This window comes from Streptomyces sp. NPDC058632 (assembly GCF_042717095.1).
Lineage (GTDB): Bacteria > Actinomycetota > Actinomycetes > Streptomycetales > Streptomycetaceae > Streptomyces.
Genome location: NZ_JBHXQZ010000066.1, coordinates 486 through 46,011 on the forward strand (window position 1 = coordinate 486; position 45,526 = coordinate 46,011).

Sequence of the window (45,526 nt, forward strand, 5' to 3'; positions counted from 1 at the left end):
GGGAGGCGCCCGCGCGGGGGAGGCTCGGTGCGGAGGTGATGGAGCGGCTTCCACGGCGGCTTCAACGATCACGGCCGGGAACGTTCCCACAGCGCTCCGTCACGGGCAGCCGGACATTCCGCCCCGACCGACACGTCTCACGTGGCGGATAACACGCCGCAAACGGCATTACCGGGCCGTAAGCTCCCACCATGCAGGTGATCCAGTCGACCAAGCTCGCCAACGTCTGTTACGAGATCCGGGGCCCGGTGCTCGAGGAGGCGATGCGACTGGAGGCAGCAGGGCACCGCATCGTCAAGCTCAACACCGGCAACCCGGCGGCGTTCGGGTTCGAGTGCCCGCCCGAGATCCTGGAGGACATCCTCCGCAACGTGTCGTCGGCGCACGGCTACGGCGACGCGAAGGGGCTGCTGGCCGCGCGCCGGGCGGTCGTGATGCACAACCAGACCCTCGGCATAGAGACCGACGTCGAGCACGTCTTCATCGGCAACGGCGTCTCCGAGCTGATCGTGATGGCGATGCAGGCCCTGCTCGACGACGGGGACGAGGTGCTCGTCCCGTCGCCGGACTACCCGCTGTGGACGGCGGCCGTCTCACTGTCCGGCGGTACGGCGGTGCACTACCGGTGCGACGAGCAGTCCGACTGGATGCCGGACCTCGCCGACGTGGAGCGCAAGGTCACCGACCGCACCAAGGCGATCGTCATCATCAACCCGAACAACCCGACCGGCGCGGTCTACGACGAGGCGATGGTCAGGGGCCTGACCGACATCGCCCGCCGGCACAACCTGCTGGTCTGCTCGGACGAGATCTACGACAAGATCCTCTACGACGACGCCACGCACACCCCCACCGCCTCGATCGCCCCCGACCTGCTCACCCTCACCTTCAACGGCATGTCGAAGGCGTACCGGGTGGCCGGATACCGGGTCGGCTGGATGGCGATCTCCGGACCCCGCGCGCACGCCGACTCCTACATCGAGGGCCTGACGATCCTGGCGAACATGCGCCTGTGCGCGAACATGCCGGGCCAGCACGGCGTGGTCGCCGCCCTCAGCGGACGTCAGACCATCAACGACCTGGTGCTGCCGGGCGGCCGGCTGCGCGAGCAGCGGGACACGGCGTACGACCTGCTGACCCAGATCCCGGGCGTGACCTGCGTGAAGCCGAAGGGGGCGCTGTACCTCTTCCCGCGGCTCGACCCCACTGTCTTCAAGGTCAAGGACGACCGGCAGATGGTGCTCGACCTGCTGCGCAGCGAGAAGATCATGGTCGTGCACGGCACGGGCTTCAACTGGACGGAGCCCGACCACTTCCGGGTGGTGACCCTGCCGTCGGCCGACGACCTGCGGGACGCGGTGGGCCGGATCGCCCGCTTCCTGGACGGCTACTGCCAGGTCTGACTCTGCGTGCCCACTTCGTCCGGTTCTGTCAACTGCTCAACTTTAGACGAATTCTAAGCTAGGATGGCTTCCTGATAGCACTCAGGAGGCCATCCATGTATGAACCGATCCGCACCAAGTCGGTCCACCGCGCGATGGCCGACTCTCCTCACGACTTTCCCCGCCGCTCCCGCGAGGAAGAGCTGGACATCCAGCTCGCGGGCCATCTCGACGCACTGCTCACCGTCACCGACGAGCTGCGCGCCGTGGCACCCTCGGCCGATCTGGACACGGCGGCCGAGCGGCTCGCCGCGCAGGTGACCCGCCTGCGGGGAGGAAGCGAGCCGGCCCGAGCGTCGGCGACCACGAGCGGGAGCGCGCCCCGCGTCACCACCCTGCACCGACAGGCGCACGCCCTCGCGGGCCGCGCCCTGGTCGTCGCCGCCTCCCGCGCCGACACGGTGGCCGCCATCCTGGCCGCCGAGCGGATGGACGCGCACACCGCGGCCCTCGAACCGCGCGAACTCGCGTCCCACTGAGCCCCGCCCCGGGGCTCCCACCGACGGCCCCGGTCCGCGTGCACCCACAGCGACGCGCGGACCGGGTGCCACGCACCAGCCACCGCCGGGGTCACCGTCCGGACGGTGACCCCGGACAAGTCCAGCCGGCCGGAGAAGATCAAGGCGACCTCGCCCAGGGTCACCCTGGCCGAGGTCGCCCACTCGTACTCGAACGCGGGCACGGACGGCGCCAGGATCCGCACCCGCGCTGACGGGTCACCGGCCTGAGGACCACCTGCACCTGCGACAGCGCCGGCCGCTTCTCCCACGCCGAGGAGGAGAAGGGCACCACGCCGAACTCCTCCTGGCAGTACCGCTACGGCCAGGCAGGCAATCCCACCGGCCAGGACGTCGGACAGGGCTGCCCGCGCGCCACCCAAACGGTCGACTACGCCCAGCAGATCATGAGCGACCCCTTGGTTCTGCCGTCCCACGGAGGAGCTCTCGTGCGGTCATCCGCCGATCCGGCTGTCCTGGCCCACAAAGGACTCGATGGTGTTCCTCTCCGGCTGTTGGCCGGAATCGTCATCGTGGTCTTCGTGGTCTTCGTGGTCTTCGGAGTCGCGCAGGCCCGTAAGAGGAAGTAGAACCTGAATTGTCGGCGGTGGGCGGCCCTTGTCCAGGGCGCCGCCCACTGCCGGTGGTCCGTGCGGGCGGTGTGTGGAAGCGGACAAGGCTCTGCCGAAGCCGGCCGTGGCGCGCTGCGGAGTCACTGGCCGTCGTGGTGCCCGGTGGAGGCGACCGGTGCGATCGCCCTCCGGCCCCGCACCTCGATTCGGTGCCCCTGTGTGTGCGGTTCGATCGCGGCGGCCGGCGGGATCCCGGTGCGGGCGTGCTTGCTCGATCAGGGCGAGGGACGCCTCCGGAGGCAGTGCGGCGGCCCTGAGCAGATCGCATGCCTTGCGATACCGCGTCACGAGGGCCGGATCGTCCATGGTGTCCCGCTGTACTGCGACTCCAGGTGGACCGGTGGAGAAGCATCGGGAAGGGTCATGGCCTTGGCCATGCCCATCATGAGCGGGTGCGGGCCGCAGTTCCGCGGAAGGATCCGGGAAACAACCCGGTGACGCCGTGCCGGCTCAGCGATGCGCTCCAGCTGTTCGGCGTTCCGCTCCGGCGGCAGGATCGGTCGGCGCAGCAGCGACAGGCCGAACACGGTCCGGCACATGAGGAGTTGGTCCGCGGCCTCGAGAAGGGAGCGGTGGCCGTGACGACGTGGAGGCTCCCGGGCACCTGGTCCGGAGTGGCCGGTTCCCGTTGCATACCGGTATCACGAGGACACTCTCCGTTCACCCGGGCCGCCCAGGAATGACGGATTCCGGAGGGACGCTCCGCGTGTGAGACGAATCGCAGGGATCATCCTCGCGGTGCTGCTGATCGGCGGCGTGGTGGCTGCCGTCGTCGCAGGCCGGGACAACGAGGAGACAGGCACGGCAACGAAGACCGTGCGCATGGTCATCGGGTCGGAGAAGGCCGAGTTCTTCGCAGATCCCGACGTGGTGAAGGCCCTGGACGCCAAGGGTTACACCGTCGAGGCCCAGACCTCCGGGTCCTGGGCCATGGAAGGGCTGGACCTCACGGGGTACGACCTCGCCTTCCCGTCCAGCCAGGCGCCGGCCGCCGAACTCGCCGCCAAGCACAAGGTCCAAGGCTCCCTTCCCCGCCCGTTCTACTCGCCCCTCGTCGTCGTGGCCCACAGCGGGGCCGCCGAGGTGCTCGCCCGGAACGGGCTGGCCACACTGGACGGGCGGAGCCGGGGGACCCTGAGGATGGACGCCTACCTGGAGGCCGCCGAGGACGACCGGACCTGGCAGGAGCTCGAGGGCGCGGGCGAGTACGGGGAGCTGACCGGCACCCTCTACATCTCCAGCACAGATCCGGAGACCTCCAACTCGGGCGCCCTCTACCTGGCCGCCGCCTCCTACGTGGCCAACGGCGGCAAGGTCGTCTCGAGCGACGCGGAGGTGGGGCGCGCGGCACCGCTGATGCGGAAGCTGGTCAGTGTCCAGGGCGCGCAACAGGCCAGCTCCGACGCTGTCTTCCGGGACTTCGTCAGCGGCGCGGGCAACCCGCTCGTCCTCATCTACGAGTCCCAGGTGGCCGCCCTCCTCGGTGAGCAGCAGAACCCCGACGACCTGGTCGTCCTGTACCCGGACACCACGGTCAACAGCGACCACACCGTCGTCCCGCTCACCGACGACGGCAAGGGCCTGGCCGAACTCCTGGGCACCGAACCGGCTTTGCGCAAGCTGGCGGTCCGGCACGGTTTCCGGCCGCAGGGCGACCTCGCCGAGTTCGAGCAGGCCACCTCGCGGCGCACCGCGTATCTCAAGCAGGAACTGACCGGCGTCCGTCAGGCCCCCGTGCCCACCTCCGCGGTGCTGCGCGAACTGGCGCGACGGGCGCGGGGATAAGGGGGAAGGATTCACGTGACGAACACCGGAGGGGACTTCGTCCTCACACCGCCCGAGGCCGTCGCCGCCGTGCCGCGGGAGAAGGCCGGCGGACTCGTCCCGGTCGAGGACGGTGTCCGCGAGGAGATGGCGGCCAGGGCCGCCGCGTACGTCGAGGGCCTGGCCGCCCTGGACGCCCGCTCGCCCGAGTTCGCCGGCAAGGTCGGCGAGATCACCGCGCTGGGCGCCGGTGAGATGCGCACCGCCACCGCGCAGTCCAACCGCATGCTGGAGCGCACCGTCCGCAGCCTGCCCGGCAAGGGCGGGGACGCCCAGTCCAAGGTGGCGGGCTCGCTCGTCGAACTGCGGCGTGTGGTCGAGGACCTGGACCCGCGGGACCTGCCGGCGGGCAAGGCACGCACGTTCCTCTCCCGGCTGCCCGGCGGCAACAAGCTGCGCGACCACGTCGCCAAGTACGCCTCCTCGCAGTCCACCCTGAACAGGATCGTGGGTTCGCTGCGCGGCGGGCAGGACGAACTGCGGCGTGACAACGCCTCGCTGCAGACCGAGCGGGTCCGCCTCTGGGAGAGCATGGGCAAGCTCCAGGAGCACGTCGTCCTGACCGAGGCCCTGGACGCGGCCGTCGAGCGGCACATCGCCCAGGCCGAGGCGGGCGATCCGGCGCAGGCCGACGCGCTGCGCGCCGACGTCCTCTTCCCGGTCCGGCAGAAGCAGCAGGACCTGCTGACCCAGCTCGCGGTCTGCGCGCAGGGCTACCTCGCCATGGACGTCGTACGCCGCAACAACGACGAGCTGATCAAGGGGGTGGACCGCGCGGCCACCACGACCGTGTCGGCACTGCGGATCTCCGTGATGCTGGCCTCGGCACTCGAGAACCAGAAGAAGGTCGTCGAGCAGGTCGACGCCCTGCGCGGGACCACCGAGGAACTGATCCGGTCCAACGCGGAGATGCTGGCGACGCAGAGCGGGGAGATCCAGCGCATCGCGGCCGACCCGGCGGTCGGCGTCGAGACGCTGCGGGCGGCCTTCCAGCAGATCTACCGCACCCTCGACGACATCGACACCTACAAGGTGCGGGCGACCGAGGTGATGGCGGCGACGGTGGAGAGCCTGACCTCCGAACTCCGGAGCGCGAGCACGTACCTGGAGCGCAGCCGGTCGCAGAACTCCCTGGAAGGCGGCATCGGATGAACCACCGGCCGGACGTGACGAGATGTTCGCCCGCCGTGCGGCGCCGCCGCCCGCCGGCCTCCCTGCTCGCCGCCGGGCTCGCGGCCCTCACCCTGCTGACCGCGTGCACGTCCTCCTCCGGCGACGAGGAGCAGGACGGCAACGAGCCCCGGCCCGGCACCCTGCGGGTCCTCGCCTCCAGCGAACTCAGCGATATGGAGCCGGTGTTCGAGCAGGTCGAGGAGGACACCGGGGTCACGCTGCGGCCCACCTACATGGGCACCCTCGACGCCGTGGACCTGCTGGCCGAGGGGAAGGCGGACGACCGGTACGACGCCGTGTGGCTGTCCTCCAACGACTATCTGCGGCTGAACCCGGCCGCGGAGAAGAGGGTCGTCTCGCAGACCCCGGTCATGTCCAGCCCGCTCGCCATCGGCGTCAAGAACCCCGTCGTCCGGGAGTTGGGATGGAAGCCCGCCGAGGTCACCTGGTCCGACATCGACGAGGCGGTCCGAGGCGGGAAGCTCACCTACGGGATGACCGACCCCAACCGCTCCAACTCGGGTTTCTCCACGCTGATATCGGTCGCCTCGGCACTCTCGGGAGCCCAGTCCGCGCTCACCGACGCGGATGTGGCGAAGGCACGCCCGAAGCTGAAGGAGTTCTTCAAGGGACAGAAGCTGACGTCGGGTTCGTCGGGCTGGCTGGCCGGCGCGTACGCCCGCCGCGGTGACGTCGACGCGCTCCTCAACTACGAGTCCGTCCTGCTGGGCCTCGACGACCTGACCGTGATCCGCCCGAAGGACGGCGTGGTCACCGCCGACTATCCGCTCTCCTCCCTGGCCGCCACGGACGCGGACACCCGCGACAACGTGCGCCGGGTGACCGAGTCGCTGCGCTCGAACGCCGTGCAGCGGCTGATCACCGACCGCACGCTGCGCCGCCCGGTGGTCCCCGGGGTGGAACCGGCGGCCGGCCTCGACGACGGCCGGCGGCGCGAACTGCCGTTCCCCGGCAGCCTCTCCGTCGCCGAGGGCCTGCTCGACTCGTACCAGAACGAACTGCGCCGCCCCTCGCGGACGGTGTACGTCCTCGACACCTCCGGCTCGATGGAGGGCGACCGCCTCGACCGGCTGAAGAAGGCCCTCACCGGCCTCACCGACGACTTCCGGGAGCGGGAGGAGGTCACGCTGATGCCGTTCGGCACGGACGTGAAGAGCGTGCGCACCCATGTCGTCAACCCCGACGACCCGGAGAAGGGCCTCGCCGCGATCCGCCGGGACACCGGGCGGCTGTCCGCCTCGGGCGACACCGCGATCTACTCGTCGCTGGAGCAGGCCTACGGCCGTCTCGGCGGCGGCGAGGACACGTTCACGTCCATCGTGCTGATGACGGACGGCGAGAACACCGCGGGTCCCGGTGCCGGGGCGTTCGAGGACTTCCACGCCGGGCTGCCGGACGGGCAGACCGACATCCCCGTCTTCCCCATCCTCTTCGGCGACTCCGACCGCGCGGAACTGGAGGACATCGCCGAACTGACCGGCGGCCGTCTCTTCGACGCCCGGAAGGGCTCGCTGGACGGCGCCTTCGAGGAGATCCGTGGCTACCAGTAGGGCGCTGGCGTACCTGGAGTCCCGCAAGAACCTCGCCGGCAGCGCGGGCGGGCTCGTCGGGCTGGTGCTGACGTTCACGGGCGTGGCCGGGGTGTACTGGCCGGTCGTGGTGGCCGGTCTGTACGGTGCGGGCGCGCTGATCGCCCCGCCGGAGCGGCCGGGTCCGCCGGACTTCCCGGACCCGTCCGCGCAGCTCGACGAGGTGCGGGCCGACTTCGAGCGGCTCGAGGCCTATCTCGCGGGCGTCGACCTGCCGGACGCGGCGGCCGGCCGGCTCGGCGAACTGACCGGGCTGCTGTCCGCGCTGCTCGACCCCGACTGGGCGCCCGAGATCCTCGCCCAGGACCCGGAGGCCGTCCACGCCCTGTCCCGGGCGGTACGGCAGGACATCCCGGAAGCCGTCGACACGTTCGTGCGGACGCGCTGGTGGGCGCGGTTCACGCCGGGCCAGGAGCCTCCGGAGCGGCACCTCGAACACCAGCTCGGCCTGCTGAGCACGGAGGCACTGCGGCTGGTCGAGAGCGTGGGCGAGGAGGAGCGGCAGCGGCAGCGGACGCTCTCGCAGTATCTGAAGGACCGGTCGAAGTAGCGGGGTCGGGCTCGCCGGGTGGTGGGTGGTGACATGGCGAAGGCCCGTCGCCGCCCGTTCCCGTCGGGGCGGACGGGTGGGTGACGACAGGCCCAGGGCCCCCCACGCCGTTGTGCGGGGCCTCGCCGGTCTGGGGTGCGGTCACCGCGGCCGGCCGTGACGAGGGTGCTGGTCAGGGCGCGATCGGTGCCGGCCGCGGCGTCTTGGGGGTCCTCCGCGGCGGGAGGACCGGCGGGCGGGATCAGCCCAGGCGCCGCACCAGGGCGTGGTACTGGTCCCACAGCTCCGTGGGGGTGTGGTCACCGAAGGTGTTGAGGTGCCCGGGAACCAGCGCGGCCTCCTCACGCCACACGTCCTTGTCGACGGTGAGCAGGAAGTCCAGGTCGGAGTCGGACAGTTCGAGACCGTTCGTGTCGAGGGCCTCCTTGGTCGGCAGAACGCCGATCGGGGTCTCGACGCCGTCCGCCGTGCCCGCCAGACGCTCCACGATCCACTTCAGGACGCGGCTGTTCTCGCCGAAGCCGGGCCACACGAACGTGCCCTCGTCGTTCTTGCGGAACCAGTTGACGTAGTAGATCTTCGGCAGCTTGGACTGGTCCTTGTCCTTCGCCACGTCGATCCAGTGGCCCATGTAGTCGCCCATGTTGTAGCCGCAGAACGGCAGCATGGCGAACGGGTCGCGGCGCAGCTCGCCGACCTTGCCCTCGGCGGCGGCGGTCTTCTCGGAGGCCACGTTGGCGCCGAGGAAGACGCCGTGGTTCCAGTCGAAGGACTCCGTCACCAGGGGGACGGCCGTGGCACGGCGCCCGCCGAAGAGGATCGCGGAGATCGGCACGCCCTTGGGGTCCTCCCACTCGGGCGCGATGATCGGGCACTGGGAGGCGGGCGTGGTGAACCGGGCGTTGGGGTGGGCGGCCGGGCTGTATCCATTTTCCCGGGCCGACTCGGGCGTCCAGTCGTTGCCCTTCCAGTCGGTCAGGTGGGCCGGTGTCTCCTCGGTCATGCCCTCCCACCACACGTCGCCGTCGTCGGTGAGGGCGACGTTGGTGAAGATCGAGTTGCCCCACAGGGTCTTCATCGCGTTGGCGTTGGTGTGCTCGCCGGTGCCGGGCGCGACGCCGAAGAAGCCGGCCTCGGGGTTGATCGCGTAGAGGCGGCCGTCCTCGCCGAACCGCATCCAGGCGATGTCGTCACCGATCGTCTCGACGGTCCAGCCGGAGACCGTGGGCTCCAGCATGGCGAGGTTGGTCTTGCCGCAGGCGCTCGGGAAGGCGGCGGCGACGTACCTGGACTCCCCCTGCGGCGGGGTGAGCTTGAGGATCAGCATGTGCTCGGCGAGCCAGCCCTCGTCGCGGGCCATGACGGAGGCGATGCGCAGGGCGTAGCACTTCTTGCCGAGCAGGGCGTTGCCGCCGTAGCCGGAGCCGTAGGACCAGATCTCGCGGTCCTCGGGGAAGTGCGAGATGTACTTGGTCCGGTTGCAGGGCCAGGGCACGTCCTTCTGGCCGGGCTCCAGGGGAGCGCCGACGGAGTGCACGGCCCTGACGAAGAAGCCGTCGTCGCCGAGCTCGTCCAGGACGCCCTGGCCCATGCGGGTCATGGTGCGCATGGAGACGGCGACGTACGCGGAGTCGGTGATCTCCACACCGATCGCGGACAGCGGCGAGCCGAGGGGGCCCATGCAGAAGGGCACGACGTACATCGTGCGGCCCTTCATGGAGCCGCGGAAGACGCCCTTCTCACCGGTGAAGATCTCCCGCATCTCGCCGGGGGCCTTCCAGTGGTTGGTGGGCCCGGCGTCCTCCTCCTTCTCGGAGCAGATGAAGGTGCGGTCCTCGACGCGGGCGACGTCGCTGGGGTCGGAGGCCGCGTAGTAGGAGTTGGGGCGCTTGACCGGGTCGAGTGCGCGGAACGTGCCCCTGTCGACCAGTTCCTCGCTCAGCCGCTGGTACTCGGCCTCGGAACCGTCGCACCAGACCACGTGGTCCGGCCGGGTCAGCTCGGCGATCTCGTTGACCCAGGAGATGAGTCCCTGGTGGGTGGTGGGGACGCTGGGAGCCGCGATGTCGCGCGCCACGATTGCTCCTAAGTGAGGGTTCTTGGTCTGGAGGGCCCCGTGGGGGCTGCGGCCCGGATGCTTCACGGTGGAATCTTGGGCGCTCATCCGGTGCCGACCGCACTCATTTGATCCTCCGATGCGAGTGCCCATCTGTCCAGGGGGTCTCACATGTGAGCAGAGTGACGATGGCCACGGTTTTCCGGGAGGGCCTACGCGCACGCTGGGTCTCTTTACGTGCACGTTGCGTTCACCGGGTCATCTTTTTACCGGAATGCGCCGCGGGGTGTACTGGCGAGTAGGCCGCATGAGATCATGGCCACTTCACGGCAGCCGATCCGCCGGACCGATTCGTAACTTACGGTTCCGTAGGTACGATTGCAGTCATGACAGCGTTCGTCCCCGACGCCTCGGACTCGCCCGACGCGCCCGCGGACCGGCCGGCCGAAGGCCGCGGACCGGTCCCGACCTCCCTCCCGCACCCGGTCAAGCCCAAGCTCCGAGGCTGGCTGCACCTGGGCATGTTCCCCGCCGCCCTGGTCGCCGGGCTGGCGCTCGTCGCCCTCGCCGACTCGACCCGGGCCCGCGTCGCCTGCGCGGTCTTCGCGCTGACGGCCTGCCTGCTGTTCGGCGTGAGCGCCCTGTACCACCGGGGCGACTGGAGCCCGCGCATGGACGGCGTGCTCCGCCGCCTCGACCACGCCAACATCTTTCTGATCATCGCCGGCACCTACACACCGCTCACCATGCTGCTCCTGCCGGAGGCGAAGGGGCGGTTGCTGCTGTGGGGCATCTGGGCGGCGGCCCTCGCCGGGATCGCCTTCCGGGTGTTCTGGGTGGGCGCCCCGCGCTGGCTCTACACCCCGTGCTACATCGCGATGGGCTGGGCCGCCGTCTTCTACCTCCCCGACTTCATGCGCAGCGGCGGCATCGCCGTCCTGGTCCTGGTGATCGTGGGCGGCGTGCTCTACAGCGCGGGCGGGGTGATCTACGGCCTCAAGAAGCCCAACCCGTCACCGCGCTGGTTCGGCTTCCACGAGGTCTTCCACTCCTTCACCCTGGCCGCCTTCATCGCCCACTACGTGGGCATCTCCCTGGTGGCCTACCAGCACTGACGAGCCGGGAGCGCCCGGGCTCCCCGGACGGGGGCGGCGGGGAAATCCCGGGGCCGCGGGCCGCGCACATGACATCCTGACCCGGTGAACGGTCCCGAGATCCATGTCGAGTTCGCCCCCGACCTGCTCGTCTTCGTCCCCCGGGCACGCACCGCCGGCGCCATGAAGGCTCCGGCCGACGGCGTCTCCACCCTCGGCCACGTCGTCGAGTCCCTCGGTGTCCCGCTGACGGAGGTCGGCGCGCTGCTCGTGGACGGCCGCGAGGTGCCCGTCTCCCACCTCCCCGCCGCGGGTGAGTCGGTCACCGTCCGCCCCGTCGCCCACCCCCAGCGCGTACCCGGCGCCCCGCTCCGCTTCCTCCTCGACGTCCACCTCGGCACACTGGCCCGCAGGCTGCGGCTGCTGGGCGTGGACACGGCGTACGAGTCGACGGACATCGGCGACCCGGCCCTGGCCGCCCGGTCCGCGGCCGAGAAGCGGGTGATGCTCAGCCGCGACCGCGGGCTGCTGCGCCGCCGGGAACTGTGGGCCGGCGCGTTCGTCTACAGCACCGGGCCCGACGAGCAGCTGCCGTACGTCCTGGACCGGTTCCGGCCCGAGCTGCGCCCCTGGACCCGCTGTACCGCCTGCAACGGACTGCTCCGCGCCGCCACCAAGGACGAGGTCGCCGACCAGCTGAAGAGCGGCACGCACCGCTCGTACGACGTGTTCGCCCAGTGCGGCGACTGCCACCGCGCCTACTGGCGGGGCGCGCACCACGACCAGCTGGAGGCGATCGTGGAACGCGCGCTGAGCCGGGTCGCCCAGGGGAACTGAGCGACCCGGCCGTTCGGCGTCGCGCCGTGCGGCCCGTGCTCAGCCGCGGCGCTTGACGTCGCCCTTGCCGCAGGCGACGCCGTCGCGGTTCCTGTCCAGCCGCAGCGGGTCGTCCCCGCCGTTGACCTCGAGCGTCCCGTACTCGTTCCGCTTCAGCCAGGCGCAGCGGGCGGCGGTCGTCGCCCCGGCCTCGGCCGGGAAGGCGGTCGGTACGCAGACGTCGGCCGAGCCGTAGTGCCGGTCGCAGCCGGAGACGGTCGGCGGGACCGGCTTCGAGGCGCGCTTCCTCCCCGGCCCGGTGGCCTTGCCCTCCGGGGCCCCGGCGAAGTCGTGCACATGGGCGCCGGCGTCCTCGGCGGTCAGCGCGGCCGGACCCCGCAGGTGCACCCACTCGGCGACCGAGGGCACGCCGTTCGCGTCCACCGCGAAGAGCATGTACCAGCCGGGTGGCGCCAGGTCGGGGTTGCTCGTCACGTTCAGGTCGACGGTGTTCTCGTCGTTTCCGTCGACGGACAGGGGCAGGTCCACGAACCGCTGGTTCGGGTCGGAGGAGTGGGTGACGGCCGCCGGACGGATCAGCTCGGCCTTGGCGACGGGCCGGTCGACGGTGATCCGCTGGGTGTCGCCGTAGGTCCACTCGCTGTCGATCAGCGAGGTGATCACCGGCCGCCCGCCCTTGAAGAGGTAGGGCGGGCTGTAGACCGACACGTCGTGGTTCCAGCTGCCGTTGCCCGGGTTGTCGCCGGTGGTCATGACCCGGCCGTCGGGCAGCAGGAACGCCGAGGAGTGGTAGCCGCGTGCCTCGGGGTCGACGGCCACCGGGTCGAAGGTCTCCGCCACCGGGTCGAAGAGCGACGTCTCGAAGACCGGGTCGGCCCGGTTGTGCAGTCCGCCGCCGGTCTCCAGCACCTTGCCGTCGGGCAGCAGGACCGCGGAGAGGTACATCTTGCCCTGGTCACCGGTCTGCGGCACCGGGCCGTCACCGTAGTCGACCGTGCCCTGCGGGATCGGCGGACCGGCGACGTAGGCGGGGTTCGCCTCCTTGAGGTCGATGACGTCGGTCAGCCGGTTCGCGTCCGGGTTGGAGTCGATGTTGCCGCCGCCCAGGGTGAGCACCCTCTGGTCCTGCGCCGGGGGCAGCAGCACACTCGCCGACTGGTCCCGTTCGTCCTTGTTCCGCAGGCCCGGGACCTCGGTGACCGTGTTGGCGTCGTAGTCGTAGATCGCCGAGCCGGTGCCCGGGATGTTGTTGCCGAAGACGTGGCTGCCCGAGTAGAACAGCCGCCCGTCCTGCATCAGGATCATCGACGGGTACAGGCCCCAGTACGACCAGGTCTGGTTGACCTGGTTCATCGGCAGCCACCGCTGCTCGGCGTCGGACCAGAGGTCGGCGGTGACCGAACCGGTGGAGTCCTCGCGCAGACCGCCGAAGCTGATCACGTCGCCGTTGCCGAGGACCGTCGCCGACGGGTACCAGTGGCCGTCGTTCATGTCGTTGGTCCTCGTGTAGGTCTCGGTCTCCGGGTCGAAGACGTACGAGTCCCTGTAGCCCTGGTAGCCGATCGTGCCGTCGGCGGCCGCGTAGCCCTTGTTGCCGCTCATCACCAGTACCCGGCCGTCCCGGAGCTGCACGTGTCCGGCACAGAACATGTCGTCCGGTGTGGGGATCACCTCGTACGTGCCGTCCTCGGGGTCGTAGACGGCGCTGGTGAAGGTGCCGGCCTCGAACAGCTCCTCGCTGTTGCCGGAGCCCGCGATCAGCAGCACCTTGCCGTTGTGCAGCACCACCGAGTGCATCGAGCGCACCGGGTTCCGCGTGGGCAGCACCTCCCACGAACCGTCGGCGCACTCGACGGCGGTGCCGGTGCAGCCCGGGTCCGGAACCGGCTCGGCGACCTGGTCCATCGTGTAGTCGTCGGTGGTGACCGCGCCGGTGCCGTAGACGGAGACGCCCCAGGAGATGCGGTCGGTGCCCGCCGGGACCTCCGGGGTGCGGACCGTCGCCTCCGTCCAGGTCGCGGGCTGCATGTCCAGCGTCTTCAGATCCGTCCAGTACTGCCAGCCGGCCGTCTCGTCGTGCCGGAACAGGGTGAGGGACGCGTCCGGGGTCGTCGACCTGTACCAGAGGCCCAGGTCGTACTGCCTGCCCGGCGTCACGACCGGCGCGCACTCGGCGGACTCGGTGATCAGCGCCTTGCGGTCGCCCTCGGCGCGGCGGGTCAGCTCGACCTTCATCGCCTTGTCGCCGGAGTGGGCGTCGGAGGTGGTGGTGAAGGAGAAGTCGTTGTCGCCCCAGCCGGACTTCTCCCAGCAGTGCGGCATGTCGTCCACGCCGGCGGTCTCGAACCCGGGGTTCGTGATCAGGCCGGCGGCGGAGGCGGGCTGCGGAGCGGTGAGGAGAAGACCGGTGGTGAGCGCGCCGACGGCCAGCAGGGCGGTACGGCGTCTGGATCGCGCAGGGGTTCTCGTACGGTGCGGGCTCCTGCTCCGCGTTCTCATGCGGTGCTCCTCGCGGTGCGGCCCTCTTCGGTGCGGCCCTCTTCCGGCCGGCGCCCTGCGGCGCCGGTCTCGGCTGTGCGGGTCTCGGCTGTGCGGGTCTCGGCTGTGCGGGTCTCGGCTGTGCGGGTCTTGCGGGGCAGGTACACCAGCGCCTCGGTGGCGGCGAAGCGCAGGACGAAGGTGGTGACGAGGGCCAGCGCGGTGGCCGGCAGTACGGCCATCCCGAACCGGCCGGCCAGCAGCGCGATCAGCGGCAGCCGCAGCAGCAGATCGGCGTTGGCGAGCAGCGCGAACCGCGCCGTGCGGTCGGTCCAGTGCCGGTGCCGCCGCCGCTCGCGGAACAGCAGGGTCTCGATCAGCAGGAAGTTCCAGGCGACGCCGAACTGGTTGGCGACGATCTCGGCCGGCAGGTAGTGCAGGCCCGCCCCGGTCAGCGCCCACAGTGCCAGCAGGTTGGGCACGAAGCCGGTCAGCCCGATCAGCCCGAAGGCGATCATGCGGGCCGGCGAGGACTCCATGCGCAGCCCGGCGAGGTGCCGCAGGAAGCGCAGCCCCTCCTTGGCGGTCGACTTGGACTCACCGGCGAACCGGTCCTGGAAGACGAACGGCACCTCGCCGACCGTGCGGGGGCGGTTGCGGACGGCCAGTTCGAGGAGGATCTTGTAGCCGAGGGGCTTGAGGACGTCGGCGGTGACGGCGCTGCGGCGGACGGCGAAGAAGCCGCTCATCGGGTCGCTGACGCCGTGCAGACGTCGCGGGAACAGGGACTTGGTCAGCCAGGTCGCCCCGCGCGAGACGGCCACCCGGTAGCCGCCGGCCAGCCCGGCGCGGCTGCCTCCCTCGATGTACCGGGAGGCGACGACCAGTTCGGCCTGCGCCCGCTCCCCCGTCGCCACCAACTCCGGTACCAGGGACGGCGGATGCTGGCAGTCGCCGTCCATGACGACGACCCAGTCCGACGAGGCGGCCCTGATGCCCTCCACGACGGCGCCGCCGAGGCCGCCCGCCGCCTCCTCCCGGTGCAGCACGGTCACCGGAAAGGGACAGTCGCGGGCCGCCTCGCGCACGACGTCGGGGGTGTCGTCGGTGGAGTCGTCCACGAAGAGGACCTCGCAGGGCAGCCGGACCGGCACCGATTCGGTGATCAGCCGCAGCAACTGCCTGACGTTCGCTGACTCGTTGAACGTCGGCACGACGATCGTGACCGCGCCGGGCTCCGGCACACTCGCGGTGGCCGGGGCGGGGACTGCGGCGGGGGCGGCGGGGGCGTCCAGCTCGCCGGGGACCGTGGACTCCTGGTTCATCGGGTTCCTCCGGTGGTTCCGCTGGTTTCGGTGGTGGCGACCTGGCGGATCTCGACGCGGTCCGCGCCGGTGCCGAACACGGCGACCGGCTCCGAGTGCTCGATGGCCGCCTTGACATTGGGCAGGTCCACCGCGTCGCGCCGTACGGTCGGTGAGGCGACGACGTAGTCGATGTCCCGCCAGCCGCGCGGCATGGTCTTCGTCACCGCCGGGTCCAGGTCGGCCTTGTAGAACCAGATGACGCCGAGTCCGGGCCGGTACCCGGCGTGCACCAGGTCCAGCCACATCGCGTCGTCCACCAGCACCCGGGTGCCGCCCGGGTCGGGCACCTCGGTGGCCATCCAGCGCGACGCGGCCTCGTAGGGGGCGTTGGCGTCGGTGGTGACGGCGGTGCGGGCACCGTCGTACCAGCGGGGCACGACGTAGGCGCAGGCGGCGAGGGCGAGTGTGGCGGCGAGCGCGTACCGGGCGTACCCGACGGAGCGGCGCTCGGTGCCGGACCGCCATCGGCGCAGAACGGCGTGGGCGACGCTCGCGGTGCCGCCCGCGAGGACGAGCGCGAGGAAGGGCAGCGCCTGGATCACGTACATGGCGGGCAGATAGCCGCTCGGGCGCAGGGCGAGCGCGGCGAGGACCGCCACGGTGAGCGCCGGTCCGGTGAGCGCGCGGGCGGTGACCGACCAGCGCCAGGTGGCGAGCAGCAGCAGCGCGCCGGCCAGGCCGCCCAGGGGCAGCACCCGGTCGTAGTACAGCCAGGACTGCAGGACGCCCCACGAGCCGGAGCCCTGGTCGAGGATGAATCCCGAACCGGGCCTGGTCAGCTGGTACTGGACGCCCTCCCACAGCGAGACGTGCCCCCCGCCGGGAAACAGTTCGCCCTTGAGCAGGGCGAACAGCGGATAGGAGAATCCGATCAGCGCGCAGGCCGTGACGGCGCCGGTCAGCGCGAACTTGCGGGTGTCCCGGTGGCTGTGCAGCCACGCGGTGGCGAACAGGGCGGGCAGGACGACGAGCATCGTCTCCTTGGTGAGCACCGCCGTGGCGGCGGCGATCCCGGCGCCGAAGTGGTGCCAGAGGTGGCGGCTCGGCGAGGCGGCGAGGGTGAACGCGAGCAGCGTCCACATCACCGCGAGGTTGTCGAGGAAGATCTCGCGCTGGAGCACCACCGACAGCGGGGACAGCCCGAACAGGACCATGCCGAGGCCGGCCGCCCAGCGGGGCAGCGCGAACCGCCGGCCGAGGACGTGGACGAGGACCGCGCTGATGCCGCTGATCAGCAGCATCACTCCCCGCATGGTGCCGACGGTCATCGACTCCGGGCTGATCGTCGCGGGGATCCAGGTCAGCACGGCGAGCTGGATCCAGCCGAGGGGCGGGTGGTCGTACCAGTAGGTGTAGTGGGCCAGACCCCGGCCCTCCTGGACGGCCCAGGCCTGGGCGAGGTAGGTGCCCTCGTCGTCGCTGAGGGTCGGATAGGAGCCGATGTTCCAGCCCTGGACGACGAGGATCGCCACCAGGAGGACACCGCACAGGAGGAGGTCGGAGCGGGAGGAGCGCAGGCGGCCCGGTGGCTCCGTGCGGCGGCCGGTGCGGGTGCGGGTGGGACCGGCCTCGGGCCCGGGCCCGGGCTCGGGGCCATGGGGGGCGGGGACCTGCGGGACCGGCGCGGCGGTCCCGGCCGCCTCTGCCGTCTCTGCCGCCTCTGCCGTTCCTGCGGTCCGGTTGCGGGCAGCGTTCATCGCTCCCGCGGCATTCGCCGCGGGGAGGGTGGAGGTCACGCGAGAACGTCCTCTCGGGTCACGTCGTCCGCGGTGAGGTGTGCGCCGACATGCGTGGTCAGCTCCCAGTCGTTGCGCCCGCGTTGCTCGCGCCAGACGGCACGGATCGCGGCGCCGGCGAGAAGCACCTGGTAGAAGGGGCCGCCGACGACGAGCTTGAGGTAGTGCACGAGGCGGACCCGGAGCCCGTACTGCCGGCCGAAGTCGTGCAGCCCGACCACCTCGAACACGAAGGTGACCAGGGCGGTGACGGCCGGCAGGAAGGTGACGAAGGCGATGCCGACGGGCACGTCGAGGAAGAGCGCGATGGCCACGTTCAACGGGATGACCAGTCCGGTGAACGCCTGCAGGAACGGCGTCATCAGGGTGTAGCGGGCCAGCATCCGCTGCCCGAACGTGGGCAGTTGCTTCCAGTCCTTCTTCCGGTACACCTGGAGGAAGCCCTGGTTCCAGCGGGTGCGCTGTTTCAGCAGCGACATCAGTGAGCCGGGGGTCTCCTCCCGGGTCACCATGTCGGAGTCGTACGCGACGACGACCCGCTTGCCCACGCTGGAGAGCCGGACACCGAGGTCGCAGTCCTCGGCGAGGCAGTCGGGGTCCCAGCCGTCCGCCGCCCGCAGCACGTCGGTGCGGACGAAGACGGTGTTGCCGCCCAGCGGAATGAATCCTTTCTGCGCGTGCAGATGGAGCCGCGAGCGGAACCAGAAGAAGTACTCCAGGCAGTTGCGCAGGCTGTACCAGCTGGAGTGGAAGTTGATCAGCTGCACTCCGCCCTGGACGACGTCCGCGCCCGTGGAGCGGAAGGCGTGGTCGACGTGGGCGAGCAGCTCCGGGTGGACCTGGTCCTCCGCGTCGAAGACCCCGACGACATCGCCGCGGCAGTGCGGCAGCGCCGTGTTCATGGCCTTCGGCTTGTTCTTCTTCTCGTGCGTGTCGACGACGACCCGGACGCGTGGGTCCCGGCCGGCCGCCGCCTCGGCGACCGCGGCGGTCTCCGGGTCGTCGTGGCCGACGATCACGATGATCTCGAAGTCGGTGTGGCTCGATTCCAGGAGCCGCTGGATGGTGTGGTCGAGCACCGCCTGCTCGTGCCGGGCGGGTAACAACAGCGAGAAGGACCGGTGCTCCCCACCGTCCGGACTGCTGAACCGGGTGGAGGCCAGCACTTCCGGCGTGCGCCAGGCATGCATCTGCCACCACAGGGTGAACGCGGCCATCCAGAACAGGGCCAGCGAAACGACAGAGATGAACACAGACGTGAACAAACAGATCCCCCCAGATCCCAAGTCCCCCGGCACGTGACGGCACATCGCTCACACGGCGCGCGCCTGTCACGTCACCGTGCAGACATTAGGGGGGAGTTGTGAAATCCGGGAGGTGTTCGGATAAAGAACCTGTTGCATGTCGTTGCTTGGAGCGACCGGTTGCGTCCTAATCGAGTCACCCTGTGGCCGGTTTCACCAATTGGCGGCCGACTCGGCCGCCAGGAAGCCTGGTTGGGCCCGGCCGCCACCTGCCCGCCTCGCCCACCTGCCCGCCTCAGCCGCCCAGGGCCGCGCGCAGCCGATCGGGGTCGGTCGTCGGCGCGTCGCAGGTGAAGTTGCGGCAGACGTACGCGGTCGGTTCACCGCCCACCAGGGGCCGGTCGGCCAGCAGCGGGAACTCGTCGCTCTCCGGTGTCCCGAGGGCGGTCACCGCGCCCGGGGCCGTTCCCAGAAGCGCCGTACGGTGCAGGGCCGTCGTGGCCGGGTCGTCGAGCGCGGGGCCGACCACCGCGATCTCCCGCGGCCCGTCCAGCGCCGCCTCGGCGACCGCGAGCCCCCAGCCGACGAATCGCGGCACCCGCGGACCGAGCGTCTTCACCACGCCCAACGCCCGTTCCGCGGCCGTGCGGTGGGGTTCGGAGCCGGTCTGCGCCGCGTACCCGAGCAGCGCGCCCGCGGCGGCCGTCCAGCCGGACGGGACGGCGTTGTCGGTCGGATCCTGCGGGCGCCGGATGAGCCGCTCGGCGTCGGACGCCGTGTCGTACAGGGCACCCGACTCGGGGTCGGCGAAGCGGGCCAGCACATGGTCGAGCAGCAGCCCGGCGAATTCCAGCCACACCCCCTCCCCGGTCACCGAGGCCAGCGCGAGGAAGCCCTCGGCGACATCGGCGTAGTCCTCCAGGACGCCCGCGTTGCCGCCGACACGGCCGTCCTTGCTGGTCCGGGCGATCCGGGCGTGGTCGTCGAGGTGCACGCGGACCAGCAGGTCGGCGGCGGTGACCGCGGCCTCGGTCAGGTCCGGCCGGTCGAAGTAGGCGCCGGTCTCGGCGAGAGCGGCGATCGCCAGCCCGTTCCAGGCGGCGACGACCTTGTCGTCCCGGCCGGGAGCGGGACGTGCGCCGCGCGCCGCGAGCAGCCGCTCCTTGATCCCGCCGGGTCCGGCGATCCGGCCGGCGTCGAAGACCTCGTCCTGCTGCGGAAGCTGGAGGACGGAAGCGCCCTCCTCGAAGGTGCCCTCCTCGGTCACCCCGAAGTACCGCACGGCGAGTTCGGCGTCCTCCGCTCCGAGCACCTCACGCAACTGCGCGGGCGTCCAGACGTAGTACGCCCCCTCGACGTGCCGCCCCGTCCCGTCGTCGCTGTCGGCATCCAGCGCGGACGCGAACCCGCCCTCGGGCGTGCGCAGTTCGCGCACCATGAAGTCGGCGGTCTCCAGCGCGACCCGGCGCGCGAGCTCGGACCCGGTGGACCGCCAGAGATGGGCGTAGACGCGGCACAGCAGGGCGTTGTCATAGAGCATCTTCTCGAAGTGCGGCACCACCCAGTCCCGGTCGACGGAATAGCGGGCGAAGCCTCCGCCGAGCTGGTCGTAGAGGCCGCCGCGGGCCATCCGCTCGGCGGTGTCCCCCGCCATCTGGAGGGCGCCCTCGGCACCGGTGCGGGCGTGGTGCCTGAGCAGGAACTCGATCACCATGGACGGCGGGAACTTCGGCGCCCCGCCGAATCCGCCGCGCTGCGGGTCGTACTCCCTGGTCAGGCCGAGCAGCGCCTGCGCCTGCTGCTCCTCGCCGGGCAGCCGCGCGTCGCCGTAGGAGATCTCCCGCCCCGCCAGGTCCCGCACGATCTTCCCCGCGACCTCGGCGACCTCGTCCCGGCGCTCGTCCCAGGCCTGGCGCACACCCTGGAGCAGCTGCCGGAAGGACGGCATGCCCTGGCGGGGCTCGGGCGGGAAGTAGGTGCCGAAGTAGAACGGCTCGGCGTCCGGGGTGAGGAACACGGTCATCGGCCAGCCGCCCTGCCCGGTCGCCGCCTGCACGGCCTCCATGTAGACGGCGTCCACGTCGGGACGCTCCTCCCGGTCCACCTTGACGCTCACGAAGTGCGCGTTCAGGTAGTCGGCGGTCGCCCGGTCCTCGAACGACTCGTGCGCCATGACATGGCACCAGTGGCAGCTCGCGTACCCGACGCTCAGCAGGACGGGCACGTCGCGCTCGCGCGCCTCGGTGAAGGCTTCGTCCGACCAGGGCCACCAGTCGACGGGGTTGTCGGCGTGCTGAAGGAGGTAGGGGGACGTCTCGTGGGCCAGTCGGTTCGGCATGGGTCCATCCTGCCCCAGTACCGGCACGGCGCCGCTGTACCCGCGCGCCCCGCCGCCGTCCGTGACGCGGATGCCGGCCACGCGGGCGTCCGTCGCACGGATGTCGTCCTGTCCCCCTCCCCCAAGATATGGCGTGCACAGGGTGCTCGGGCCACGCATAACCGGCAGGGGTCTCGGGGAGGGGACGGGAGGGACCCGAGGACAGCCGGGCACACCGGGTGTGGACGAGGCCGCCGGAGGGGGACGTGACATGCGGGACGGTCATCGTGCGGACGCCGAGCGGCTGCTGGCACGGGCTGTGGAGGAGGAGGTGCGCCGCTCGGGCGGGCGCACCGACGGAAAGGTGCTGCTGTCCCGGGCGCGCGGCGCCATGGACGCGATGGCGCGGACGGCTGCCGAGGAGTACGAGGCGTACACCCGTGCCCTGGACGACGCGGCGGCCGGACAGCTCACTTTCGGCCAGCGGTACGCCCGTGAGGGTGCCGGGACGCCACTGCTCGTGGCCGGGGTGGCCGGGGCGGCGGCCGTGGTCGCCGACCTCCTCCTCGGCACCGGAACCGGGACGGCGCTCGGCGCGGGCGTGGCCGTCGGGGTGGCCGGGGCGGCGGCGACCGTGGTGAAGGTCGTGGGCGTGCATGTGCCCGCCGCCCACCACCGGGCCGGCGCGGTGAGCCAGCCGGGCGGGCCCGAGCAGTTGCGGCTGCAGTGGCTGACGGCGCTGGAGGTGCGCGGTATCCGGCCGTTCCTGGACCAGCAGCGGATGCTCGCCGCGTCCACGGGGCCCCGGCAGAAGGGGCCGCGGCTGCGCGGCGCGGACAAGAGCGCGGCGGCCCGCGGACGCAGCGTGCTCGAGCAGTCGTTCGGGCAACTGCCCGAGCCGGTGGGTGTGTTCGCGGGGCGGCGGCGGGAGATGGCGCAGATCCGGCAGTGGGTGCAGGCCGCGCGCGCGGCCACCGGGACACTGCCGACGGTGGTGGTGCTGTACGGGCTGCCCGGCAGCGGCCGGACCACGCTCGCGGTGCGTGCCACGCACGACCTGAAGGACCACTTCCGCGGCGCCTGCGTGGTCGACCTGCGCGCCGACAGTCCCGGCGAGGCGCCGCTGTCGACCCGGGACGCGCTGCTGCATCTGCTGAACCGGCTGGGGGCACCCCGCGAGCAGTTGCTGTTCCGTGAGCGGTCCTCGCCCGACCAGCAGGTCAGACGGCTGAGCGAGCTGTACCACCAGCATGTGACGGGCATGCCGGTCACGATCGTCCTCGACGACGCCGCGGACCCGCAGCAGGTCCGCACCCTGCTGCCGGAGCGTTCCGACAGCCTGGTCCTGGTGACCTCCCGCGCGCCGCTCGGCCTGCCCGACGACCTGCCGGCCCGGGTGCACCAGCTGCCGGTGGAGGCGCTGGACCCGGCGGGTTCGGAGGAGCTGCTGTCGTCCGCCGCGCAGGACTCGTCCGAGCCGTACGACGCCGAGTCGGCAGGCCTCGTCCGGGAGCTGTGCGGCGGGCTGCCGCTGGCGCTGCGGATCGCCGGTTCGTCGCTGGGCACGCGCTCGCCGCGTGCGCTGGCTTCGGACCTGAGCGCGTACGGCCCGGTCGACCCGGTCGAGCGTGCCATGTGGCTGCGCTACGCCGACCAGCCGGACACGCTGCGGCGGCTGCTGCGCCGGCTGGCGCTGGCGGGCCGGGTCTCGCTGGGCGCCGCCGCGGCGGCGGCGGTGCTCGGCACCGACGAGGCCGAGGCGCGGCGGCACCTGGAGGCGCTGTCCCGGACCGGTCTGATCACCCCGGTGCGCCAGGGCCGCTACCGGCTGCACGACCTCGTACACGCCTTCGCGCTGGCCCGTCTCCTCGACGAGGAGGGCCCGGCCGAGCGGGCGGCGGCGCAGGAGCGGCTGATCGTGAACTACGCCGAGCTGGCCGACTCGGTGCTGCGCCTGGTCGACGGGAACATGTCGACCCGCTCGGACCGCTTCGGCCCGTACGGCTTCACGTCGCTGGACGAGGCGCTGCGCTGGCTGGACGACGAGTCGAGCTTCATCACGGCGGCGCTGCGGCACGCGGAGGGCGTGGACCAGAGGGCGGTGCTGAACCTCCTCGGCGCGCTGTGCGACTACTGCCTGCTGCGCGGCGACCTGTACCGGCTCGGGGAGATCAGCGAGCTGGCGCAGGCCGTGGACGAGGGACTGCTGGTGCGTTCGGTGCAGTGGCGCACCGGTATCGCGGCACGTCAGCTGGGTGAGCTGGACACGGCGCGGACGACCCTGACCTCGGTGGTCGACCTGTACCGGGAGGCGCATCACGACGCGGGTGCCGCGCGGGCGCTGACCTCGCTGGGCATCACGCTGCACCACCAGGGCAACCTGACGGAGGCGTCGGCGCGGCTGCGGGAGGCGATGGACCTGCAGTCCGCGCCCCGGCTGGCCACCGACCGGGCGTGGACGATGCACGCGCTGGCCGCGGTGGAACGCGACCGGTCCCGGCTGGCCGAGGCCCTGGAGCTGCTCACCGGGTCGCTGGTGCTGCACCGGGCGGGCGAGTCCGTGCACGGCCAGGCGTGGGCGCACTTCCAGCTCGGGCAGCTGCACCTGCGGACGGGCGACGTCCCGCGCGCCGAGACGGAGCTGCGCACCGCGCTCGAGCTGTACGGCCGTACCCGCGACGCCCGCGGCGAGGCGTGGGCGCTGACCCAGCTGGCCCGGGCCCGGCTGGTCGCCGGGGACGCCTCACCGGCCGTGGAGGACCTGCGGCGGGCCGCCGCCGGGCACCGGGACAACGAGGACGCCCGCGGGGAGGCGTGGACGCTGTACTACCTGGGCCAGGCGCTGGAGGAGACCGGGGACCTGGACCGGGCGGTGCGCGAGCTGGAGCGGTCCCGCACCATGTTCTCCCGGATGCGGGACGTGTACGGGCTGGCCTGCGCCCGGCACCACTCGGCCCGGGTGACCCGCGACCAGCGGGCCGCGCAGACCGGCTCGCTGCGCAACTCCGGCTTCGCCCGTCAGCTGCTGGTCGACGCCCGCGCGGACTTCCAGCGCATCGGGGTGGCCCACGGCGAGGCGTGGACCTGCCTGGAGCTGGCGGTCGTCGACGCGGGCAACGCCCGTACGCAGCAGGCGCTGGCCCTGTGCGACGAGGCGGCGGCACTGTTCGCGTCCTACGGGGACCGGCGCGGCGAGGACTGGGCCCGGTTCCTGCGCTGCACCCTGCTCCCGTACGCGGCCCCCGGCGGTACGGAGGTCGGCACGGCGGTGGCCCAGGAGGAGCTGGCCCAGCTCGGCCGGACCGCGCACGCCGCCCGCGACGACAAGCTGGGCGACTACGTGGACGCCTACCAGCTGCTGCTGGAGCGGGGGGCGAGCCTGGAGGCGGGCTGGCAGGCCTGGCGCCTGGGCATGGTCCCCAGTCGCCAGGCGCGCGAGGTGATGGGGGTGGCCGTGGGGTCGCAGACGCGGGGCGGCCCGGTGGGATGACGGCCGGCCCGGTGGGGGCGCGGACACCCCTGCGGCCCCGCGGCCCTGCTGGGGGCCGGCGCACGGTGTACTCCAGGACCTCACGGTCGCGTGCGCGACCGACGCGGCCCGTACCGCCGGTGGCTGCCGGTCCCCAGGTGCCTGCCGGGTGCGGGGTGGGCCTGCGACGGACGACGTCCTGGAGCAGCCGCCCGAAGCGGGCCGGCGAGCTCCTGGCCAGGGGGCCGCGTCGGCCGGCGGTGCGAGAAGCCCGGCCGGTGAGGACGGACTCCCGTGTGACGCGGGCCACCGTGTGATGTGCGCGACCCCGCGGGCGCCGCCGCCCGCGCGTGCTGCCGCACGGCCCTCCGGGCACCGGAGGGCCGCGCGGGTCGGCCCTGCTTCTTCAGCCCTGCTTCTTCAGCCCTGCTTCTTCTTGCCTGCCGTGTCGGCGGTCGGCTGCCCGGCGTTCCCGGGTTCTGCCGCCCGGGGCCCCGGCTCGGCGAAGTCGACCCGGTTCATGTGCCGGTTCATCGACTTCATCAGGCCCCAGACCGCCAGGGCCATCACCGCGAACACGACGAAGCCGAGGACACCGGGGGTGACCTTGTCCTCGTCGAGCTCGGCGAGGGTGACCAGGTGGCTCATTGCCAGGTGTGCGCTTGCGCTCATGTCAGGCATTGTCGCGGATGCCCGCGAAGAGGTCGTCCTCGGGGAGGGAGGTATCGACGAGGGACTTCGCCAGCTCGTACTCCTCGGTGGGCCAGACCTCCTTCTGGATGTCCATCGGGATCCGGAACCAGCCGCCGTCGGGGTCGATCTGTGTGGCGTGCGCGATCAGGGCCTTGTCACGGATCTCGAAGAAGTCCGCGCACGGGACGTACGTGGTGAGCGTGCGCTCCTTGCGCTCGAACTCCGACCAGCGCTTGAGCCAGTCCCCGTACGGCGACTCCATGCCGCGGTCCAGCAGCGCCTGGTGCAGCGTCTCGGTGCGGGGGCGGTTGAAACCCTGGTTGTAGTAGACCTTCAGCGGCTGGAAGGCCGGGCCGAACTCGTCCTCCGGGTACGTCCCGGTGTCCGCCGCGCCCTCGAAGGCCACCATGGTGATCTTGTGGGTCATGATGTGGTCGGGGTGCGGGTAGCCGCCGTTCTCGTCGTAGGTGGTGATCACCTGGGGACGGAACGCGCGGATCTTCCGCACCAGCTCCCCGGCCGCCGTGTCCACGTCCTGAAGGGCGAAGCAGCCCTCGGGCAGCGGGGGCAGCGGGTCGCCCTCGGGCAGACCGGAGTCGACGAAGCCGAGCCACTCCTGCTTCACCCCGAGGATCTCCCGGGCCTCGTCCATCTCCTTCCTGCGCACCTCGTGGATGTTCTCCTCGATGTACGGGTCGCCCTGCAGTCTGGGGTTGAGGATGGAGCCGCGCTCCCCGCCCGTGCAGGTCACGACCAGCACGTCCACCCCCTCGGACACGTACTTCGCCATGGTGGCCGCACCCTTGCTCGACTCGTCGTCGGGGTGGGCGTGCACGGCCATCAGTCGCAACTGGTCAGTCAAGACTCATTCCTCAAGTCGGCAAGTCGTCAGGCGCCCCGCGCACCCGGCACACGATCCCGCCGGCGGCCGTCCCGCGGGAGGTGTCCCCCGGGCGTCGCGGTGGGGTGGCGGTCGGACGGTGGACGAAGGCTTCTATAGTGACCGAAGCCAGGGACGAATAATTCCGGAGTCCGCCTCCGGGCCTCCCCGGGGGCACGCGTCCCGTTCCTGCCGAGGAGACGACCATGAGTACGGCGAGCACGCGACCGCCCGAGGGCCGTTACGGCCGCTCCTCGGACGAACGTGCGGACCGCACTCTCAAGATCGTCGGTGCGGGTCTGGCCGTGGTCCTGCTCGCCCTGTTCGGCTGGTTCGGTTACCACTATGTCGTCCAGAACGAGATCAGCGGTGAGCTGATCGCCTTCGACGTCTCGAAGACCGAGGTGCAGGTGCGTCTGGAGGTCCACAAGGACGCCGGCGTCGAGGGCTACTGCACGGTGCGGTCCCAGGCCGCGGACGGTGCCGAGGTGGGCCGCGCCGACTTCCGCTTCGGCGGGGACGGCACCCGCGTCGACAAAATCGTCACGCTGCGCACGACGTCCCCGGGTACTTCGGCCGAGCTCCTCGGCTGCCACGCCGACTGAGTCCGACCGGACCGGTGTTGCGAGAAATGCAGAGCCACTGACCTGCGGGAACAAGATTCTGGTGGCTTATGTCCTCCCCCTTCCTCCGCTGAATTGTTAGGCTCGTGGTTTCGCCCATCCGTGGAGGAACATCCTTCAGGGAGGGCGATGCTTTGTATTTCCACGTACCTACGAGGAGCACCAGTGACCCAGACCAGCGAGAACGTCACCTGGCTGACCCAGGAGGCGTACAACAAGCTCAAGGACGAGCTTGAGTACCTTACTGGTCCCGCGCGTACGGAGATCTCCGCCAAGATCGCCGCCGCGCGCGAGGAGGGCGACCTGCGGGAGAACGGCGGGTACCACGCGGCCAAGGAGGAGCAGGGCAAGCAGGAGCTCCGCGTGCGGCAGCTCACCCAGCTCCTCGAAAGCGCCAAGGTCGGTGAGGCGCCGGCGGCCGACGGTTCGGTGGCGCCCGGCATGGTCGTCACGATCGCCTTCGACGGCGACGAGGACGACACGCTGACCTTCCTCCTCGCCTCGCGTGAATACGCGAGCGGGGACATCGAGACGTACTCACCGCAGTCCCCGCTGGGTGCCGGAGTCAACGGCCACAAGGTCGGTGAGGAAGCGGAGTACGAGCTGCCGAACGGCAGGAAGGCCTCGGTGAAGATCCTCGAGGCCGAGCCGTACGACGGCTGACTCCAGCCGGCTCCACCCTGCGATGCCGTACCCCGGGGACTTCGCACGCCGCGCGTCCCCGACCGGCCCCCGGCAGCTCTCCCGACAGGGAGGCTGCCGGGGCTCCGCCATGCCGTCGCCGAACGGTACGGGGGTGGCTCCGGGTCAGTCGATGACCGCGTAGCCCGCGTCGCGCAGGATCCGGTCGACCTCGGTGCGGTGCGCCGGGCCCTTCGTCTCGAGGTGCACTTCGACCTCCACCTCCGTGAGCCCGAGCCGGGGGTCGGTCCGTACATGGCTCACGTCGAGGACGTTGGCGTCGGCCACCGACAACGCCCCGAGAAGCGTCGCGAGAGCGCCCGGCCGGTCCGGCAGACGCAGCCGTACGGCCAGGTAGCGGCCCTGCGCGGCCATGCCGTGCCGCAGCACCCGCTCCATCAGTACCGGGTCGACGTTGCCACCGGACAGTACGGCGACGACCGGCCCCTCGAAGGCGTCGGGACGGCTCAGCAGCGCCGCGACCGGGCTCGCCCCGGCCGGCTCCACGACCAGTTTGGCCCGCTCCAGGCACAGCAGCAGCGCGGCCGACAGCTCACCCTCGGTGACGGTGCGGACCTCGTCCACCAGCTCGCCGACGATCCCGAACGGCACGTCGCCGGGCCGCCCCACCTTGATGCCGTCGGCCATCGTCGCCGGGTCGCGCACCGACACCGGGTGCCCGGCCGCCAGCGAGGGCGGATACGCGGCCGCGCCCTCCGCCTGCACCCCGATGATCCGTACGTCCGGCCGCAGCGCCTTCACCGCGACCGCGATCCCGGCGACCAGCCCGCCGCCGCCCATGCCGACGACGATCGTGCGCACCTCCGGGCACTGCTCCAGGATCTCCAGACCCACGGTGCCCTGGCCGGCGATGATGTCGGGGTGGTCGAAGGGATGGATGAGCACGGCGCCCGTCCCGGCCGCGTACTCCTCGGCGGCGGCCAGCGCCTCGTCGACCACCTGGCCGTGCAGGCGCACCTCGGCCCCGTACTCCCGGGTGGCGCTGATCTTCGGCAGCGGGGCGCCCTTCGGCATGAACACCGTCGAATCCACCCCGAGCAGCGAGGACGCGAGCGCGACGCCCTGCGCGTGGTTTCCGGCACTCGCGGCGACGACACCGGCGGCGCGCTGCTCCGGCAGCAGCCCGGCGATCCGGACGTACGCGCCGCGCAGCTTGAACGAACCCGTCCGCTGGAGGTTCTCGCACTTCAGGTGCACCGGAGTGCCCACCGTGCGGGACAGGTACCTGCTGCTCTCCATCGCAGTCATCCGCGCGACGCCCTGCAGCATCTTCCGGGCACCGCGTACGTCGTCGAGGGTGACGGTGCGCAAGGAGTCAGCCGTGCCGTAGCTCATGACTCCAGCATCGCAGTTCACGGGGGACGGGCGAACGCGGTGACCAACGGGCGGACCCGGCTTTGCGCAGCGTCGGTACGGCCCGCCTCCCGGCCGCGTACCCTGTCCCCCAATTAGCAGCCCTTCACGAAGTGAGCCTCCGGCCATGCCCACAACACCTGATATGTCGATGGACATGACGACCGTCGGTGACCCCGGCCTCCTCGAAAAGCTGCAGCACGAGGTGGCGCTGTTCGCCCGCCGCGCCGAACAGACCCGGCTCGGCGGCGTCGGCCAGGTGCGCAACTCCATGGACCGCGCCGCCTATCTGCTGCTCAACCGCCTCGACAACGAAGGCCCGATGGGAGTCAAGGCGCTCGCCGCGAGCATGGGCATCGACTCGTCGACGGTCACCCGTCAGGTGGCCCCGCTGGTGGACACCGGTCTGGTGAAACGCACCTCGCACCCCGAGGACGGCCGGGCGGTGGTGCTCCAGCTGTCTCCGCGCGGGCACTCGCGTCTGGAGGAAGTCCGTTCCTCACGGCGTCAGTTGATGGCCGAGCTGACGGAGGACTGGGAGCAGGAGGAGCGCGAGGCGTTCTGCGCGCTCCTCACGCGCTTCAACAGCGCGCTGTCCGCCCGGATGGCGGCACCGGCCCTGCCGGGGCAGGACGAACAGCCGGCCTCCTGAGCTCCCGAGCCGCGCCGTACGGCCCGCCGCGCCGTACACGGCAGGCGTGCAGAGCGGTGCGGGGCAGGAGCGGGCGCGTCCGTGGGGCGGAGCCGCTATCGGGGGCGGCTCCACCCCGTTGACACGGGCTTCGACGGCGGCCCTCAGCGGCCGAGCGCCTGCTGCAGGTCCTCGAGCAGGTCGTCGATGTTCTCGATGCCGACGGAGAGGCGGACCAGGTCGGCGGGGACCTCCAGGGCGGAGCCCGCGACGGACGCGTGCGTCATGCGCCCGGGGTGCTCGATCAGCGACTCGACGCCGCCCAGGGACTCGCCGAGCGTGAACACCCTGGCCCGGTTGCAGACCTCGACGGCCGCCTCCTCGCCGCCCTCCACGCGGAAGGAGACCATGCCGCCGAAGGACCGCATCTGCTTGGCGGCGACCTCGTGGCCGGGGTGCTCGGGCAGGCCCGGGTAGAGGACGCCCGTCACGCGCGCGTGCCTGCTGAGCATGTCGGCGACCTTGGTGGCGTTCTCGCTGTGCCGGTCCATGCGCACGGAGAGCGTCTTGGCGCCGCGCAGCACCAGCCAGGAGTCGAACGGCCCGGCGACCGCGCCCATGGCGTTCTGGTGGTAGGCCAGCTCCTCGCCGAGCTCCGCGTCCCCCGTGACCAGGGCGCCGCCGACGACGTCCGAGTGGCCGCCCATGTACTTGGTCAGGGAGTGCACGACGACGTCCGCGCCGAGCACGAGCGGCTGCTGGAGGTACGGGGTGGCGAAGGTGTTGTCGACGACGAGGCGGGCGCCCGCGTCCCGGGCGACCTGGGCGACGGCGGCGATGTCGGTGATGCCGAGCAGCGGGTTGGAGGGGGTCTCCACCCATACCGCCTTGGTCTTCGGGGTGAGGGCGGCCCGGACGGCGGCCGGGTCGCCGGTGTCGGCCACCGACCACTCCACGCCCCAGCGGGCGACGACCCTGGCGAACAGGCGGAACGTGCCGCCGTACGCGTCGTTCGGGATCACCACGTGGTCGCCGGGGGCGAGCAGCGTACGCAGCAGGCAGTCCTCGGCCGCCAGCCCGGACGCGAACGCGAGGCCGCGGCGGCCGCCCTCCAGGGCCGCGAGGTTCTCCTCCAGCGCGGTCCTGGTCGGATTGGCGCTGCGGCTGTACTCGTAGCCGCCGCGCAGGCCGCCGACACCGTCCTGCTTGTACGTGGACACCTGGTAGATCGGCGGGACGACCGCGCCCGTCAGGGGGTCGGCCGTGTTGCCCGCGTGGATCGCGAGCGTCTCGAAGTGCTGACTGATGTGCCTGTCGCTCATGTGCACCGAGGGTAGTCCGCCCGCGCCGCCCGTGGCGGCAGCGGAGTTGTCCACAGGTCCGGCACCACGTTGGCCATTTGTCGGCTCGATCTGGTTCGCTTGAGCCATGGAGATTCTCTTGGTCCTGTTCGCGGTGGTCATGATCGGCTTCGTGGTGCTGCCGTTCCTGAGGCGCGGGCGCGGCGGGATCACGCAGGTACCGGCCGGCCACCCCGACGCGGCGGACCCGGCCGGGTACGGCTTCGCCCTCGAGGAGGAGCTGGACGTCCGCATGCCCGGCCCCGACCAGGACCTGCTGGACGTCCTGGACCTGGTGCAGCGCACCCAGGACTACCGCGGGGCCCAGCAGTTGCTGGCAGGCACCGACGCGAAGAGCGAGCTGCGCTGGCAGCGTGTGCAGGCCTTCGCGGGGGCTGCCTCGCTGGAACTCACCGCGCGGCCCGGCGGGGCGGCCGGTGAGTCACCGGGCGGGCAGTGGCTGCGGGTGTGGCGCGCGGAGGCGCCCAAGGACGCGGGCGGCGCGGCGGTGCACGCCGAGTTCCTGGTGCAGCAGGCGTGGCGTACGGCGGCGCCCGGGACGGACGAGTTCCGGATCATCATGGAGGAGGCGAAGGCGGCGTGCGGCGAGGCGGCGCTGCTGGCCCCCGGTGACCCGGTCCCGTACATCGTGGAGCTGTCGGTGGCCCGCGGACTGGCGTACGAACGGGCGGACTTCGAACAGGTCTGGCTGAAGATCCTGGACCGCGCGCCGGCCCACATGGGCGCGCATCTGGCCGCGCTGCACTACTGGTGCGAGAAGTGGCACGGCTCGCGGGAGCTGGCGAACTCGTTCGCGGAGGCCGCGGCGGCGCGGGCGCCGCAGGGGTCGCTGCTGGCCGCGATGCCGCTGTTCGCGGTGTTCGAGCACCTGCCGGAGGTGAACCTGGTCAGCGGTTTCTACCAGAGCCAGGTGGTGACGAAGGCGGTCCACGGCGCGCTGCACGCGGTGCACGCGGCCCGCCCGGACGACCCGATGGCGGCCCATGTCCGGCATCTGCTGGTCTTCTTCCTGGTCCGCGGTGAGCGCTGGGCGGAGGCCATGGACCAGCTGATGCACATCGACGGCCATGTCGGCGCGCTCCCCTGGACCCTGTCCCCCGACCCCGCCGCGGAGTTCGCGGTCTACCGGGCCCTGGCGGTCGCGGGCTACGAGGCCAACGGCGGCAGCCCGGCGACCCTGCCGCACTGACCGCGGCGGACGCCGACCGGTCCTGGCCCCGGCGCGCCGCGGCGCGCCGGGGCCCGGATCACAACTTCGTCCGTCGGGCCGTACCGGCCCGTGTCAGGCCGTACCGGCCCGTGTCGGGCCGTGTGTCAGATCGTCGCAGTGTCGATCACGAAGCGGTAGCGGACGTCGCTGTTCAGCACTCGCTCGTAGGCGTCGTTGATCTCGCTCGCGCCGATCAGTTCGATCTCCGCGCCGATGCCGTGCTCCGCACAGAAGTCCAGCATCTCCTGGGTCTCCCGGATACCGCCGATGCTCGAACCCGCGAGGGTCTTGCGTCCGCCGATCACCGAGAAGAGGTTGAGCGAGACGGGCTGCTCGGGGGCGCCCACGTTCACCAGCGCGCCGTCCGTCCGCAGCAGCGACAGGTACGCGTCGAGGTCGAGCGGCGCGGACACCGTGGAGACGATCAGGTCGAAGGTCCCGCGCAGCGTCTCGAACGTCGCCGGGTCGGCGGTGGCGTAGTAGTGCTCGGCGCCCATCTTCAGGCCGTCGTCCTTCTTGCGCAGGGACTGCGACAGCACCGTCACCTCGGCACCGAGCGCGTGCGCGATCTTGACGGCCATGTGGCCGAGGCCGCCGAGTCCGACGATCGCCACCTTCTTGCCCGGCCCGGCGTTCCAGTGCCTGAGCGGGGAGTACGTGGTGATGCCGGCGCACAGCAGCGGAGCGGCCACGTCGAGGGCGAGCCCGTCGGGGACACGGATGACGTAGTTCTCGTCGACGACGATCTTCTGCGCGTAGCCGCCGTGGGTCGGCTCGCCGTCCCTGCCGATGCCGTTGTACGTCATCACGGAGCCGTTCACGCAGTACTGCTCCAGACCGGCCCTGCAGTTGTCGCACTCACGGCAGGAGTCGACCATGCAGCCGACACCCACCCGGTCACCGACCTCGAACCGGGTGACGCCGGGGCCGGTCTGCGACACCACTCCGGCGATCTCGTGGCCGGGAACCATCGGGAAGATCGCCTCGCCCCAGCCCTCGCGGGCCTGGTGGATGTCCGAGTGGCAGATGCCGGCGAACTTGATGTCGATCAGGACGTCGTACTCGCCCACCTCGCGCCGCTCGATGGTGGTGCGCTCCAGCGGAGCCTTGGCGGCGGGTGCGGCGTACGCGGCAACAGTGGTCATGCCGGGGTTCTCCTAGGAAAGTGGGTGCGCCCGGCTGCCTTCTTCCGACCGGGCACGGCCCCAGCCTGCCCTCGCGGCCGGGGTTTACCCAGGCCACCGCTCTGCCTAGGTTGGCTGTGCGTACCACTGGCGGGGACAGGCTGGCAGGCGTACGACCGGCAATACTGGACGTATGGACGAGCAGACCGATCCCGTGCCGACGTCCGCCCCCTCGACCGGCCCCTCGACCGGCCGGAGCGGCGGTCTGGACCCGCGGGCGGAGCTGAGCGAGTTCCTGCGTACCCGGCGGGCCCGGCTGAAGCCCGAGGACGTGGGGCTGCCGGACTTCGGGCGGCACCGCCGGGTGCCCGGACTGCGCCGGGAGGAGCTGGCGCAGCTCGCCGGGGTGTCCGTGGCGTACTACACGCGTCTGGAACAGGGCAACGGGCGGAACGTTTCCGCGGAGGTGCTCGACTCGATCGCGCGCGCCCTGCGTCTCACCGAGGCCGAGCACTCCCACCTCGTGCATCTGGCGAAGCCGAAGCAGCAGAAGAGGAAGCAGCAGCCGCGCACCCAGCAGACGCGGGTGGCCCTGCGGCAGCTGCTGGACACGATGGACGCGGTCCCCGCCTACATCGCGGGCCGCCGTTCGGACATCCTGGCCTGGAACCGGATGGCCGCCGCGGTCTTCGGCGACTGGGGCGCCCTGCCGCCGCAGGAGCGGAACTGGGCGAGGCTGGTGTTCCTCGACCCCGACTACCGCGAGCTGTTCGTGGAGTGGGACCAGAAGACGTCCGACATGGTCGGCTTTCTGCGGTGGGACGCGGGCTGCCACCCGGACGACCCCCGGCTGGCCGCGCTGGTCGGGGAGCTCTCGGTGAAGAGCGAGGAGTTCCGGCGGCTGTGGGCCGCGCACGACGTCAAGGAGAAGAGCCACGGCGTCAAGCGCGTGCGGCATCCGCTCGTCGGTGAGCTGATCCTGTCCTTCGAGACGTTCCGGCTGGTGGACGACAGCGAGCAGCAGCTGGTCACCTACCACGCCGAGCCGGGCTCGCCGTCCGCCGAGGCGCTGCGGCTGCTGGCGAGCTGGGGTGCGGACGCCAGGCGGGCGGCGGACGTCTCGCCCCGGTCGCACTGAGTGTCGCGCCGAGTGCCGCCCTGAGCCCGGGGGCGGGCAGGCGGGGAACGGAACGCGGAGGGCCCGCCGGAAGCCGTGCTTCCGGCGGGCCCTCGCCCGGTGCTCAGCGGTGGGCCGGCGGGCGGCTCACCCGCTGCTCACCCGACTCTCACTTGCCGTAGTAGGCGTTGTAGATCGAGAGCGTCGACTTGTTGCCCTTCTTGTCGGCGATCTTGGCGTGGAAGGAGATCGCCTTCCCCTTCGCGGGGTTCTTGACGGTGATCTTCCCCTTCTTGACGTCGGTCTTCTTCCAGGTCTGTCCGTAGTCGTAGGAGACGTACACGGCGAGGGACTTGAGGTTCTTGCCCTTGGCCGCGCCCTCGACGGTGACCGGGAAGGTGGCCTTCTTGCCCGCCGTGACCTTGCTGTCCAGTCCGGTGACCGCGTGGAAGCGGGCGGTGGAGGCGGGCAGCTGCTTCAGGCCGGAGGTCTTCTTGGAGCGGAAGGTCCAGCTCGCGTCGACGCGGGTGGACGCGGCGGCGACCTTGGCGCTGCGCTTGACCGAGGCCGTCAGCCGGTAGGAGGCGTCGGCGGAGGGCACCTTGAAGTCCTTGTCCCCGAACAGCGGGTCGTCGTGGGAGCCGACCTTGGTGCCGTTGCGGTACAGGCTGGTGGTGACCGAGGTGAACTGCGAGGAGCCGGGGTTGCCCTTGCCGTCGGCGAACAGCGGGAGGAACCCGTGGAGGGTGTTGCCGTCGCGGAAGAGGCCGTAGTCCGAGGTGAGACGCGGCCCGAAGACGGCCGTGTGCACGGTCCTGGAGTACTTCTTGCCGCCCTTGAAGGCGAGGGCGCCGCCGAGGGTGTAACCGGATTCGGTGATCGGCCAGCCTTCGGCGTCGACACCGCCCTGCTGCTCGAAGTCGAGACCCCACTTCACCCCGCCCGTGGTGGACAGGTACAGGGTGCGGGTGCCGGGCAGGGCCTGCGGGATGCCGACCGAGGATGCGAAGTAGCTGCCCGGCAGCCAGCCCGTGGCGCTGAGCGCGCCCTTCTTGCCGCTCGCGGCGGCACCCATGGCGACCTTCACCGTGGCCAGTTCGGCCGCCTTGTAGGCGCGGGTGTGGCCGGTGGCGAGCTTCTTGACCTTGCCGCCGGTGACGGTGCTGTACTGCGCCTTGGTGCCCTTGCTCCAGTGGGTGTCCCACTGCTGGCTCAGCGAGCCGTCGGTGATCTGCGGGCCGAGGTGGGCGGTACGGAAGTTGTCGTACGACTCCAGCCACCAGCCGAAGCCGTGGACGGCGTCCTCCGTCTCCACGGAGTAGTCGGCCGAGGCGAACTCAGGCTTGGCCGCCTTGTCCGGCACGGTGATCTTCACCGGTTTGGCCTTGCGGGCGTCCAGCGTGACCGTGGTCTTCTTGGTGACGCTCAGCTTCGGCTGGGCGAGCCAGTCGCCGCCCTCGAACTTCTCCGGGTCGGAGCCGGCGAACACCGCGGTGTCCACGATGTAGTCGCCCTTGGGCACCCGGACGGTGACGGTTCCGTCGGCGTCGTAGGGCAGGAACCACTCGCCGGCCGCCGCGCCGGTGAGGCCGTCCAGGGCGGCGATGTAGTCGGCGGTCGCCCTGCCGTCGCGGCCGAGGACCTTGAGCGTCACGTCGTAGGACTCGGCCTCCCGCTCCACGCCCGCGGCCGTGCGGACGCTCTGGCCGCCACCGGTCGCGACCACGTGGGCCGAGTACGCGCCGTCGGTGGTGCCGCCGAGCCTGGTGTCGGCAGTGAGGTCGACGGAGGCCTTGCCGCCCGCGGGGACCGTCACCGTGGTGGCGCCCAGGGTGAAGAAGCCGGCCGGTGCCGCCTTGCCCTTGGGGTTGGTGGCGGTGGACGTCAGCTTCAGGGTGACGTCCTCGGTGCCGAGGTTGCGGTAGGTCAGCTGCTTAGTGACCGGCTTGTCGTCGGTGTGCGGCCACTGCTGGACGCCGAAGCTCACCGAGACCGGGTCGGCGATCACCGTCTGCTGGACGGCCTTGTCGACCTGGACCCGCCCGGAGCCCTGCTCGAACGCCGTGTACGCGCCGCCCTTGGTGGACCCGGTGAGCGCGCCCTTCAGCTCCGTGTAGGTCCAGTCGGGGTGCTGCTGCTTCAGGAGCGCGGCCGCGCCCGCGACATGCGGGGTCGCCATCGACGTGCCCGAGATGGACATGTAGCCGGCCGGCTTCTCGCCGACCTCCTTGGCGATGTCGTTGCCCTTCGCCGAGGCAGCCGTGATGTCGACGCCGGGCGCGGTGACGTCCGGCTTGACGGCGCCGTCGCCGAGGCGGGGGCCGGTGGAGGAGAAGTCGGCGAGCTTGTCCTTGTCGTCGACGGCGCCCACGGTGAGGGCGGCGTCGGCGCTGCCGGGCGAACCGATCGACTCGGGGCCCTCGTTTCCGGCCGCGATGGCGAACAGGACGCCCTTCTCGGCGGAGAGCTTGTCGACCGCCGCCTCCAGCGGGTCGATCTCGGCCGTGTCCCGGCCGCCCAGGCTCATGTTGACGACGTCGGCGCCCTGCGCGGCCGCCCACTCCATGCCGGCCAGGATGCCGGAGTCGTCACCGAAGCCGGAGTCGTCGAGGACCTTGCCGTTGAGGACCTCGGCGCCGGGCGCGACGCCCTTGTACGTGGCTCCGCCCTTGGCCCCGGTACCGGCCGCGATCGCCGCGACGTGAGTGCCGTGACCGACCTTGTCGCCGGTGTCCGACGAGCCGGTGAAGTTCTTGGACGCGGTCACCTGGCCCTTCAGGTCCGGGTGGGTCGCGTCGACACCGGTGTCCAGGACGGCGATCTTCACGCCCTTGCCGTCGTAGCCGGCGGCCCACGCCTTGGGGGTGCCGATCTGCGGGACGGACTTGTCGAGGGACGCCTTGCGGACGCCGTCGAGCCAGACGTGGGCGATGCCGGACGCGGTCCGGTCGCCGTCGGTGACCGCCTTCCACAGATCGGGCGTGTCCTGGTGCGGGGTCTGCACGGCGTCGGCGTTCAGGGTGCCGAGGGTCCGGCGGAGCGTGCCCGCGTCGCGGACGTCGGACTTCGCGGCGGCGGCGCGGCCCTGGTAGCCGACGATGACCTTCAGGCCGCGCTGCTGGGAGCGGCGGGTGGAGGCCTTGCCGAGTTCGGTGATGTCGAAGAGCCGCCGGTCGAGCCGGCCGCTCGCGATCAGCCGGGCGGCGTCCGCCGGCAGCACGTGGGTGTGGCCGCCGGACCTGCGGATCTGGACGGGTATGTGCTCCCGCCCCTTGGCCCGCTCCAGGCCGACGACGCGGCCCTTGGCGTCCACGGCGACCCGGTCACCGGTGATGAGGGTGATGCGGTGCTTGGCCTTCAGCGAGGACGGGGCCGGGGCAGCGGTGCCCGCGGCCGGTACCGCGGCCGTCCGTTCGCCGTTCGCCGACGCCGGGCCGGTCATGCCCGCCACGAGCGCCACGGCTGCTGCCGCGGCGACCGTGGCCGCGCCCGTCGCGCGCGCTCTTTTGACTTGTCTGCGCAAGGTTCCCCCTAGCGGATGTTCCGGGTGTTTCCCCTTCACCCGGCCGGGGGTGGTCTCGTACGCATGTGCGCAGCCCCCCGGGTCACGCAGTATGCCGAGGCGTGATCGAGCGGCTCAAGGGGTTACGGAGGGGATCGCGGAGTTGACGGGTAGTCGTGGGGTGTCTGTGATGCCACCGCCGTGACTCCGTTACCGGACCGATGGGTTGGCGGGACCGCGACGGGGCGGACGAACGCTGGGGCGGGTGCGCAAGCGAGGGCACGGGACCCGCTTCCGGGCGGGTCCGCCGCTCGCCATCTCGTTGTCAGTGGTGGGGGATAGCTTCGATCGTGTTGCGCCGACGTGGCGTTGACGTCCGCTTTCGCATGCAGGGGAGATGGTGCGTTGTCCGTCTGGGAGAAGTCGAGCACGGTGCGGGTGGTGGCGCCCGCGAGGCCGCGGAAGCTGTCCAAGGTGCCGTTCGTCGAGCTGGCGGACGGCCGGCTGCAGGGGGTGGTGTCCAGCGGGTCGGACATCGGGCGCGTCTACGTGTCCTCCGTCGCCGCCGGGACCTACGCGTTCGCGTGCAGCACCAACAACAACCGCCCCTGCGGCGGCGCGCACGGCATGTTCTGCAACCACATACGGGCACTGGTCGACGAAGCCGTGCTGCAGTACGGCGCCGAACGCGTGGCCCGCTACCTGAAGGTCGAGGTGGAGGGTGGTGAGCCGGACTCGCACTCGGTGACCTCCGCCATGGCCGTCACACGGCCCGCGCAGGGCGACACCTCGGCCGCGGCGCCCGTGTTCAGCCGGTTCCTGCGGCACCTGGCGTATCTCGAACTCACGCCGACCACGGCGCCGTTGCCCGAGATGCAGTGGTTCCCGACGACGAGGGCGGTGGCCTGATGCGCGCCGATCTGCTGGTCGACACCGTCGACGGTCTCGACGAGGCCCTCGCGGCCGTGGACGCCTTCGACGCGGCGCTCGTCACCGGTCTGCTGCGGCCGCAGCCCGAGCAGGCCGCCGGTGTGGTGGAACTGGCCGACGCCGTCGCCGGGACCCCGCTCGCCGCGCGGGTCGCCGAGGCGGCCGACAAGACGGTGGCCGGGGCCGCGGGCGAGGACCACTTCGTCGCGCTGGCCGCCGCCCGCGCCGCCCTGCTCGGCTCGGTGCACGACGCGCTGACCGCCCGCGTGGCGGAGGCCGTCGGCCGGCCCGTCGCCGAGGAGGCCGCCCCGGCCGGGACCGGCGACGCGGACCACGCCGCGAACCTCCTCGCCGCCGCCCGCAGTTGGCTGAGCGACCTCGCGCGCACCGGCTGGCAGGGCATCGACCACGAACTCGTCGCCGGCGCCGCACCCGTCGTCTCCGCGATGCTGCCCGACCCGGCGCTGCGCCGGCAGGCCACGCTGCTGGACGGATTCGCCGCCGAGCTCGCCGCGTCCTGCCCGGGAGCCACCCTGGAGCGGATCCCGGTACGCCGGTGGGCGGACCTCTGGTCACGGGCCCTGCTGCTGACGCTGCCCGGTGCGACGACCGGCTCCTTTGCCGCGGACACGGCCACCGGCCGCCTGCTGCCGCTCGGGATCGACGTGCAGGAGCACGCGACCGCCGTGCAGGCCCAGATCCACGCGGTGTTCGAGCCCGCCGACGGCACAGCGCCCCGGCTGGTGCGGGCCGCCGCGTCCGCCCCCAAGCCCGACACCGTCGTCGGGGCGGGCCTGTGGCAGCTGCTGCGTCCGCACCTGTCCCTGCTGACCGCGGTCGGCGAGGGCCGCTCGATGGATCTCGACGCGATGCCCGTCACCGCCGAGGGCGACCTGATCTGGGACGACGCGCACGCCCGGACGGGCGAGCCGGCCGACGCCTTCGTCACCGCGCGCGTGGCACTGCCGACGGCCGCCGCTCCGGCCACCGCGCCCCTGGACCGGCACCCCGCCCGGATCGCCGTCCCCGTCCTGCTGGAGGGGTACGAGACGGAGCAGGACGACGACGGGGTGGCGTTCCTGATCACCGGGCACCGCCTGGCCGTCGACACCGACCGGATACCGGTCGCCGGACCGCTCACCGCCGAGGCCGTCGCCGCGTCCGGGGCGTGCGTCGGGCTGCTCCGGTGGGACGCCGGAAAGTTCCACGTCCAGCCGCTGGCCGTGGAAAGGACGGTGCGCAAGAAGCCCGTCGCCGTCCACGCCGGCGCGTGGGCCGGGGGCACCACCGACAAGGCCGGTGTCCGCGCGGAGAAGGCCGCCACCGGCGCCGTCGACGCGCTGCGTGAACGAGCCGGAAGGCTGCTGCGCAAATGACCGACCCCACTCCCGTACCGGCCGCCGGGCCCGCCGGTCCCTCCGGGGCCGTCGTGCCCGACCCGCACGACAACCGCCGTCAGGTGCTGTACTGGAGGCTGCTGGCCCGGCTGTTCGACCCCGAGGAACAGGCGTCGCTGGAGTCGGCGAGCCTGGCCGTCGTCGAGGACATCGGGCTGCCGTCCGCGCTGCTCGCCCCGGGCGCCTCCGTCGACTCCGTGGTGCAGCGGCACCCGGAGCTGGCCGCCGAGTTCGACGGCCTGATGACCCCCGAGCCGGAGGAGGACGACGCCCGCGACCGGGCCGCCGAGGTGCGACGCGCGGCCCTCGTCTCCAAGGTCCTGCTGAACGTCTTCTCCACCGGCTCCGGCGCCGTCACCGCCGAGCAGCTGGCCCGCTGGCAGTCCGACGCGGGCTGGCTGGAGCGGGCACTCGGCTGCCGGCCCGGCGACCTGCGGGGCGGCCGCGCCGGCGCGGGCGGCCGGGGTGTCGGCCCCACCGGTACCGGCGGTGGCGGGCGCACACCCGACCTCAGCCGGCTCATCCCGGCCATCGGCCCGGAACTCGGCTCCATCGAGGCCTCTCTGGTCAAGCGGATGCGGCTGCGCGAGGTGCTGGCCGATCCGCGGCTGGCCGCGCGACTGACCCCGAGCATGTCCCTGATCGAGCAGTTGCTGCGGGACAAGGACAACCTCTCCGGCGTGGCCCTGGCGAACGCCAAGTCGCTGATCCGCCGCTACGTCGACGAGGTCTCCCAGGTCCTGCGCACCCAGGTGGAGAAGTCCACGGTCGGCGACATCGACCGGTCCGTTCCGCCGAAGCGGGTCTTCCGCAACCTCGACATCGACCGCACCATCTGGAAGAACCTCACCAACTGGAGCCCGGAGGAGGAGCGGCTCTACGTCGACCGCCTCTACTACCGGCACACCAGCCGCAGGACGACACCGCAGCGGCTGATCGTCGTCGTGGACCAGTCGGGCTCCATGGTCGACTCGATGGTCAACTGCACCATCCTGGCCTCCATCTTCGCCGGCCTGCCGAAGGTGGACGTCCACCTGATCGCCTACGACACCCAGGCGCTGGACCTCACACCCTGGGCGCACGACCCGTTCGAGACCCTGCTGCGCACCAAGCTCGGCGGCGGCACGGACGGCACCGTGGCCATGGCACTCGCCCAGCCGAAGATCGCCGAGCCGCGCAACACCGTCGTGGTGTGGATCTCCGACTTCTACGAATGGCGCACCGACGAGCTGTTCGAGAGCATGTCCGCCATCCACCGTTCGGGCGCGAAGTTCATCCCGGTCGGTTCGGTGACCAGCGCCGGGCGCGGCAGCGTCAACCCGTGGTTCCGGGAGCGCTTCAAGGACCTCGGCACGCCGGTGGTCTCCGGCCACATCAAGAAGCTCGTGCACGAGCTCAAGACGTTTCTCACCTGATTCCACCTGCTTCCTCTGATTCCACCTGCTTCCTCGCACCCGAACCTCTCTTTCTCGAGCACTGAACGGAAAGGCCCACATCCGATGTCCGACCTGCTGCGCGCGCCCGCCGAGATCAAGTACGCCGAGGAACTGGACTGGCTGGAGTCGGTCGACGACGGCCCCAAGCCGTTCTCGTGGCGGCTGTCGCCGAAGATGGTCCGGCTGTTCGTTCTGGGCTCCGAGCGCTCCGACGGCCTGGACCGGGAGATCTCCCAGAAGTGGTTCGGCGACCGGAGCTTCGTCGAGCGTTCCATCGTCACCCTCGCCTCGGACCGCGGCCTGCTCCTCATCGGCGACCCCGGCACCGGCAAGAGCTGGCTGGCCGAGCTGCTGTCCGCCGCGATCAGCCGCAACTCCACGCTCGTGGTGCAGGGCACGGCCGGCACCACCGAGGACCACATCAAGTACTCCTGGAACGTGTCCATGGTCATCGCCAAGGGCCAGTCCAGGGAGTCGATGATCCCGTCGCCGATCATGACCGCGATGGAGGCCGGGTCGATCGGCCGCTTCGAGGAGCTGACCCGCTCCACCAGTGACGTGCAGGACGCGCTGATCTCCATCCTGTCCGAGAAGTACATCTCGGTGCCGGAGCTGGAGAGCGGCGGCAGCGACAACATCGTCTTCGCCAGGCCCGGCTTCTCGATCATCGCCACCGCCAACAGCCGCGACCGCGGGGTCAACGACCTCTCGTCCGCGCTCAAGCGCCGCTTCAACTTCGTCCGCATCCCGGTGATGACGAACAAGAAGAGCGAGGCGGAGATCGTCCGCTTCCGCACCGAGGAGCTGCTGCGCCGTCACTCGATAGAGCTGGAGGTGCCGCCGACCCTGCTCGACGTGCTGCTGCAGAGCTTCGCCGACCTGCGCGCCTCCGCCGCCGCGGCCGGCAGCGACGACGAGAAGCTGGAGTCCGCGCTGTCGACGGCCGAGCAGATCGGTGTGCTGGAGGACGCCGTCCTGCACAGCAACTTCTTCGGCGAGCGCACGCTGACCGCCCGCTCCCTCGCCTCCTCGCTCGTCGGCTCCCTCGCCCGCCGCGAGCCGGAGGACCTGGCCATCCTCAACAAGTACCTGCACGGTGTCGTCGAGCCGCGCAGCAAGGAGCAGGGCGGCTCGTGGCCCGAGTTCCTGGAGGGCGGCCGGGACGCGATCGCGACGCTGTCATGAGTGCCGCACCCGAGAGCGCGCCCGCGAGCACGCCCGTCGTGGGGGAAGGCACGTTCGCGGGTCTCCGTGGCCAGCTCCACGAGGCCGCCGCCACGTTCGCCGGCGGGCCGGACGCCCTGGAGGGCATCCTCCTCGGCATGGTCGACGACGTGGACCGCGCGCTGCGCGAGCCGCTGGAGATCTTCCCCGTCTGCCACCACTCGCCCGCCTCCGCCCTCGCGATGGCCCGCCGCCTGCGCGAGAAGCAGCCCAAGGTGGTGTACCTGGAGCTGTGCGAGGACATGGCCCCGCTCCTCACCGAGCTGCGCAACTGCCGCCTGCCGGTGGCCGTCCAGGCGTTCGCGAGCGAGGTGGACGGCTTCCCGCCCGAGTGGGCGCCGCTGTCGGTGGTCGCGCCGATCACCGAGGCGTCCGCCGAGTACCAGGCGATCGCGTACGCGCTGGACACGCCGGGCGTCGAGCTGGTCCTCGTCGACCGGTCCTCCGACCACGTCTTCCAGTGGGACAGCCGCGGCCGGCCCGCCGCGGAGGCGGACGCCGGCGCGGACGCGGCGGACCCCGACGCCGCCACCCGGGCGGCGCTGCACGGCGAGGCCGTCGGCGTGGAGATCGGCGACCTGCGGCCGCGCTTCGCCGAACTGGAGGAGCACCTGCTGCGGCACGGCAAGGTGCGGCACTGGTCGGAGTGGTGGCACCAGTACGTCGAGCTGCCGCTCGGCGACGGCGACCACGACACCTACCGTCAGGTGATGCTCCTCATCGGCAGCCTGTTCCGGCGGCTCGCCCCCGGCGACCCGTCGCGGGTGCGGACCGACGAGGACCGCGAGCGGTACATGTGGACCCGGATGCGGGAGCACCTGGCCGCGACCGGCACCGACCCGGAGGACTGCCTGTACGTCTGCGGCGCGTTCCACGCGGCCAGCAGGGTGGAGGAGTTCGGGGTGGCCGGTTCCGGCACGTACGAGATCTCGCCGCGCTCCGCCACCGCCTGGCAGCACGGGCTGATCCCGTCCAGTCACGCGGCGATCGAGGCGCAGTTCGGTCTCGCCGCCGGTTCGGTGTCCATCGCGGCGACCGAGTGGGCGAAGAGCCTCAAGCGCACCCGGGTCACGCCGTACCGGCTGGCGGGTCAGGCCGGTACGAAGAGGTCCCGGGCGAAGCAGACCGCCGTACCGGCGTCGGGGGCGTCCCGGCCGGCCGCGACGGACAGGCTGTCCGGTTTCCTGGGCCGGCCCCCGGTCCTGGACTCACTGGACGAGGCCGAACTGCTCGGCTGGTGCGTGGACATCGTGGGCGCGGCCCGGCGAGGCGGTTATCTCGCCTCCACGGCCGACGCGATCGCCGTCTTCGAGACGTCGATCCTGCTCGCCGGGATGCGGGACCGGGCCAAGCCCACGCCGTACGACTTCCAGGACGCGGCGGTCACCTGCATCGAGAAGGACGCGGTGCCGGGGCGGCGGGACGTGCGGCGGCTCGTCGAGATCATGATGGGCGGCGACCGGATCGGCCAGGTCGGCTACGACTCGCTGCCGCCGCTGGCCCGCGACGTGCACGACCGGCTGGAGCCACTGGGGCTGAAGCTCCAGCAGCGGGGCGTACGGCGGGCCCTGCTGGACATGGCGTCCCAGCCGGAGCTGCGGGCCTGCTCCGACGTGCTCTGGATGCTGCGCCGGCTGCTGCCGCAGGGAGCGGCCCGGCCCATCATGGGTGAACGCGCGCTCGGCGAGCGGTCGATCCAGGAGTCGTGGGACCTGGCGCTCGGCACCCATCAGCGGGCCCTCATCGAGCTGGGCTACGAGGGTGTCAGCATCGAGCAGGTGCTGGAGCAGCGCCTGCGCCGCGCCGCGTACGCGCCGCAGGCGACGGCGGCGACGGTCCTGGAGGCCGTCGAGGACGCGACGCTGTACCTGGGCGGCCGGCGTCTGGCCGACGAGCTGGGCACGCGCGCGCTGGAGGTCCTGGCGTCCGAACGCAGTGTCGACGGCGCGCCGGAGGTGCTGCGCCGGGTGCGCCGGCTGCTCGCGTACTACCGGACGAGCGAGCCGGTGCTGCCGCCGTGGATCGAGTCCTTCGTCAAGGCCGGTTACGCGCACTACTGCACGCTGCTGCCGACGGCGTTCACCGACGAGGACGCGACGGCGGGTCAGGTCGCGGCGATGCTGGGCTTCCTGTTCGGCATGGAGAGCCTGGCGCTGTCGCTGGGCTGCGACAGGGCGCAGCTGGAGCTGGCGGTCGCGCAGTCCCACCCGGAGGATCCGTCGAAGACGGCCCTGCTGTGGGCGGCGCAGGTACAGCTCGGCACGCTCTCCCGCGAGCGGTTGCGGGCCCGGTGCGACGAGCTGCTGGCCAACCCGCTGGTGGTGCCCGCGTATCCGCGTTACCTCAGCGGCTTCGTGCACGCGCTGGAGCCGGTGCCGGGTCTGGCGGACGTGGTCGTGGAGGCGGTGTCGAACGCGTTCGGGCGGTTGCCCGACGCGGTGCTGCTGCCGTGGCTCCCGACGCTGATCGGCACGCTGCGGTCGGGCGCCGCGAACCTCGCTCCGCTGCTGATCCGCGAGGCCGGACGGATCTTCCCGAGCCGGCTCGCGGCGCTGGACGCCTGGATCCCGCCGTGGCGGACACCGGCCCCGGCCCCCGTCCGCCGCGCGGCACAGGCGGCGGCCGACGTCCGCCGGGGCGTCGCGCTGGCACCGGCGCGTCCCGCCACGTTCGACGCGCTGGCGGCGCTGCTGGGCTGCACGGAGGGCTGGGCCCCCGCCACGGCCCCGCCGCCTTCGGCGGACGCGGCCCTCCCGGCCCGTCACCCGGACTCGGCAACAGCACTCGAGTCCCTCCTCGCCGGCACCTGACCGACGGGACGGCGTTCCCGGCCGGGGGTCCGACTCCGGCCGGGATCATGCCCCCCGGCCGCGAAGCCACCCGCAGAGCCGCACGACGGACCGGGAGCAGGCCCACCGTCCCGGCAGCTCCGCCGGCCTCGGCGACAGCGTCGGAGTCCCTCCTACCGGTACCCGACCGGCGGCGGGAACGACGCGTCCCCGGCCACGGGTCCTGCC

Annotated in this window: 34 protein-coding genes; 21 read left to right on the top strand and 13 right to left on the bottom strand. The window is 71.8% G+C overall.

The genetic code is table 11. The annotated features are described in order from the left end of the window. The first annotated feature begins 191 nt into the window (after positions 1-191). From ACFWVE_RS23695 to ACFWVE_RS23710, 4 genes are all read left to right on the top strand, one after another. Positions 192-1,403: a pyridoxal phosphate-dependent aminotransferase gene (locus tag ACFWVE_RS23695; RefSeq protein WP_384017322.1), complete on the top strand. Its 1,212-nt coding sequence runs from the start codon at positions 192-194 to the stop codon at positions 1,401-1,403. Positions 1,404-1,498: 95 nt separating this feature from the next. Then, a complete protein-coding gene (locus ACFWVE_RS23700; RefSeq protein ID WP_384017325.1) occupies positions 1,499-1,921 on the top strand; it encodes a hypothetical protein in 423 nt (140 codons plus the stop codon). Between the two features lie 105 nt (positions 1,922-2,026). Then, positions 2,027-2,170 carry a hypothetical protein gene (locus tag ACFWVE_RS23705; protein WP_384017328.1) on the top strand — a complete coding sequence of 48 codons (144 nt, stop codon included), beginning with the start codon at positions 2,027-2,029 and terminating at the stop codon, positions 2,168-2,170. Positions 2,171-2,388: 218 nt separating this feature from the next. Beyond that, complete coding sequence (locus ACFWVE_RS23710) at positions 2,389-2,529, top strand: hypothetical protein (protein ID WP_384017331.1); 141 nt, start codon at positions 2,389-2,391, stop codon at positions 2,527-2,529. Positions 2,530-2,855: 326 nt separating this feature from the next. Here the strand turns inward: ACFWVE_RS23710 and ACFWVE_RS23715 are convergent, their stop codons facing one another. After that, the gene (locus ACFWVE_RS23715) at positions 2,856-3,110 is read right to left on the bottom strand and encodes a Scr1 family TA system antitoxin-like transcriptional regulator (RefSeq protein ID WP_384017334.1); all 255 of its coding nucleotides are present in this window, start codon (positions 3,108-3,110) and stop codon (positions 2,856-2,858) included. A 169-nt stretch (positions 3,111-3,279) separates the two neighbouring features. On the opposite strand from ACFWVE_RS23715, the gene ACFWVE_RS23720 reads away from it, so the two are divergent. Genes ACFWVE_RS23720 through ACFWVE_RS23735 form a run of 4 tightly spaced genes read left to right on the top strand, consistent with a single transcriptional unit; the run spans position 3,280 to position 7,728 of the window. Next, positions 3,280-4,356 carry a substrate-binding domain-containing protein gene (locus ACFWVE_RS23720; protein WP_384017337.1) on the top strand — a complete coding sequence of 359 codons (1,077 nt, stop codon included), beginning with the start codon at positions 3,280-3,282 and terminating at the stop codon, positions 4,354-4,356. Positions 4,357-4,371: 15 nt separating this feature from the next. Further along, entirely contained in the window at positions 4,372-5,547 is a 1,176-nt protein-coding gene (locus ACFWVE_RS23725) for a toxic anion resistance protein (RefSeq protein WP_384017340.1), read from the top strand. Continuing rightward, positions 5,544-7,139 (top strand): substrate-binding domain-containing protein, encoded by a 1,596-nt coding sequence (locus ACFWVE_RS23730; RefSeq protein ID WP_384017343.1) that lies wholly within the window; start codon positions 5,544-5,546, stop codon positions 7,137-7,139. The genes ACFWVE_RS23725 and ACFWVE_RS23730 overlap by 4 nt, the downstream gene beginning before the upstream one ends. Next, the gene (locus ACFWVE_RS23735; protein ID WP_384017346.1) at positions 7,126-7,728 is read left to right on the top strand and encodes a hypothetical protein; all 603 of its coding nucleotides are present in this window, start codon (positions 7,126-7,128) and stop codon (positions 7,726-7,728) included. Before ACFWVE_RS23730 ends, ACFWVE_RS23735 begins: the two co-directional genes overlap by 14 nt. 241 nt (positions 7,729-7,969) lie before the next feature. Here ACFWVE_RS23735 and ACFWVE_RS23740 read toward each other — a convergent pair whose 3' ends face one another. Further along, positions 7,970-9,805, bottom strand: a complete 1,836-nt coding sequence (locus tag ACFWVE_RS23740) for a phosphoenolpyruvate carboxykinase (GTP) (protein WP_384017349.1) — start codon at positions 9,803-9,805, stop codon at positions 7,970-7,972. A gap of 365 nt (positions 9,806-10,170) precedes the next feature. Here ACFWVE_RS23740 and ACFWVE_RS23745 point away from each other — a divergent pair, with 365 nt between their 5' ends. Both ACFWVE_RS23745 and ACFWVE_RS23750 read left to right on the top strand, forming a co-directional pair. Further along, a complete protein-coding gene (locus tag ACFWVE_RS23745) occupies positions 10,171-10,899 on the top strand; it encodes a hemolysin III family protein (protein WP_384017352.1) in 729 nt (242 codons plus the stop codon). Between the two features lie 84 nt (positions 10,900-10,983). Beyond that, positions 10,984-11,715, top strand: coding sequence for a Mut7-C RNAse domain-containing protein (locus tag ACFWVE_RS23750; protein WP_384017355.1), 732 nt, complete (start codon positions 10,984-10,986; stop codon positions 11,713-11,715). A 39-nt stretch (positions 11,716-11,754) separates the two neighbouring features. Here the strand turns inward: ACFWVE_RS23750 and ACFWVE_RS23755 are convergent, their stop codons facing one another. From ACFWVE_RS23755 to ACFWVE_RS23775, 5 genes are all read right to left on the bottom strand, one after another. Continuing rightward, positions 11,755-14,214, bottom strand: coding sequence for a galactose oxidase-like domain-containing protein (locus ACFWVE_RS23755; RefSeq protein ID WP_384017358.1), 2,460 nt, complete (start codon positions 14,212-14,214; stop codon positions 11,755-11,757). Beyond that, positions 14,211-15,518: a glycosyltransferase gene (locus ACFWVE_RS23760; RefSeq protein ID WP_384017360.1), complete on the bottom strand. Its 1,308-nt coding sequence runs from the start codon at positions 15,516-15,518 to the stop codon at positions 14,211-14,213. Before ACFWVE_RS23760 ends, ACFWVE_RS23755 begins: the two co-directional genes overlap by 4 nt. After that, a complete protein-coding gene (locus ACFWVE_RS23765) occupies positions 15,515-17,296 on the bottom strand; it encodes an ArnT family glycosyltransferase (RefSeq protein WP_384017363.1) in 1,782 nt (593 codons plus the stop codon). The genes ACFWVE_RS23760 and ACFWVE_RS23765 overlap by 4 nt, the downstream gene beginning before the upstream one ends. Further along, positions 17,293-18,561, bottom strand: a complete 1,269-nt coding sequence (locus tag ACFWVE_RS23770) for a glycosyltransferase (RefSeq protein ID WP_384017365.1) — start codon at positions 18,559-18,561, stop codon at positions 17,293-17,295. Before ACFWVE_RS23770 ends, ACFWVE_RS23765 begins: the two co-directional genes overlap by 4 nt. A 274-nt stretch (positions 18,562-18,835) precedes the next feature. Continuing rightward, positions 18,836-20,878 carry a thioredoxin domain-containing protein gene (locus ACFWVE_RS23775; protein ID WP_384017368.1) on the bottom strand — a complete coding sequence of 681 codons (2,043 nt, stop codon included), beginning with the start codon at positions 20,876-20,878 and terminating at the stop codon, positions 18,836-18,838. 250 nt (positions 20,879-21,128) lie between these two features. Here ACFWVE_RS23775 and ACFWVE_RS23780 point away from each other — a divergent pair, with 250 nt between their 5' ends. Next, positions 21,129-24,347: a tetratricopeptide repeat protein gene (locus tag ACFWVE_RS23780; protein ID WP_384017371.1), complete on the top strand. Its 3,219-nt coding sequence runs from the start codon at positions 21,129-21,131 to the stop codon at positions 24,345-24,347. 399 nt (positions 24,348-24,746) lie between these two features. Here the strand turns inward: ACFWVE_RS23780 and ACFWVE_RS23785 are convergent, their stop codons facing one another. Together ACFWVE_RS23785 and mca are read right to left on the bottom strand one after the other, a co-directional pair. Then, entirely contained in the window at positions 24,747-25,007 is a 261-nt protein-coding gene (locus tag ACFWVE_RS23785) for a hypothetical protein (protein ID WP_384017373.1), read from the bottom strand. After that, the gene (gene mca, locus ACFWVE_RS23790; protein ID WP_384017376.1) at positions 25,000-25,881 is read right to left on the bottom strand and encodes a mycothiol conjugate amidase Mca; all 882 of its coding nucleotides are present in this window, start codon (positions 25,879-25,881) and stop codon (positions 25,000-25,002) included. Before mca ends, ACFWVE_RS23785 begins: the two co-directional genes overlap by 8 nt. A gap of 224 nt (positions 25,882-26,105) precedes the next feature. Between mca and ACFWVE_RS23795 the strand changes: the two genes are divergently transcribed. Together ACFWVE_RS23795 and greA are read left to right on the top strand one after the other, a co-directional pair. Continuing rightward, positions 26,106-26,504, top strand: coding sequence for a DUF4307 domain-containing protein (locus ACFWVE_RS23795; RefSeq protein WP_384017379.1), 399 nt, complete (start codon positions 26,106-26,108; stop codon positions 26,502-26,504). Positions 26,505-26,687: 183 nt separating this feature from the next. Beyond that, on the top strand, positions 26,688-27,185 hold the full coding sequence (greA, locus tag ACFWVE_RS23800) for a transcription elongation factor GreA (protein ID WP_384017382.1): 498 nt from the start codon (positions 26,688-26,690) through the stop codon (positions 27,183-27,185). 144 nt (positions 27,186-27,329) lie between these two features. On the opposite strand, the gene ilvA is transcribed toward greA, so the two are convergent. Beyond that, positions 27,330-28,559 carry a threonine ammonia-lyase gene (ilvA, locus tag ACFWVE_RS23805; protein WP_384017385.1) on the bottom strand — a complete coding sequence of 410 codons (1,230 nt, stop codon included), beginning with the start codon at positions 28,557-28,559 and terminating at the stop codon, positions 27,330-27,332. 163 nt (positions 28,560-28,722) lie between these two features. Between ilvA and ACFWVE_RS23810 the strand changes: the two genes are divergently transcribed. After that, positions 28,723-29,229: a MarR family winged helix-turn-helix transcriptional regulator gene (locus ACFWVE_RS23810; RefSeq protein ID WP_384017418.1), complete on the top strand. Its 507-nt coding sequence runs from the start codon at positions 28,723-28,725 to the stop codon at positions 29,227-29,229. A 143-nt stretch (positions 29,230-29,372) separates the two neighbouring features. On the opposite strand, the gene ACFWVE_RS23815 is transcribed toward ACFWVE_RS23810, so the two are convergent. Continuing rightward, positions 29,373-30,530, bottom strand: coding sequence for a cystathionine gamma-synthase (locus ACFWVE_RS23815; RefSeq protein WP_384017388.1), 1,158 nt, complete (start codon positions 30,528-30,530; stop codon positions 29,373-29,375). A 106-nt stretch (positions 30,531-30,636) separates the two neighbouring features. Between ACFWVE_RS23815 and ACFWVE_RS23820 the strand changes: the two genes are divergently transcribed. After that, entirely contained in the window at positions 30,637-31,758 is a 1,122-nt protein-coding gene (locus tag ACFWVE_RS23820) for a hypothetical protein (RefSeq protein WP_384017391.1), read from the top strand. 125 nt (positions 31,759-31,883) lie between these two features. Here the strand turns inward: ACFWVE_RS23820 and ACFWVE_RS23825 are convergent, their stop codons facing one another. After that, positions 31,884-32,924, bottom strand: a complete 1,041-nt coding sequence (locus ACFWVE_RS23825) for an NAD(P)-dependent alcohol dehydrogenase (RefSeq protein WP_384017394.1) — start codon at positions 32,922-32,924, stop codon at positions 31,884-31,886. A 172-nt stretch (positions 32,925-33,096) separates the two neighbouring features. Between ACFWVE_RS23825 and ACFWVE_RS23830 the strand changes: the two genes are divergently transcribed. Then, complete coding sequence (locus ACFWVE_RS23830; RefSeq protein ID WP_384017396.1) at positions 33,097-34,041, top strand: helix-turn-helix domain-containing protein; 945 nt, start codon at positions 33,097-33,099, stop codon at positions 34,039-34,041. 148 nt (positions 34,042-34,189) lie between these two features. Here the strand turns inward: ACFWVE_RS23830 and ACFWVE_RS23835 are convergent, their stop codons facing one another. Continuing rightward, positions 34,190-37,543, bottom strand: coding sequence for a S8 family serine peptidase (locus ACFWVE_RS23835; RefSeq protein WP_384017399.1), 3,354 nt, complete (start codon positions 37,541-37,543; stop codon positions 34,190-34,192). Between the two features lie 384 nt (positions 37,544-37,927). Here ACFWVE_RS23835 and ACFWVE_RS23840 point away from each other — a divergent pair, with 384 nt between their 5' ends. The 5 genes from ACFWVE_RS23840 to ACFWVE_RS23860 all read left to right on the top strand — a co-directional run bounded on the left by ACFWVE_RS23840 (position 37,928) and on the right by ACFWVE_RS23860 (position 45,319). Then, positions 37,928-38,431 carry a hypothetical protein gene (locus ACFWVE_RS23840; RefSeq protein WP_384017402.1) on the top strand — a complete coding sequence of 168 codons (504 nt, stop codon included), beginning with the start codon at positions 37,928-37,930 and terminating at the stop codon, positions 38,429-38,431. Continuing rightward, positions 38,401-39,828 (top strand): hypothetical protein, encoded by a 1,428-nt coding sequence (locus ACFWVE_RS23845; protein WP_384017406.1) that lies wholly within the window; start codon positions 38,401-38,403, stop codon positions 39,826-39,828. The genes ACFWVE_RS23840 and ACFWVE_RS23845 overlap by 31 nt, the downstream gene beginning before the upstream one ends. Next, entirely contained in the window at positions 39,825-41,264 is a 1,440-nt protein-coding gene (locus ACFWVE_RS23850) for a VWA domain-containing protein (RefSeq protein ID WP_384017409.1), read from the top strand. The genes ACFWVE_RS23845 and ACFWVE_RS23850 overlap by 4 nt, the downstream gene beginning before the upstream one ends. An 84-nt stretch (positions 41,265-41,348) precedes the next feature. Next, positions 41,349-42,470, top strand: coding sequence for an AAA family ATPase (locus ACFWVE_RS23855; RefSeq protein WP_384017412.1), 1,122 nt, complete (start codon positions 41,349-41,351; stop codon positions 42,468-42,470). Beyond that, entirely contained in the window at positions 42,467-45,319 is a 2,853-nt protein-coding gene (locus tag ACFWVE_RS23860; RefSeq protein WP_384017415.1) for a hypothetical protein, read from the top strand. Before ACFWVE_RS23855 ends, ACFWVE_RS23860 begins: the two co-directional genes overlap by 4 nt. Positions 45,320-45,526: the final 207 nt, after the last annotated feature.

Coding starts and splice junctions, on each gene's coding strand:
- ACFWVE_RS23695 (WP_384017322.1), top strand. CDS start 192: ATGCAGGTGATCCAGTCGACCAAGCTCGCCAACGTCTGTTACGAGATC.
- ACFWVE_RS23700 (WP_384017325.1), top strand. CDS start 1,499: ATGTATGAACCGATCCGCACCAAGTCGGTCCACCGCGCGATGGCCGAC.
- ilvA (WP_384017385.1), bottom strand. CDS start 28,559: ATGAGCTACGGCACGGCTGACTCCTTGCGCACCGTCACCCTCGACGAC.
- ACFWVE_RS23775 (WP_384017368.1), bottom strand. CDS start 20,878: ATGCCGAACCGACTGGCCCACGAGACGTCCCCCTACCTCCTTCAGCAC.
- ACFWVE_RS23795 (WP_384017379.1), top strand. CDS start 26,106: ATGAGTACGGCGAGCACGCGACCGCCCGAGGGCCGTTACGGCCGCTCC.
- ACFWVE_RS23760 (WP_384017360.1), bottom strand. CDS start 15,518: ATGAACCAGGAGTCCACGGTCCCCGGCGAGCTGGACGCCCCCGCCGCC.
- ACFWVE_RS23755 (WP_384017358.1), bottom strand. CDS start 14,214: ATGAGAACGCGGAGCAGGAGCCCGCACCGTACGAGAACCCCTGCGCGA.
- ACFWVE_RS23860 (WP_384017415.1), top strand. CDS start 42,467: ATGAGTGCCGCACCCGAGAGCGCGCCCGCGAGCACGCCCGTCGTGGGG.
- ACFWVE_RS23855 (WP_384017412.1), top strand. CDS start 41,349: ATGTCCGACCTGCTGCGCGCGCCCGCCGAGATCAAGTACGCCGAGGAA.
- ACFWVE_RS23730 (WP_384017343.1), top strand. CDS start 5,544: ATGAACCACCGGCCGGACGTGACGAGATGTTCGCCCGCCGTGCGGCGC.
- ACFWVE_RS23810 (WP_384017418.1), top strand. CDS start 28,723: ATGTCGATGGACATGACGACCGTCGGTGACCCCGGCCTCCTCGAAAAG.
- ACFWVE_RS23785 (WP_384017373.1), bottom strand. CDS start 25,007: ATGCCTGACATGAGCGCAAGCGCACACCTGGCAATGAGCCACCTGGTC.
- ACFWVE_RS23815 (WP_384017388.1), bottom strand. CDS start 30,530: ATGAGCGACAGGCACATCAGTCAGCACTTCGAGACGCTCGCGATCCAC.
- ACFWVE_RS23745 (WP_384017352.1), top strand. CDS start 10,171: ATGACAGCGTTCGTCCCCGACGCCTCGGACTCGCCCGACGCGCCCGCG.
- ACFWVE_RS23780 (WP_384017371.1), top strand. CDS start 21,129: ATGCGGGACGGTCATCGTGCGGACGCCGAGCGGCTGCTGGCACGGGCT.
- ACFWVE_RS23820 (WP_384017391.1), top strand. CDS start 30,637: ATGGAGATTCTCTTGGTCCTGTTCGCGGTGGTCATGATCGGCTTCGTG.
- ACFWVE_RS23830 (WP_384017396.1), top strand. CDS start 33,097: ATGGACGAGCAGACCGATCCCGTGCCGACGTCCGCCCCCTCGACCGGC.
- ACFWVE_RS23825 (WP_384017394.1), bottom strand. CDS start 32,924: ATGACCACTGTTGCCGCGTACGCCGCACCCGCCGCCAAGGCTCCGCTG.
- ACFWVE_RS23850 (WP_384017409.1), top strand. CDS start 39,825: ATGACCGACCCCACTCCCGTACCGGCCGCCGGGCCCGCCGGTCCCTCC.
- ACFWVE_RS23715 (WP_384017334.1), bottom strand. CDS start 3,110: ATGTGCCGGACCGTGTTCGGCCTGTCGCTGCTGCGCCGACCGATCCTG.